This window comes from Pseudomonas sp. TE6288, from assembly GCF_054062095.1.
On sequence record NZ_JBSSEW010000004.1, the window covers coordinates 223,452 to 279,814 of the forward strand.

Consider the following 56,363-nt stretch of genomic DNA (forward strand, 5'->3'; position numbering starts at 1 on the left):
ACGACGCACGCCCGTCCCCCCGCAGAGATGCTGCCTGTTCGCTGCCCTTGTAGGTCTCAACCACCGAAGTGTGAGCGATCAGCTTCTTCCAGAACGTCTTGCCGCAGAAGGCACGTGCACCAGTGGTGGTGACGTTGCCGAGCGCGTCTTCCTGCATGTCCAGCGCATCGACGCACTGGGCCTGGACGTTGGCATTCTGATCGTTGAGGCCCATCGACATCGTCTGCCGGGAAACACCGAAGGTTTTGTAGATGTCCAGCAGCACCGTGGTACCGTCGGCGTCCAGCACCTGGCCATTCACAGCACCCATGCGGTGATACTCATGGGTGGCGTCCAGTTGGCTGCGCACCTTGCTCAGGCGTTTGTTCACCACGGCCTGGACGGCCTGGAGCTCGGTGGTGGTACCAAACGCACGAATGCCCTGAATCTCGTCGGCCTTGATCGAGAAACGCTGCGGCAGGTGAATGGTGTTGAAGGGAATCAGCTTGCGCTTGCTACCGCCAACCACCAGGCCAGAGGTGCCACGCTCACCCGCAGGCACAAGGGCGAGCGTATCGCCGTCCTTTTCGAGCTGGACTGTCAGGGTAGGGACACCCTCTTCGCGGAACAGACCGAGGGCGGCCAGGCGGCCCGGCACGTACTCCTGCTCATTGATGGCGGCGGTCAGGGCTGCAACGCTGAAGGCATCGTCTTGAAAAATGGCAATCTCAGCCATGGGGTACTCCAGAAAGTAAAAACCCCGCACAAGGCAGGGTTGGGAGAAAGAGAGGGTTGGATCAGCGCAGGATGATGAACTGCTTCGCCAGGGACTTTTCGGCATCAGCATCGACGCCCGTCAGCAACGCCTCGGTGACCTCGGCCAGCCGCACGACAGCACGCCCCCGGCGCGAGATGTCCGACTCACCGAGCGGGGCGAAAAGGATGCAAACGGCGTTTTCAGTACCGTCTTCAGCCGCAGGAGCGTAGGGCGCGAACTCGCCGGTTGCCGTGACCAGGCCGAGCAACTGCCCAGCGACCAGGGCCGGGCCGGCTGCGATGTTGATGGCTTCGCGGGAGATCTTCCCCGCGCCCTCAGAAAGCAGGAACTCACCGGCGTGGACCGGTTCCTGTTGGATGTTGCTCATGGTCGTGCTCCTTTGTTGGCGGCCTGCCGGCGGGCAGCCCAGATGCTGGATGGGTTGGGGAGTTGCGCCTTGACCTTCTCCGGCTCGTCGTCGGCCGGTGGCAGGCTGTTGTCGATCTCAAAGCCTTTGCCGGAGCTGACCAGCTTTTCGAACAGGCGCGCTCGCACCGCGTCAGGCTCCAGGCCGGCGTTGACGTACTCCGCTGTAAGCTCGGGCAAACGCGCCGCGACGCAGAGGTCGTGAACACCCTTCGCCCGTGTCAGCGCGGCCTGCACCGTGGCCTGGTCGGTCAGTTTGGTGGAGGCGATCAGGGTCTCGGCCAGGTTGCTGATACCGGCCTTGGCGCAGCCCTGGGTGATCATCAGCGCCAGCGCCGTGGAGGCTGCTGGATCTGGCGGGGTTACTTCAGGTGGAGTTGCTGGGTCATCGTCCGGAGTCTGATCAGCCAGCTGATCCAGCAGCGCCTGCGGAGTCTGGCGGTACCGCTTCATCGCTGCGCCTTGCGCGAGGCAGGCTTTGACCTCGACCCCGTTGCCCACCTCATCAGCCAGGCCCAGCGCCAGGGCTTCCTGAGCCGTCAGCCAGGTCTCATCGTTGACCATGCGGCGCAGCTCGACGTCGTCGATGTCCGGGGCCTTGGCCCGGTATGCCGCGATGATAGCTTCGAATGTCTGGTCGAGGACGTCAGCGACGCGGCGCAGGTCCTCGGCATCGCCGCTGGTCCAGGTCCAGGGGTTGTGCACCATCAGCATGGCGTTGGAAGCCATGACCAGGCGGTGGGCGCCACAGGCCGCGACACTTCCGGCACTGGCGGCCAGCGCATCGATACGCGCGGTGCAGCGCTCGCCAAGGCGATTCAGCGCGTTGTGAATGGCCAGGCCGTCGAACAGGTCACCACCAATGGTGTTGAACGCCACTACAACCGGCGAGACGCCGTCGTCGATCGCCTTCAAATCCTTGATGAACTCGTTCGCAGTGATGCCCCAGCCACCGATCTCTCCGTAGATGTAGATCTCGATGGGGACAGGCTCGGCGTTGGCTGCGCCCTCGCCTTCGGCCGCTGCGCTGATCTTGTACCAGTGCTGATCTTCGACCTTCGGCGCCGAGGGCACCTTGTTGAAGATGCGGAATGGCATCAACGGCTTCAACGGTTTCATGGTTTCTCCTTCTCGTCGGGATCGTCATCGATCGCCGACAACGTGCTGTAGGTGAGGCCCAAGGTCTTCGCCCGGGCGAGATCGGCGGCGTTCTCTTCATCCACCACCTCGGCATCGGTACCGCCTCGCAGGCAAACCTCGCTACGTGACGCGAAGCCCGCGGCGATTTCCATGGTGCGCGACTGGACGTCCTGGACCGGATGGATGTAGGCCCAGCCTTGGGGCACCCACCGGGTGCGCTGGTAATCGCGGCGGCGCTGCGAGTAGTCCGGCAGGTCGAGCGCACCGGCGAGTACCGCCATGTCCATCCAGGCTTTACGCACTGGCCGACACAGCTGGTGGACGTAAACCTGGAACTGCAGTTGCTCCAGCCTGCGACGGAACTCGGTCAGCACCACGCGGATCGCACGGTCGTTCACGCCCTGCATGTCACCGGTCATCAGCTCGTAGGGCAGCCCCGAGCCAGCGGCAGCGGCCATCAGCTGCTGCCGCATGAAGTCGGGATAGTTGTTTCCGGCGTCGGGTGGGTCCGAGAACTCGACCTGCTCGCCGGGCAACAGCTCCTGCATCGTGCCGGGCTCCAGCCCCACCATCGGTGTGAAGCCGTCACGGTCGTACTTAACCGGTGCGCCAGTGAGCGGATCAAGCTGCGGTGCCCCCTCCGGGGCGGGCTTGCGAACGAAGCCTGCGAAGAGGTTGGCCACCTCTTGGCGGAACAGCACCGCATCGTCGAAGTTGTCCAGGCTGCGCAGGCGCTTCAGCACCGGCGCCAAGCGCGGTACGCCACGCAGTTGCCCCGGTTCCAGCGGCTCGAAGACATGCAGCATCTGCTCGGCCGGTATGCGCACCAGCTGGTTGTAGCCGACGTTCAGCGCCGACTTGTCGCTGGGATGGTTGCGGTAGCACCAGTACGCCACCCGCCGACCCATGCCGTTGAACTCGATCCCGGCGCGGATAACGTTGCCGAAGCGGGTCAACTCGAACTTGTCGTGGGGGACGAATTCAGGCGCCAGGCACTGCAGCTGGAGCGGCACCGCGTAGCCATCCTCCAGCCGGCGTGGGCGCAGGCGGATGAAGCATTCGCCCGACTGCTCGACCGTCCGCGCCACTAGAGCCTGCAGGCCGTAGAAGTCGGTGAGCTGATCGGCGTCAGCTTCGTCCACCCAATCCTCCCACAGCACCTGCATCGCCTTGCGCACCGCCTTGTCGAGCAGCTGCGGATGCGGCGTGATGCCGGTGCCGATCAAGTTGCTTACGCGCTTGTCGATGACGTTGGCGGCGTAGGGGTCGTTGCGGACCGCGCTGCGGGAGCGAGAACGCAGGTTGCGCAAGGCCGGCATGATCAAGCTGTTCACGCCGGTGTCCGGCGCATCCCAGTTCGATGAGCGCCGTCCCTCGGCGCCGCCTTCATAGCTGGCCTTGATCCGCTCGGGCACAAGAATGCCGGAGCGGCCAAGGGTCAGATAACGTCCGCTCACAGGCCTTTGCCCCCGTGGTAGACGCGCACGACGCGCGAGCGCGGCCCGGAGGCCTTCACCAGTTCAGACTGGATCAGGTCGCGGGCCTTGATCAACTCGTCGACGGTTCGATACTCCACGGTGCGGTCCGAGTAACGAACGATCTTTTCGCCGCGCGCGATCGCCCGCTCGACAGTCGCGAGGTCTGCTTTTGTATAGGCCATGTCAGCGTCTCTTCAGGTAACCGCTGCTGGAGCTGCGGCGTTGCATAGGTTGAGGCGCGGCTCGCGGAGCCGGCGGTGTTGGCGGATCGGGCCGCCTGATCGGTGTCGATGCCGGCTGCTCGACTTCTTCGTCTGGGTCGTCGCCATCTGGCTCGCTGGCCTGGGGCCGGGCTGGCTGCTGCTCGCTCTGGTCGAACAAGCTGGCCTGCGCAAGCGCCTGCCGCAGCTTGTCCCAGTCCTGTTCGCCATAACGGTGCAGGCCGAGGAAGTTGGCCATAGCCAGGTTGTACACCATGAGGTCCAGAGCCTCGTTGCGCTCGGCCTTGCTCTTGACCCACTCGATCCGCTTGTAGCCCTTCACGTAGCGGGCGATCTTGCGTTCGGCCACGCACTGCTGGAAGAACTCGTCCGGCAGGTCCTTGGCGAAGTGCAGCGCGCCCGGTCCCGTCTCGAAGCTGTAGCGGTTGTAGATCCAGTCCTTGGCCGTGTCGGTACCAACGATCCACAGCTCGGCGCCGTTGCGCTCGGTCTGGCCCTTCCAAGTGACGTCCACCTGCGACGGACGCTGGGCGATCACTGGCCGGCCCGGCTTGCTTGCGCCCTTGAGCGCAAACACGTTGCGCCAGCGGCGCACGCGGGTGAACTGGTAGACCTCATGCGTGTGGTGGCCGCCGGAGTCGATGCCGGTAGCCAGGATCCCCAGGCTGACGCCGCAGGGGTGCCGGTACCGGATCTTGAGGCGGTCATCCAGTAGTGCCCAGGTACGCTCGTCGGCCGGATCACCAGGGATCACCTGGTGATCGACCACCCAGCGCTCCATGCCGGTGCCCCAGGCCATGACCATCAGTTCCAGGCGGTTGGCCTGGACATCGACGGATGCCGTCAGCGCAAGCGCCCCCACGGGTAGGGTGCCCAGCACGTAGTCTTCCTGAAGCGCACGGGCCTGCAGCACCTCGGCCTTGGTCTGCTCGATCGCGCTATCCCAGACCTCGGCCAGACGGGTGTTGTAGAACACCTGCATGGGTTCAAGGTCGCCGCGGTCCTGGGCGCGCTTGGCCTCCTCGAACTCGCGGGCCAGCATGGCCCAAGAGTGCCAGCCGAGCGGGGCGTACAGTGCATTGAGGTGGAACCCCACCGTTTCGCCGTCGCCTTCGGAATGGGAGCGCCACTCTCCTTTGGCCAGCATCTCACCCTTGTGATGTTCCTCTATCACTACGTCGCACTCAGGCCCGGCGCACTGGTAATGCACGTTGGCGAAATCAGCCGAGTACATCAGGCGATCCCACTTCAACGTCTGCATGTGCCCGCAGGTCGGACAGGGCACGTAGTAGAAACGCTGGTCGCTCATCTCGAAGAGATCTGCAATCCGCGAGGCGCCCTTGATCGTTGGCGAGCTGGAGAAATAGAACTTGGCGTTGCGGCCGAAGGTACTGCCGCGCGCCTCGGCCAATTTGATGGGATCACCTTCCTGGTCAACATCCACATCCCAGCGGTCTATCTCGTCGCCGTAGACATACCTTGCAGACAGTTCAGCAAGGTTGGCGGCCGAGCCGGCTGTGGTCGCGTAAAGCGTGCCGCCCTCGAACTCCTTGGTGTCCATCGTGTTGCGAGCATCTCTGGAGCGGGATGCAGCCACACGTGATTTCAACTCCGGGATAACCGCTAAGGTTTTGCCGATCCGCGACGACACCCGTTTCGCCAGCCCCAGGCTAGGTAGCAGGGTCAGGATGTTAGATGGCGCCATATGGATCAGAGCGCCGATCCAGTTCAGGGCGATCTGCGTTTTCATCAATTGCGACGCGACCATCGTGACAACCCGCTTGGACGGATGGGCTGGAGACAGGCATCGCATAGGTTCGCGCGCATACGGCGTGCGCGCCGTTCGGTACTTACCAGGTTCGGCGGCACCGGTGTCACGCGGGATACGCATGTAGCCATCGGCCCATTCATCGACCCAAAGTTCAGGGTCAGGTTTCAGGCCTCGCGTATACGCAGCATGGTGGACCGCCGCCCCATCTGCGTATGGAAACTGCATAGGTTCAGCTCTGTGAGTGAATGGCTTGCTCAAACTCGGCAGCGGTCATGGAGGCGGCGTCGTCCAGAACTCGCCGCAAGGCGCTCGCGATGATCCGTTCGATTTGCCACGGATCGGAGATTGCCGAGATTTCGGGAGCCAACTGCGCGGGAAGAGCTAGCACCTGGTCGCGAATCATCCGGCCAGCAGAAAACGCCGCTTGATCCACGACCTCCACTTCAACCAGTGCGCCGTTTGTTTTACGCAAGTTGGTTTCTGTCAGTTCGGCCTGCGCCAGCGCCAGCCGAGCTTTGGATTGCTGATAACCCGGATGAACGACCTGATGTTGGACTTCAGCCGTTCGTGGCGGCACCGCCGCTGGAGGAACGGGGGCCGGCTCCACGTTCGAATTACGCCTGCCCGGCTCGCTGGTCATTGCCAGGTATTGCTCGCTGGCGTCGACATCTACCAACCCATCGGCTGTGAGAATCAAGCGCCCCTGCTGAACGAGCTTTCCCACGTACTGCCGCGACCAGCTTTTGCTTTTCGCGTATTCGGTTCGGGTGAGATATGTCATGTAAACCTCTGTCAACTTGGACTGTAAACCTGTCAACCAATGTCAACCAACGTGGGAAAACCAGCCGCTAGCAAAGAATCGCGGGTTCCCGGTCCCGTACCCCGTCCATATCGCCAGGGTCCCTGGCCCCACCCAGGATTCCGGGCGGGTCACTGGCCAGCCTCGGGGCCAGCTGACGGCACCTGCGCCAGACCCAGCCGCTTGGCGGCCCAGCGCTCGTAGAGGTTGATCGCCACATCGGCGCCGGCCATCGCGGTCAAGCAACCAACCGCCGCCGCCATCCACACCGATGCGCCAAGGGCATACAACAGCATGTTGGCCGACAGCCCGCAGGTAACGCAGGCACCCGAACGTAAGGCCAACCGGCGCACCAGCCCCCAACCTCGAGCCCCCGCCTTGTCGGCCCGCCACATTTCACCTGACACCCCGCCGACCAGGGACAGTACGATCACCATCCAGATCGGCATCTCGACTAACGCTTGTTGCTCGCTGTTCATGCAGGCCTCAATTGGCAAAGCACGGCGCCGGAAAAAGAAAACCCCACCAGGTGGCAGGGTTCTCAATGCGCCGACAGGTCGGAGCGGGTTGCACAGCACAGTGCTTGTTGGGGAAGCGCCTAAGCGCACTTTTGATATCGTGGCGCCTTTTTACATGCCACCGGAAAAACCGAAAAGGGGTGATTTTCGGTACGTCACAATGTGGTCGCTATGTAGCATCCATGTTGCAGGCAAGTTGCATATTGACCCGACGAACGGTAGGCAAGCGTACCCGCCCTGCCCTTGCTCCAAGGATGGCTAACACCTGCAAGTGCAGCGCTTTCACCCAGTTGCGATAAGTGCGATCCGCGTCCTCGGTCAGCCCGACTTCGCGCATTTGTTCACGCACCGTCGCGCCGTGCAGGTAGCGCAGCTCGGCCAGCTTGGCCAACGTGGCGCCCCGAGCATCACGCCGCGCAAGTTCCGCCACAGCCGCATCGACCTCGGCAGCGGCATGGTCGAGACCCGCACCCGACACCAAAATGCGCGCCCCCGACGATCCTGTGCGCGGTGCCGCTCCCTTCCATTCCATGATCGTGCCCATCTGGCTGCCCAAGCTCGCTTCCAACCCTAGCTTCCCGCGCTGCTCTCCCCAGTGCCGCATCAGTTCCCCCACCAGGCGCAGGCGTTCGGCCTGGTCGATCAGCTGAGCCATATCGACCTGATGCTGTGCAAGTCTCACCAAGATTTGAAGGCGTAATCCGTGGTCCACCATCATTGCCCGCCCTCCAGAATCGAAACCCAACACAAAAAATGCCAACCCAACACAAACCCAACACAGTTAAAACCCAATAAATTCAATAGATTATTAATAGGTGTGTTGAGTGTGTTGGGTTTGTTGGGTTTTTTAGTCCTCGCATAGGGTTTTTTACGGCACCGTATTAGCTTGAGAAATATTCCGTATGCACGCGCGCGCGCGCGCAAACCCAACACACCCAACACAGGGGTACTCGGGCCCTTGAAATACGGGGGTTCTATGTGTGTTGGGTTGCAGAAGTGAACCCAACACAAACCCAACACACCCAACACAGGGGCTCTTGGTTTCATGCTGCCAGCCCCTTCACGTGGTCCCAACCATCCACGTTCCACCCTGCAAGTTTCGCCTTGCTGCGCCAGGTGATAACTGCTTGCCCAAGCTCGGCCGCATTGAATGATGGGGGCAGGGAAGCATCGCCATCGCTCGGGAAGAAAAACGCGGCAAACCGCCGGGTATTGCGCTCCGTCCAAGGGATTGAGCGCGTCTTCTCGACTGTGGCGCTGAGCATGAGCGAGAATTTCGTCTGGCTCATGGCGTGCTCTTTGTTCCGAGAGCACCATTCAATGAACAACGCATATAGGTCTGTTGCTAAGCAGCATGCCCACAGACCACGACCGAGCTCCTCGGTTCGCCACAAATGCAAGAAAGTTTGCCATGCCGTGCGACTGAGCGCGACTAGACGTTGCCGTGCCTCTGTCTCGGGAGGACGAGTACGCTGGTCGAAATCTCCCAACTCGACAGCAAGCAGCCAGCCGTACAAGGCTGCAACACCACCGCTGGCCAACTCATGACTGATCGCCTTTTGCCGCGCAACAGGCAACGTCTCCATGGGCCACATCACCAGCATTCGTCGGTCGGCGTCACTGATCGGCCAGGGCATGATCTCGTTGCTCAGGAAGACCGCGTTCATGTGGTTAGCTTCTTCCCAACCGTTGATGAATTTTGACTCCATGCGCACCGTCTTGCCGGTGATCATGTGCTTGATCTTGCCGACTTGGTTGTACCGCTGGTCCCTGCTGACAACTTCCTCGAAAACCGCCCAAAGCTTACGACTCTGCCAGGCGTTGAAGCTGCCTTCCAACTGTGTCTGCCCTACCGTCGCGGCGTATTGACCGTAGAGCTGACCAAAGACGTCGGCAAACAGCAAACTTTTGCCCGAGCCTTCCATGATCGAGTGCATCAAGACAGCGGTGTCCATCTTGGCGCCCATGTGTTGGAGCGGGTAAGCGAGCCATTTCACCAGCCACTCAAGCGCCTGCTCATCGTGGTTGCAAAGGAAAGAGATCAGCCACCGGAGGTTCTCGCATGCTGCATCATCCCGCACCGGCTCAAGTGGCAGCCCCTCAAAGGTATTGATGTAGATATTCGGGTCCTTGGTCATCGTCGGGTCGAACACGATGTGATCGACGTCTACCACCCTCCGCTCCCCGCAGTTCAGCCACCACTTGTACTCATCCCCCAAGGCCATCTTCACAGCACCCTCTGGGATTCGGCGCTTCTTTTCCCGGTCCCAGACATCCTTAGTCCCGTCGATGTAGACGTAGCGCTCAATGGGATCTAGCTTCAGCGCCCCGCCCTTCTTGCTTGCCAGGCGCCGTGCCTCATCGAGTTCCTGCGCCTGCTCAGGGGCAATCAACTTTCTGTCGGGCCGCTCCAGCCATGCTTTGGCCAACGGCTTGCCCACCAGCGCCTCGAAAGCTGACTTCTTCATCGGCTTCGCCTTGTCCATGTCCCAGACATGCGTGGTGCCTTCAATCAGCGCGAAGCGGCGCATTGCGCATTCAATGTCCAGCGCGCCACCCCCCTCCCCCCCGGAGGCCGAGGAGGCGGCCGGGCTGGGCTCGATTGGATTTGGCTCAGCGGCCGCAGGTTCGTCAGGGTTAGCGTCCACTTCGCTTTGGTCGGCCTGCTTGACGACAGATGGGGCACGGGGAAGCTCACCCAGCGGCGGCGGTGTCGGTGGACGTGACTTGGCGTCGATACCGAGGATCTGCGCTGCCGCTCTGGTAGCCGCCCTTTGATCGCCGCCGTGCATCAGAATGCAGAACACGTCGAAGGCATCATTCTTGTGTCCGTTCGCCAGCGGGTCCGACGTGTGATGGGAAAAGAGCTTGCCGTCGGTGATCGTCACCCCAGGCATGCCGGAGCTGCTGTGCGGGCTCAGCCACTTTCCGTCGATGCGCTTGTAGCCATGCGCCTCGATCATCGTGGCGATGTCGTGGATGCGGTTGAATTCCGGGATGACCTCCGGAAGCTTGTCACCAGATCGAGCAGGAGCTGGTGATGGCCTTGGCGTCGGGCGAGCTGCGGGCATAGCCGGCTTCGGCCTCCACGGGCAAACGGCCTCCCCTCTGGGCTTGAACTCGTCCCAACCCTGCCAGATCGCCAGCAGTACGGGCGGAAGCTCCGGCAAGCCGCCGGCTACTGGCTCAGTACGCCATGTGTAGGGCTTACCCGTGCCAGGATGGATGGAGGGCGGCAGCACGTCTTGTACCAGGCCGCCCCGCAACTCGAAAACGGTCACTTTCTTGAAGGGCTCAGCCGCCAATCGGAAAGCCGCTTCGCGGTCGGCATCTTCCGCTTCTACCGCTGCTTGGACCTGCGCCATTAGCCCTTTGTAGATGGTGCCATCGGGGTCGTTCTTGTTGGGCCAAACCAGGGCGTGGCGACTCAGTTCCACACCCTCGGGGACGCGGAACATCACACGGAAACGCTCAGGGTTACCCACGGAGGTCGGGTATGCGTCTGCAAGGGCGTCAACGTCGAGCCCCAGCGTCTGCTGCATGACCTGCCGCGTCAGTTCGACGTCATCAACGTCCAACGAGCAGACGCGACTAGGCCCGAGCACCACCCCAAGATTGTGACTCGGGCGCTTCGTCCAGAACGCCTCGGCATCATCGGCGACAGTGAAATAGCGACCGGGCTGATTCCAACCCTTACCCTTCGGCCCCTTCTCACCTGGCTCGATCGGGACCAGAGCCAGGTTGAAGGTTTCAATGTAACGCCGCGCCCAATCAGCTGTGGTAGGAGTTGGGCGCCCGCTCATCTCCGGCGCTCCCGCAACCCCTGGCAGTCGACGCAGGTTTCGCAACCCGCGACCGACTGCTGACGGGCCAACGGAATCGGCTCGTCGCAATCCTCACAGAACTGCGCGCTCGGTTTTACAGGAAGTCGTGCAAGGCGCTGCAGTGAAAGTTGGAGGAAGTACTCGGCATGGTCATTGGCGAAATCGACGGCGTCAGCCATGAGCTTCGTCCTCCATGGCCTCGCGCGCACCCGCCATGATGGCTAGCACCTGCCGGATAACCTCCATGCCGCGCTGCTCCAGATCCAACACCTCGGGCAAAGTCCAGACATTGTCCGAGGCGCCATCATGCAGGCTACCTACAAACTGCCCCGATTCGTCGAGCAGCTTCGCAACTGCCTGCAGCGCATCGTTGGTGGCAGGCACCGGCTCGGGGCGATACCAGACCGCGCCTGCAGGTCGAACCAACGCGTCGAGCAGGCGCGGATCAGCAGTCCACTGCACGATCTCTTCAAGCTCATCAGGTGTTGGCCAGCGGCGGTCGTCGGTGTGGTGCAGTTTCTTCTGGAGGGCATCGACCTCAAGCCCCATGTCGAAGGCCAAACGGGTAATACCGCCGTGATAGTCACGACCTGAGCGGTAGAGCGCCTGCCGCAAATTAAGGACCGGGCCAGCGCCCGGCAAAAGATCAATCCTGCTCATAACCGTAAATCCTCGGTTTACGGTGTAGCCTTCGGATCAGGTAAGACCTATCCTACGACCACGACCGTCGTGCTGTGCGTAAATCCGCGCTGTGCTGTGCGTGTACTGCATTCGGTAATAGTCATCCGGCTGAACTTGTGAGAGAGGGCACCGGGTGACGGGAGTGATGGTGTTACACCTTCATAGCTGGGCCGGGAGGTGAGAGTCCTGGCTCAGCGTTCTTACTTTTGATCTGTTTCCTCCTGTTGGACCTGCTCGCCGTAAAAAACCTCGATAGCCTTGCCTACCTCATAGCGGACTGCCGCCCCCTTCGTCGCGCGATAGATCGTCGGCTGTGTCACCCCGACCCGATCAGCAATCGCACGCTGTGAAAAACCCTGTGCGATTAGGGCTCGAAGCATCTCTTGAATGGACATGATGCAACCTATTCGTTAGCGAATAACCTGATGTTACCCAAACGAATAGGCGAGAGCAATACACTAGCGATACGCAAACTAATCAGAGTCGTTAGCAGTGATAGGAAACCGCATAGCAAAGCGTATGCACGAGCTTGGTCTGTCAGGAGGAGAGCTCGCCCGGCGATCCGGCGTCCCACAGCCAACAATTCATAGAATCCTCTCAGGGACGTCAGTAAGTCCCCGGCAGGAAAACGTCGAGCGCATTGCCAAAGTGCTGGGTGTCACCACTGAGTGGCTCTGGAAGGGTGAATCTGGCAACCCCGTTCCCGTCGCGCCGCATACGAACGTCGAACCGGGCCCACATGTTCGCGGCTTTGTACCGCTGATCTCCTGGGTACAGGCTGGAGCCTGGTGCGAAATGCAAGAACCGCTGGAGATGCATGAAGCGGAGGCTTGGTTACCATGCGCGGTATCGCATAGCAGTTCGACCTTCGCACTTAGGGTTCGAGGCTTGTCGATGTTCAATCCGCATGAACGAAGGTCTTTCAGGGAAGGAGACATTATTTTTGTCGACCCTGCAAAAGAGTATGAGAATGGCTCCCTTGTGATCGCCAAGCTTGCCGATAGCAGAGAAGCCACGTTCAAGCAGCTCGTTATCGAAGGAGACCGCCAATTCCTGAAGCCGCTGAACCCCTCATGGCCGGATCCGATCATTGAGCTTCCACCAGACGCCGCGATTTGTGGAGTTGTAGTATCGAAGGTGGAAATATTCTAATCGTTTTCGAATAGATTCGTCTCGAAAATGTATTGACCCTAAAAATTCGTTTGAGTATTGTCTGGACCGCACCCTCTCTCTCACTGAGGTTCAGACATGCCAAACGCACAGCGCACACCTCCGTGCAAGGTCTACTTGCACCCAATGACCTGCAACCGCCCCGCCCAACTGGTGGCATTCCAGCTCCGAACAGGTCTCCATATCGTGGCCACCCCACGTGGCAACGCTCAGGCCATTCCCGTTCTAGGGGGTGTTGAATGAGCGAGTTCACTATCCCTTTGAGTCGGATCATGGTGCTGGAGCGCACGCTGGAGCACGGCGGCACCGCGACGTGCAAACTCCAGCGCCCCGAGACATCGCTGGACGCGCAGGTCTACGTCGAAAATGACAGCACCACTCACCACATCAAGGTGACGATGGGGCCGCTCACCAGCTCCCTATCCCTTCCCCGCAGGCTGGCCACCAAGTGCCAGTCCTTACGCGACTTCCTGCAGGATCTGGCTAATGGCCGAGCTGACTCCGGCGCAATGTCGGAAGAGGCTCTCGCCCTGCTGGAGGCGCAAGACAGCGTGGATGAGGTCCTACTCGTCGGCCAGATCGCGTATGTGATCAACACCGTCAACCATGCGCTGCCCTTCGGCGCAGTTGTAACCAATGACCAGGGCGAGGTCTGCGCAGCGGTTACCGCCTCGAGCAAAAAGCAACTCGCTGATGCCCTGCGCGCAAAGCTCAAGCCCGGCCATGAGGGGCTTGGGGAGCGCACATGAGCACCCTGGAACAACTGCGCAGTGAATGGGCGACGCCCTGCCCTACGTTGTCCGCCGTGCGGGAGCGCTACTTCCCGCACATAGGCTCGGACAGACGACTCAGAGAGCTGATCAACAAAGGGGCGATCCCGCTGACGTTGAAAAAGCTGCACAACTCAGCGAAGGCGCCCCACGTGATCTACCTGCACGACCTCGCTCAATACCTCGACCGTCAGGCGCAACAAGACTCGCAAATCGCGTGAACCAGGCGGCCCCGGCCATCAGGGGCAACAGCCCGCCACCGGCTCTCAAATCCACGGTGGCGGGTCAATTTGGAGCACACCATATGCAACCACATCAGCAAGTCCTCGCTGTGGGGATTCTTTGGCTTGTCACCTTGATTGTCGCGCCGTACTTGTTCACGAAGGCTCGCAGCCGCGCCTTCAGTCGTGGCGTGGAAATCGGCAAGGAACATCATAGAGCCGATCTGAAGCTGCAGCTCAAGACCCTCCGAGAGGAGCTGGACGAAGCCCGCGTCCAGACCGAGGCAGACCAGCGTAAGCACCATCTGGCTGTGGCGTCCCTCAAGCGAACCATCACGGAGCTTGAAGAACTGATCATGTCCTACACAGGCATGCCGGTGACCAGAGCAGACTACGACAAGCTACTCGGCACGGCTGAGATGCTACGCCTGGCCCAACGCACGATGAGCGCCCTGATGGCGGCCCCACAAGCCGCCCGCGCCGCCGAACAAGCCACCGCCATAGACAACCTCGCCAAGCGAGTTCATTCCCACCTGCGTGCAACACCGGCAGCCACCACGGAGGCCGCAGCATGAGCACCAAGAGCGTACTCGTGATTGGCCCCCAAGGGTGCGGTAAGACCACTCAAGCCCCCGCGATCGCCAAGGCCCTGGGCCTCAGCAACATCCACGACAACTGGGAGCCCGGAGCAGCAGTAGCACTTCTGGACACCCTAGTACTGACCAACGCATGCGTGACTAACTGGCATTTCAAAGGGCGGAGGATGACTTTCGACCAGGCCATGCAGATCGTCCAACACGGAGGTGACGCAGCATGAAGACGCTCTGCATCTATCACGGCAACTGCGCCGATGGCTTTGGCGCCGCTTGGACTGTACGCCGCGGCTTGGGCGCAGAGAATGTCGAGTTTCTTGCCGGACACTACGGCATGACTGCCCCGGATGTGACCGGTCGCATCGTGATCATCGTCGACTTTTCCTTCCCCATGGAAGTGCTCCAGGCGATGGCCCAGCAAGCCTCCGCTTTACTGGTGCTCGACCACCACAAAACCGCAGCCGAGGCCCTGTCCGAACTGGCGCGCGCCCCGCTCCACTTCCATGCCTGGGCGTATGACTCGCCCAAGCTGAGCGCCGTGTTCGACATGAACCGCAGCGGCGCTAGCATCGCCTGGGACTTCTTCTTCCCCGAGCTCCAGCGCCCGCCGTTGATCAACCACATTGAGGATCGCGACCTCTGGCGCTTCAAGCTGGACGGCACCCGCGAGATCCTTGCCAACCTGTTCAGCTACCCACAGGACTTCGAGACCTGGGATGAGCTGATGCAGCAGCCTATGAGTGCCGCCATCGCGGCCGGAACGGCCATCAACCGGAAGCATCACAAGGACGTAACCGACCTGGTAGCCAGCAGTAAGCGCCGGATGATCATTGCCGGTCATGATGTGCCAGTGGCGAACCTGCCCCATATCCACGCCAGTGATGCCGGTCACCTGATGGCTCAAGGCGAGAAGTTTGCTGCCTGCTACCAGGACGCCACCGACCACCGTTACTTCTCCCTGCGCAGCACCACCGAGAGCATGGACGTAAGCGAGATCGCCAAACAGTACGGCGGCGGCGGGCACCGCAACGCGGCGGGCTTCAAGCTGCCGTTCAATCACGAACTGGTAAGCGGAGCCAAAGCCAATCAAGCCCCAACGTCGGACGCAGAGGACGGCGCCGTTGCTTGGCTCGGCCAGGCAGGGCTGTACCGCACCCGCCGGGAGGCCGTACAGAATGGCGAGCAGCACCTCGAACCAGTATCCGACGACGAGCTTTTCGAACTTGCTCGCAGCCATGTTCGTGAGGGCCGCATCGATGTCTAATCCAACACGCACTTGGCAACTGATCAGCTTGATCCTGGCGTGCGCACTCATCGCAGCGCTGATCCAGCTGCATCAGCCTGCGCCTGTAAACAAGCAGAAAGGCACGTTACCGACTGTTAACAAAATGACCGGCTACGAGCACCTAGCCCTGAGCCCGAGCGCCCGCCGCGCCCATGAGAGGTATTCGCTGTGACTACCACACAGAGTTACCGCGAGGTAAGGGCCGAGGCTTATAAGCCCGAGAGCAGCATCCTGCTCGCAGGCCTCCCCCGCGCAGGCGCAGCGCCTCGCCGCAGCCTCGACGAAGCGGAGGGCTGCAAGCCCGACTACAAAACTCATCCGACTAGCAGCATAAATACCAAGACTGTAGATCGCCCGACTCAAGCCTGTCAGGAGAACCAAGCATGAACACCGCCTTCGTGCTAATGGCGCAATACAACGCCATGGCGATCATTTCGCTTGAGCAAGTCTGCGCTGACTACTTCACGCACCTCACTCCGCTCGTATTCCAACGCAAGGTTTTGGCAGGTGAAATCAAGCTGCCCATCACCCGACTTGAACCGAGCCAAAAGAGCGCCCGAGGCATCCACATTGCCGATCTGGCTCTCTACCTAGATCAGCGGCGGGATGCTGCGCGCAAAGAGTGTGCACAATTGAACAAGACACTAAGGGCAACCTAAATAGCGGCTCTTTGATCTATGATGTCGTCCGCACTGGACATCGAATCCTTTTAGCCGCGTCCGCCCTGAGCCCCTGAATCGATAGCCGTCAAAGAACGACGGCTATCGACCACTTCCAGACACTTACAACTACAAAGCAGCAAGCAAAAGCCGAAAACACCTCGCTCCAACTCACCAATTTAACTATCACATACAGCTTCCATCTTTGACTTTTTCAAATATGCCAAAAAACTTAACCCTAAGGGGGTTACATAGGCGCGACGATACTGCACACCCGAAACCTTTTCATTATCTACTAAGCCGTGAATCTGCAGCTTTGGGCTTATATTGAAAAAAATAAACTGTTGGTAGTCACTCATCCCCATCGAATTAGTGACCCCGACTACAAGATCTTCTTGAGCTACATCAAAGGCTTTCAACAACGTTATTTCAACATCTTTATCCTGCCCAGCAAGTGCTTTGGGGAGGGTGACCAATGTTTTCTCAAGGATACTCTCAAGCTCGACAAATTTTTCAGAGTCAGCTTTTGAAGGTGCAGGTGCAGCCGCCAAACGGTGCTCAAGCTGATTAATCTTTGCTTTTAGCTCAGTATTCTCACCAGACAGCTTGTTTATTTCCTCAATCAGAGGTTTAGAGTCTACAATCTCATTTCCAGAAACCCAGCCAGAAAGCTCCCTGTTAGCTGAATAACCTGCCAGACTTTCATGCACGCAAAGTTTAATATCCTTCACATCCTCGAAGAATGACGAAATTCGAGTAAGAACCTTCTCGCGAAACAGCTTAAGCTCTTTGGGGTTCTCTTTCTCTGAATGGCTCGTACCATGGGCTCTAATTTTTTTCTCTAGTGCATCTTCCTTAATTACAACTGCAAACATAGGCTTGTTCTGAGATGCCGCATAATCAAACTCGAGCTCTGTATAACTGATATTAGACAATGGCTCTACAGCACCATAGCGCCCTCCAAGAATCAGCATATACACATCAGACTCATCTATCCACGAGTTGATTGTATCAAGCTGAGAGCGATCGCCTGCAGTGAAAAGCTCCATACCCGCAGGGATATGCCCAGCTTTTAATATTGCACTAACTGCCGCCTGGCGCTCTTCCATCAAATCAAGATAAGTACTGGAAATAAAAACCTGTAGCTTGCGCTTCATTTGACCACCAAAATCATATCCATTGATGGACGCAAGCTATCTAAAAAACACTGGCATGTCTAACGAATTCGTTTTCTGCTTTCAAGAGCAGGTAGGAGCAGGCAAGTATTGGCTGCGTTTGTACTTCACACGACGCCTGCCGCTGCCCGCTAACTGACGGCTATGAGCACCGCTACCGGTCGAAGGCCGCAGACGTAGCCACCCGCTACCGACCTAAAGAGGCGTACCGCAGGAAGGTAGATCGAGGTAAATCTCTGCCGCTCTATCCCATGCAGTGCGACGATCATGACCGATGCCCCGTCAGCTGAACATTCGGTAGAGGGAGACGCAGTGTATTGCCCGGCCTCCTAGCCAACCCGGGCCCCAAGGATAACCGGCGCCCGGATTATCCGTTCTAACCAATTCCAGTCTTTATATAGATCGCCCCGCCCGCGCAGATGGGTGTAACGCCGCAGCGAATTCCAGTCACGATGACCGGAAACACTCGACACTCTGGGGATATCCCAGTCCATCTCAAACAACCGGCTTACACCCTCGTGACGCAAGTCATGGAAGTGCAGGCCCTCAATACCCGTCATCTTGCACGCCTTGGACCAAGCTGTACCAATCGAATCTGTGTTATACGGAAAAATCTCAGCGCACTCTCGCGGCATACTCTGCACAATGCTCCATGCCTCATCCGGCAAGTAACACCAGACATCATTACCAATCTTCTGGCCAGGGTTCTTCATGTCCCGCACCTTCACGGCCTGCCGGTGCTCATCCAGATCCTCCCAAAGAATGCGGGTGATCTCATCCATACGCCGCGTTGAATAAATCGCGAATGCCACCACCTTCGGCATGTGGATCACGCTGGGCCGCCGATCCAGCATCTTGAAGAAGTGCTCCAGCACTTTATCGAGCTCATCCAACGTCGGCCGCCGATCCCGTTCACGGCTCCTCATGTTGTAACCGAACTTCTTCAGTACAAGACGCGCATCAGGCATTGCTTGTGGATCGATCTCGTAGCCCCAGGCGGCCCTGGCCAGCGACAACACCGATCCCAGATGTGCCAGGTCATTGCCAACCGTCTGCGGCTTGACTCCTCCCCCTTCTAGACCCATGCGCCACAGCGCATAGTCCACCAGTACCTGCTGGGTGATATCGGAGTCCGCGATCTCACCCAGGTAACTGTTCTTGATGGCATTCAACGAGCGCCGCTTCGTCTCGCCCAGCGGCCGGGCTTTCTCGGCTTCCACTAGGTAGCGCTCGATCATTTGCTTGACCGTGTGCCCTACCCGGGTCGCGCGCTCGATCGCTCCCGGCTCTGCCAGCTCCGTCTCCCGTCGCTTCGCCCAGGCCACCGCCGCCTGTTTGCGGGCGAACGTCTGGCTCTCTTGGTAGACTGTCACCTTGTCACGGTTGATGCGGATCTGAGCTGTGTAGCTGATGGTGCCGTCGGCCTTCTTGCGGGGTCTGATCGTTGCCATGAGAATTGGTACACGTCCTGATTCGATTGGTACATTGTACCAAGCGCTTGGTAGAAACGCCCCAAAACCCCGAAAATCGGTACAAAACACGTTGAACGAATACACCGCAAAATCAGACTCCAAGCCAGAAACCACGCGCCACGAGCCATCCCGCCGTTTCTCCGTGGCGCCGATGATGGACTGGACAGACCGCCACTGCCGCTTCTTCCTGCGCCTGCTCTCCCAGCACGCCCTGCTCTACACCGAAATGGTCACCACCGGCGCCCTGCTGCACAACGACGCCCAGCGTTTCCTGCGCCATGACGACTCCGAGCACCCGCTGGCCTTGCAACTGGGCGGCAGCGTGCCGGCGGACCTGGCCGCCTGCGCTCGTCTGGCCGAGGACGCCGGCTACGACGAGGTCAACCTCAACGTCGGCTGCCCCAGCGACCGGGTGCAGAACAACATGATCGGCGCCTGCCTGATGGGCCACCCGGCGCTGGTGGCCGATTGCGTCAAGGCCATGCAGGACGCGGTCAGCATTCCGGTAACGGTCAAGCACCGCATCGGCATCAACGGCCGCGACAGCTATGCCGAGTTGTGCGACTTCGTCGGCCAGGTACGCGACGCCGGGTGCCGCAGCTTCACCGTGCATGCGCGCATCGCCATCCTCGAAGGGCTGTCGCCCAAGGAAAACCGCGAGATCCCACCGCTGCGCTACGACGTGGCGGCGCAGTTGAAGGCCGACTTCGCGGACCTGGAACTGGTGCTCAATGGCGGCATCAAGACCCTCGACGAGTGCCGCACCCACCTGCAGACCTTCGATGGCGTGATGCTGGGGCGCGAGGCGTACCACAACCCGTACCTGCTGGCCGAGGTCGACCAGCAGCTGTTCGGCAGCGCGGCGCCGGTGGTCAGCCGGGCCGAAGCTATTGAAAAGCTGCGCCCGTACATCGTCGCGCATATGCAAAGCGGCGGCGCGATGCACCACATCACCCGGCATATCCTCGGGCTGGGCCAGGGCTTCCCGGGGGCGCGGCGCTTCCGCCAGTTGCTGTCGGCGGACATTCACAAGGCCAGCGAGCCGCTGAAGGTGCTGGACCAGGCCGCCGAGCTGCTGCAGGGGCGCTGAGGGAACCTGGGGCGGGGTTGGCACTCGAAGGCAATGCCTTTTGCTGCAGGCCCGGCGTGAGCCGGGGCTGCTTTGCAGCCTAATGCGGGCAAGCGCGCGCCTACAGAAGGATCGTGTTGCCTGCGAGGGCTTTCCCGATACGCCTGCGACGGGCCTTGAGTGGCTGTCGGGGCTCGGGTAATGTCGAGTCATTGCACAGGACAGAGCACGCCCATGACCTCCAAGCTGGAACAACTCAAGCAGTTCACCACCGTGGTCGCCGACACCGGCGACCTGGACGCCATCACCCGACTCAAGCCGGTCGACGCCACCACCAACCCGTCGCTGCTGCTCAAGGCCGCGGCCATCCCGGGCTACGCCGACCTGCTCAAGCAGGTCAAGGCCGACGCCAAGGGCAATGTCGACCTGGCCTGCGACAAGTTCGCCGTGTCGGTGGGCTCGGGCATTCTCAAAGTCATTCCAGGGCGCATCTCCACCGAGGTAGACGCGCGGCTGTCGTTCGACGAGCCGGCGCTGCTGAAAAAGGCCCGTCAGCTGATCGAGCTGTATGAAGCCGCCGGTGTGCCGAAAGACCGCGTGCTGATCAAGCTGGCCTCCACCTGGGAAGGCATCCGCGCCGCCGAGAAGCTGGAGAAGGAAGGCATCCAGACCAACCTCACCCTGCTGTTCTCCTTCGCCCAGGCCCAGGCCTGCGCCGACGCCGGGGTGTTCCTGATCTCGCCGTTCGTGGGGCGCATCTACGACTGGTACAAGAAGAGCACCGGCAAGGAATACGTCGGCGCCGAGGACCCGGGCGTGGTATCGGTCACGCGCATCTACGACTACTACAAGACCAACGGCTACAACACCGTGGTCATGGGCGCGAGCTTCCGCAATATTGGCCAGATCGAACAGCTGGCCGGCTGCGATCGCCTGACCATCAGCCCCGAGCTGCTGCAGCAGCTGTCGGACGATCAAGGCGCGCTGCCGCGCATCCTCAAGCCGGGCAATGCTGGCGAGGCGAAGCTGCAGTTGAACGAGAGCCAGTTCCGCTGGGCGATGAACGAAGACGCCATGGCCACCGAGAAGCTGGCTGAAGGCATCCGCCAGTTCGCCCGCGACCAGGAGAAGCTGGAAGCGCTGATGGCTGGCTGACAAAGCCTGATACATCTTCGGCTTGATCGACGGGCGGTTAATGCAGAGCATTTCCCGCCCGTTTTTCGTTGGGGTGGCCGATGACGCCATCGCGGGGCAAGCCCGCTCCCCCGATGAAAATAACGCATTCCCTGTGGGAGCGGGCTTGCCCCGCGATAGGGCCATCAGCATCACACGAACCTGAGCCATCCATGCCCGCCACCGCTTCACTCCCTCTTGTCCTCGCCGGCCCCATCCTCCGTCGCCTGGAACCCCAACGCCTGGCCATCTGGCTGGTCGGCTCGCAACCGCTGCAAGCCGAATTTCTCCTGGATCAGGCCGGCATCGGCGCCACTGTGCACTGCGAGATGATCCCGGTCGGTACCCACGCCTTCATCCACCTGCTGGATATCCACTTCGAGCAGCCGCTACCCAGCGACGTGGCGCTCGAATACGACCTGCGCCTGGCCAACGGCCAGGGCATCGCCGACTGGGCCCCGCACCTGCTCTACCCCGGCGCCAGCCGCCCCAGCTTCGTGCTACGCCAGCGCCTCGACCAAGTGCTCCACGGCTCCTGCCGCAAGCCTCATCACCCGGCCGCCGACGGCCTGCTGTGCGCCGACCGCCTGCTGGCCACCGGCCCGCGCCCCGAGGAGCGCCCCGCCGTACTGTTGATGAGCGGCGACCAGGTCTATACCGACGATGTCGCTGGCCCCATGCTGCGTGCCATCCACGGGTTGATCGAGCGCCTGGGGCTGTTCGACGAGGCACTGGACGGCGCCCTGGTCGACAGCGGCGCCGCGCTCTACCAGCACCCAGCCTGCTATTACCACCGCGCCGACCTGCTGCCGGCCCAGGAAGGCAACGAGACCCTGCGTGAGCGCTTCTTCGGCGGCAAGCGCAAGCCGATCTTCTCCTCCAGCAACGCCGACAACCACCTGGTGACCTTCGCCGAAGTCATGGCCATGTACCTGCTGGTCTGGTCGCCGCTGCCCTGGTCGCTGGTGGGCATGCAGATGCCACCCGGCCTCACCGACAAGCGCCAGGCCCGCTACCGCCACGAGCTGCCGCTGATCGAGGCCTTTCGCGACGGCCTAGGCCAGGTGGCGCGGGTCATGGCCCACCTGCCCTGCCTGATGATCTTCGACGACCACGACATCACCGATGACTGGAACCTGTCGGCGCAGTGGGAACAGACCGCCTACGGCCATCCGTTCTCGCGGCGGATCATCGGCAACGCCCTGCTCGGCTACCTGCTGTGCCAGGGCTGGGGCAACGACCCGGACGGCTGCGCGGCGCTGGCCCGACAGTGCCGGCAGGTGGGTGAGGCGCGAGATGAACTGATTGGCGAACTGCTGCGCTTCCAGGGCTGGCAATACGCGCTGCCGAGCAACCCGCCGCTGCTGGTGCTGGACACCCGCACCCGGCGCTGGCGCAGCGAGCGCAATCTGGCCAAACCTTCGGGCTTGCTCGATTGGGAGGCACTGAGCGAGCTGCAGCAGGCGCTGCTCGATCACCCCTCGGCGATCATCGTGTCGCCGGCACCGATCTTCGGGGTCAAGCTGATCGAGACCGTGCAACGGGTGTTCAGCGCCCTGGGCTACCCGTTACTGGTCGATGCCGAGAACTGGATGGCGCACCGGGGCGCGGCGCAGGTGGTGCTCAATATCTTCCGCCACTCGCGCACGCCGGGGCATTACGTGGTGCTGTCGGGCGATGTGCACTACTCATTCGTCTACGAAGTGCTGATCCGCCATCGCCAGCGCAGCCCGCACTTGTGGCAGGTGACCAGCAGCGGGATCAAGAACGAGTTCCCCCGGCGCCTGCTGGATGTGCTCGACCGGCTCAACCGCTGGCTGTATTCGCCGCGCTCGCCACTCAACTGGTTTACCAAGCGTCGGCAGATGGAAGTGGTGCCGCGTACGCCCAGCCGCAGCAAGGCCGGGGAACGGCTGTGGAACAGCGCGGGGCTGGGGCAGGTGTTCTTCGATGACCAGGGGCGGCCGGCGCGGGTGTATCAATTGAATGCCGACGGTTCGCCGGCTACGGCGTTCATCAAGGACTGAAGCCATCGCGGGGCAAGCCCGCGATGGGGTCAGGATCTTTCCAGCGCGCTCACCAGGTCATGGAACGCCTCGCGGTTGGAGTCGTTCAAGCCCATGAGAATCTTGTGCGCCTCCAGCACCTTGGAGCGCACCACGCTCTCGTCCTGGTCCTGGGAAGGCAGGTCGGTCAGGCACTCCGGGCACGGCACCGGGCGGTCGACGATGTTGAACACCTGATCGAAGCCCATGGACTGCAGCAACCGGGAAATGTCCGGATTGGTGGTAACCACGGTCGGCAACAGGCCGACCTTTTGCCGGGACAGGATCGACAGCTTGGCCAGCAGGCCCAGGGTAGTGCTGTCGATGCTTTCGGTTTCGGTCAGGTCGATGACGATGGCCGAGAAGTTCAGCGCGGTGAAGATCTTCTCGATCGTCGCATCCAGTGCCGAACACAGGGTCAGGCGCACTTCACCGACAAATTTCAGAACGAAGGTCCCGCTTTGCTCGGCGAACTGGATTCTACCAGTACTCATTCAAGGTTCCTGCTCAACACCAATAGGGCGATATCATCCGGCATCTCCCCAAGCGTAGCCAATTCGAATCGTTGGCGCAGCCCCTCCAGGCTGCCCCCCGCCGCCTTGACGATTTCCGGCAAGGCAGCTTCCTTATCTTTGAGTGTGTCCCCGGGCAAAAGGTCCAGAATGCCATCGGACATCAGGGTGAGGCTGAACTGCGCTGGCAGTTCCAGCACCAGGTCCTGGTAGCTGGCCTCGTCGAACAACCCCACCGGCAGGCCACGGCCTTCAAGGTAGCGGGCCTGGCCCGGGGTATACAGCACCGGCAGCGGCAAGTGGCCGCCGACGCTGTAGGTGAGCAGGCCGGTGTCCTCGTCGATGACCCCACCGACCATGGTCACATGCTTGCCCAGCTTGCAGTTGATCAGACCACGGTTGATGTGGCTGAGCACCTGCGAAGGCTTGAACTCACGCATCTTGCCGCCACGCTTGAATTCGAACAGCAAGCGCGTGGTCATGAACTTGAGCAGCACCGTGACGAACGCCGACGAGGCACCATGGCCAGACACGTCCGCCAGGTAGAAGGCAATGCGCCGGTCGTCCACGCGGAAGTAGTCGGCGAAATCCCCCGACAGGTACAGCGACGGGATGATCTGGTGCTCGAAAGCGAAATCGCCGGCCACCCAGGGGTTTTCCGGCAGCATGTTCATCTGCACCTGGCGCCCGGCGGTCTGGTCCTCCTGCAGCAGGTGCAGGCTGGCCTCCAGTTCGCGGTTGGCGGCTTCGAGCTTCTCGCGGTAGCGCTGGTTCTCCAGCACCAGGCGCGATCGGTCGAGCGCGCGGCGCACCGAGTGCTCGAGCACGGCCAAGTCTTCCAGGGGCTTGATCAGGTAGTCCGCCGCGCCCAGGCGCAAGGCTTCGACCGCGTCGCTCATCACGCCGGCACCGGACACCACGATCACCGGCAACTGCGGCGCGAGCTCGCTGATCCGGCGGATCAGTTCGAGGCCGCCCATCTGCGGCATGCGCAGATCGCAGATCACGAGGTCGGGCTGGTGTGCTTCGAAGACCTGGAGGCCCTGCTGACCGTTGCCGGCCTGGAGGACGCTGAAGCCGCTGTCTTCCAGATAAGCGGCGAGGCTGGCACGGACCACCTCGTCGTCATCGATGATCAGCAGCGTTGCACTGGGTTTCTGCATGTGGGCGAACGGCGCCAGATTTGGGTTGGCGTAGCGGCTGTGGAGAAACGACAGACGGCTACTGGAATGCTCTCTAGCCACTCTCTACTTGAGTTGTAGGACAAGAAGACTGGTCCGGCAAATAGCGAGGTGCCCTGTAAGGCGCTGACGGTACTCCCATCCGCCTGGCGTTTCAAGCATGGGCAGGTAGACTTCCCTGCACTTTACAGGGCAAATCACCCGGCGTTATAAGAATGTGGAGCAGCGCAACCTGACGAAAGGATGCAAGCATGTCCCAGCACCCCGTGGATTACAGCGAAAAACGAGATTTCATTCGCATGCGTATCGATGCCGAGGTCCAGCTGCTGCAGGCCGACCAGGTGATCAGCGCTGTGTGCATCGACCTCTCCAGCACCGGCATGCAGGTGCAGGCGCCGCAGCGTTTCCAGGTAGGCGACCGCCTTGAGGTACGCATCGACTCCGACCACACGGCCCTCGCCGGGCTGCATGCCAGCACCGAAGTGGTATGGATCGCCGACCAGCCAGGCGGTGCGCAGCGCTTCGGCTTGCGCATCCTGGCCATGCATTGAACTGTTACGAAAAAGGCGACCCGAGGGTCGCCTTTTGCGTAAGCAGTGTCAGAAGTCGTCTTCGACCTCGCCGTCCTTGACCTTGAACTCGCGGTTCTGCAGGTAGGCGTTGCGCAGGAAGATGTATTTGTCGCCCTGCATCAGCTTCTCTGCCGACAGCAGGCTGGCGCGGGTATCGATCACGTCCAGGGCGAGGATCGAGTTGCGCGTCGGCACATGGTCGATGTAGCGGTAGGGCTCGGTGTAGGAGTCCGGGTACTTGGCCAGGCCGTCACGCACGGTGCTTGGGCCAAGGAACGGGATGACCACGTACGGTCCGCTGGGCACGCCCCAGTAGCCGAGGGTCTGGCCGAAGTCTTCATCGTTGCGCTGCAGGCCCATCTTGGTGCCGACGTCGAAGAAGCCACCCAGGCCGAAGGTGGTGTTGACGATCAGCCGCGCCGTGTCGACGCCCGCCGCACGGGGCTTGAGCTGCAACACGTTGTTGGCCAGGTTGGTGACGTCACCCAGGTTGCGGAAGACGTTGTGGATACCATCTTCGAGGAACTGCGGGGTGACGTATTGATAACCCTGCGCCAACGGCTTGAGGGCATAGGTGTCGAGGACGTCATTGAACCTGAAGATCGGCCGGTTCACAGCCTCCCAGGGATCCTCCTCCGTGGCCGCCTGAGTAGCCGCCACGGGCGCCAGCAGCAAGCTGGCGCAGACACAGGCCTGGGTGACTCGCTCGATCACTCCGGCACCGATCCTACGCATAGATGTTTCTCCATCGGATTTCACGGCGGCAACGGCCTTTGGCACGCTGCTCGATAGGGCGCAAGTATACTGGCTTGCTGGCCGAACGATAGTTTTACATATCAGCGTCAAGAATTTGTGAACAACTGTAGCCGTCATCCGTCGGTAACAATCGCTGGATAGCCTGCGGGTTATTTAGGGACGCTGCCATGCAAGACGCACCCGCCTTCACCGCTGTGCTGTTCGGCCTGCGCGGCTGCCTGGTACAGGCGACCGACAGCGGCCCCCTGCCCGCCCCCGGCGCCCTGGATTCCCTGCTTCGCCTGCGCTCGCAGCAGGTGCCGTGCATCTGGCTTGACGAACTCAGCGCCACCCTGGGCAAACGCCTGAGCAGCGTGCTGCCCGACTGGCTGCCGGGCCACTGCGCCAATGGCAGCAAATGGCCCACCCCCAATGCCTGCTGGCAGGCGCTGATGAACTTGCAAAGCCAGCGCCTGGACGGCTGCGTGCTGGTCAGTGGCGAGCCGCTGCTGTTGCAGTCGGGGCTCAACGCCGGCCTGTGGACGGTGGGGCTGGCAGCCTGCGCTCAGGGCTCGGCGCAATGGCAGGCGCTGAGCAGGCAGGAACAGGAGTTGGCCCGCGGCAAGGCCACCCTGGCGCTGTTCGGCCTGGGCGTGCACTCGGTGATCGACCACCTCGAATCCCTCGACACCTGCCTCGCGGATATCGCCCAGCGCCGGCAAAAAGGCGAGAAACCCTGATACATCCCCGTTGATACGGGTCATGCAAAGCGTCGGCAGGTGGATTACGCTAGAGGACAGGCCCGAACCTTTGCCGCTTCGCTGAGGTCCATGCCTTGCCAAGTCATTGATGGAGTAAGAACAATGCCTGCCCGCGAACTGCAAGAGCGCCTGAATAGCCTGCGCGAGCAACTGGATCGCAATGTGCCGCTTTCGGAAGAGGAGCTGGCCAGCCTGCATGAAGAAGCCAGGCAGATCGAGGCCCAGCTGAAGCTTGAGGAAGCCACCCCGGACAACAACCTCGTCGACGGCGTGAACCTCGCCATCGAACGCTTCGAGGCCGAACATCCCGACCTTACCGCCACTCTGCGCAGCATTGCCAACTCGCTGCACAGCATGGGGATCTGAACCCAACGGGGCCGCGAAGCGGCCCCGTTACATTACTGCCGCACCAACCGCAGGTTCTGCGGGTTGATCGCCCCGGTGCTGCGGTACGGGTTGATATCCAGCCCACCCCGGCGCACATACCGTGCATACACCGTCAGGTGCTCAGGCTTGAGCAGGTTCTTCAGGTCCAGGTAGATCCGCTCCACGCACTGCTCGTGGAAGTCAGCATGCTGGCGGAAGCTGATCAGGTAGGTCAGCAGGCTGGCATGGTCCAGCGCCCGCCCCTTGTATTCCACCACCACGCTGCCCCAGTCCGGCTGGCCGGTAACCGGGCAGTTGGATTTGAGCAGGTGGCTGTGCACGGTCTCTTCCACCACGCGATCCGCCGCGCAGCGCAGCAGTTCAGGCTGCGGCTGCTCGTAGTTGCTGATGCTCACATCCAGCGCATCGATGCACTGCCCCGGCAAGGCAGTCACGCCTTGGCCTTCGACTTCGGCGAGGGTGCTGACCTTGACCGCGACCGGCTTGCCCGCGGCGGCGGACAGGTCTTTTACCAGACAGGCCTGCAACTCGGCCACCGAAGCGAACACGGTCTGGTTCAACGAGTTGAGGTAAAGCTTGAAGGACTTGGACTCGATGATGTTCGGCGAGTCGCAAGGGATGGCGAACTCGCCGATGGCCACCACCGGCTTGCCTGAAGGCAGCAGCCAGGACAGCTCGAAGCAGTTCCAGAAATCCACGCCCTGCCACGGCAGCGCGTCGCCACTGACACCCAGTTCGGCCCACTTGGCCAGGCGCGGGATGGGGAACAGCAGCGAGGGGGTGTAGGTGGCGACGTATTCGCTGGACTTGCCCAGCGGGGAGTGTTCGGCGGCGGGATGCATGGAAACTGACCTGAAGGTTCGAAATTGCCCCTAGTCTACCGGTTTTGCACCCCGCCTTGGAGCCGATGTCACTCGATGGTCAACGGCCCGACCATGCCGGCCTGGTAATGGCCCGGCACGTTGCAGGCGAACTCGATGGGTGCCGATTTGCGGAAGGTCCAGGTCAGCTCCGCGCGCTGGCCAGGCTGCACCAGCACGGTGTTGCCGGTGTCGTGGCCATGGCCGCCGCCCATCATCTGGCTGTGGTCCATCTGGCCATGGTCCATGCCTTCGTGATTCATGCTGGCGGTAAAGATCTTGCCCTGCATGGCGACCATTTCCTTTTGATGTGCGGCATGCATGGCCTTGTCGCCGAGATTGAACTCGTGGGGCAGCTTGCCTTCATTGACCAGCACGAAACGTACGGTTTCGCCGGCCTTGACCTTGATGCTCTTGGGTTCGAAGGCGATGTCCTTGAGCACCACCTCGACAGTGCGGGTGGCCTTGGCTGCCGGCGCCGGCTCGCCGAAAGCGAAGGGTTTGGCTTCGCCAGCGAAGGTGGGCAGGCTGGTCAGGGCAAGCGCGGCGGTGAGGAACAGGTGTTTCATGGGTGACTCCAGATCAATGCAGCGAAGATGGCGCCATTGTCTAAAAGGCTGGCTGGCAGCTGGCTGACGGGAAGATTACAACTTTGTCAGCTTGGGCAGGCCGCCAGATCGTCACGTATCATTTCGGCATCACGTTGGCCCGAACCGTTGGTAAACACATGAAACTGCTGATCGTCGAAGACCAGGCCAAGACCGGCCAGTACCTGAGCCAGGGCCTGAGCGAGGCCGGCTTCGCCACCGAACTGGCCAGCGATGGCGACACCGGCCAGCACCTGGCCCTGAGCGGCGACCACGACCTGCTGATCCTCGACGTGATGCTGCCGGGGCGCAACGGCTGGCAGATCCTCCAGGCGGTGCGCCAGGCCGGGCTGGACACCCCGGTGCTGTTCCTCACCGCCCGCGATGCCGTCGAGGACCGCGTGCACGGCCTGGAGCTGGGCGCCGACGACTACCTGGTCAAACCCTTCGCCTTCTCCGAACTGCTGGCCCGTGTACGCAGCCTGCTGCGCCGTGGCGCCAGTGCCAGCCAGGATACCTGCCTGGCCCTGGCCGACCTGCGCCTGGACCTGATTCGCCGCCGCGCCGAGCGCGCCGGTCAGCGCATCGATCTGACCGCCAAGGAGTTCGCCCTGCTCGAACTGCTGCTGCGCCGCCAGGGCGAGGTGCTGCCCAAGTCGCTGATCGCCTCGCAGGTGTGGGACATGAATTTCGACAGCGACACCAACGTCATCGAGGTGGCCATCCGCCGCTTGCGCCTGAAGATCGACGACAGCCATGCCGCCAAGCTGATCCATACTGTGCGCGGCATGGGCTACGTGCTCGAAGAGCGCCACGACTGATGCGCCGCCTGTCCCTGGGCAGCCGCCTGGCGCTACTGTTCGCCGCCTGCACCGCGGCCGTGTCGCTGGGCGCCGGCCTGCTGTTCAACCGCGCCAGCGAGCAGCATTTCGTCGAACTCGACCAGCAACTGCTCAGTGGCCGGCTTTCGCTGATGAGCAGCCTGCTTGCCGGTGTCACCACCCAGCAGCAACTGGCCACGCGTCTGCCGGCGCTGCTCAACGAGCTGAGTCACCAGTCCGACCTGGCCTTGCGTGTGAGCGGCGCCGACGGCGAGCCGTGGTTCGCCAGCCGGGGCGAGCTGCCGCAGGCCCCCACCCCTACCGGCCTGGCCACGCTGCACAGCCACGGGGTGGATTACCGCAGCCTCAGCGCGCCACTGGTCGACGGCCAGCCCGCTTCGCCACAACTGACCCTGTTCCTCGACATCACCCACCACCAGCACTTCCTGCAAGGCATGCAGCGGTTGATCTGGCTCACCGTCGGCCTGTCAGCGCTGGCCACCGCGCTGCTCGGCGCCTGGGCCGTACGCCGTGGCCTGAAACCGCTGCGGCAGATGGGCAAGGTGGCCGCCAGCGTCACCGCCGGCTCGCTGACCACGCGCTTGCCGGCCGCCGAGATGCCCGAGGAACTGGCCGAGCTGGCCGGCACCGTCAACGCCATGCTGCAGCGCCTGGACGACGCGTTTCAGCGCCTGTCGGCATTCTCCGCCGACATCGCCCACGAGCTGCGCACGCCGCTGTCCAACCTGCTGACCCACACCCAGGTCACCCTCACCCGCCCGCGCAGCCTCGAGGAGTACCGCGAGGCCCTGCACGGCAACCTCGAGGAGCTGCAATGGATGGCCCAGTTGGTCAACGACATGCTCTACCTGGCCAAGGCCGACCACGGCCTGCTGATACCCAGCCGCCAGGCGCTGGACCTGGCAACGGAGGCCGATGCGTTGCTGGAGTACTACGCGCCGCTGGCCGAGGACGCCGAGGTGCGTTTGTTGCGTGAGGGCCAGGCCCATGCCAAGGGCGACCGGCACATGCTGCGCCGGGCGCTATCGAACTTGCTGGACAACGCCCTGCGCTTCACCCCCGCCGGGGGTGAGATTAGGGTAAGCCTGGAGCCTGGGCTGCGCATCGTGGTGGCCAACACCGGGCCGGCGATTGCGCCGCAACTGCTTGAGCGATTGTTCGACCGCTTCTACCGGGCGGATCCGGCGCGCCAGGAAGGCAGCAGCGAGCATGCGGGGTTAGGACTGGCGATCACCCGTTCGATCGTGCAGGCACATGGGGGACGCATCAGGGCAGAGTGCGCGGATGGCTGGACGCGGTTTGTGATCGAGTTGTCCGAATAGGGGCTGCTACACAGCCCATCGCTGGCAAGCCAGCTCCCACAGGGCTCTTGCAAGCCTGTACTTTGTGGGAGCCGGCTTGCCGGCGAAAGGGGCGCCATGCCTTACTCGTAACGCAACGCCATGGCCGGCTCGATCTGCGAGGCGCGGTAGGCCGGGTAGATCGTCGCCAGGAAGCTCATCACCAGCCCCGCCACGCAGATGATCGCCACATCGCCCCATTGCAACTCCGACGGCAGGCTGCTGATGAAATAGATGTCGGAGGTGAAGATATGCTGGCCGCTGACTCGCTCGAGCCAACCGACCACCGCGCTGACGTTCAGCGCCAGGATCACCCCCAGCACTCCGCCAAGCAAGGTGCCGACGATACCGATCAAGCTGCCCTGGACCATGAAGGTGCCCATGATCTGCGCCGGCGTGGCGCCGATGGTGCGCAGGATGGCGATGTCCGCGCCCTTGTCGTTCACCACCATCACCAGGGTGGCGATGATGTTGAACGCGGCCACGGCGATGATCATCATCAGCAGCAGGCCGATCATGGTCTTTTCCATCTTCATCGCGCTGAACAGGCTGCCCTGGGTGTGCGACCAGTCATCGGCGCGGTAGCCTTCGCCCAGGCCCGCGGCGATGGCCTTGGACACCTGTGGCGCGGCATACAGGTCATGCAGCTTCAAGCGCACGCCCTGCACCTGGCCCGGCGCCCAGCGCTGCATTTCGCCGGCATCGGCTACGTGAATGTAGGCCTGCGAGCCATCCAGTTCGGCACCCACCTTGAAGATGCCGACCACGGTGAGGCGCTGCATGCGCGGAGTGATGCCGCCCGGTTCCTTGCTGATCTCCGGGACGATCAGGGTCAGCTTGTCACCGGTGTTCAGGCGAAAACGCCGCGCCGTCAATTCACCGATGACCACGCCATACTCGCCCGGCACCAATGCCTGCAAGCTGCCCTGGACGATGTGCTGGGTGACGATGGAGACTTTGCCTTCCTCGGTCGGATCGATGCCGGCGACCTGGATCGGCTGCATCGCCCCCTTGTACGAGAGCATACCTTCCATCTCGGTGATCGGCGCGGCAGCCATCACCGCCGGATTGCCTTCGGCGGCGGCGGCGACCGTACGCCAGTCGTCCAACGGCTGCGCGCCGAGGATCGCAGCGTGTGGCACCAGGCCAAGCACCCGCGAACTCATCTCGCGCTGGAAGCCGTTCATCACCGACAACACCGTGATCATGGCCAGCACGCCGAGCGACAGGCCGATCATCGAGGTCATGGAGATGAACGAGATGAAGTGGTTGCGGCGCTTGGCACGGGTGTAGCGGGCACCGATGAACAAGGACAAGGGTCTGAACATGAACGGGAACACCCAAGTAGAAAAAGAACCGGGGCCGCCTCACGGGGCCCCGCGCAAGCGACTCAGATCGCCACCAGGTGCCCGTCTTCCAGGCTCAGCACACGGTCCATCTGGCGCGCCAGGTTGAGGTCGTGGGTCACTACCAGGAAGGCGGTCTGCGAGTGGGTCGACAACTCGCGCATCAGCTCCTGGATACCCTGGGCGGTGTGGTGGTCGAGGTTGCCGGTGGGCTCGTCGAGCATCACCAGGCCGGGGCGGTTGACCAGGGCGCGGGCAATCGCCACGCGCTGGCGCTCACCACCGGACAGCTCGGCCGGCTTGTGATTGAGGCGGTGGCCCAGGCCGACGCGCTTGAGCAGCGCCTCGGCGCGCTCGCGGGCCTCGCTGATCGGGGTCTTGCCGATCAGCAGCGGCATGCAGGCGTTCTCCAGGGCGGTGAACTCTGCCAGCAGGTGGTGGAACTGGTAGACGAAGCCCAGCGCGCGATTGCGCAGCAGGCCGCGGGCCCGCTCGCCCAGTGCCGACAGCTCTTCGCCGGCCAGCCAGACACTGCCCTGCGTCGGCGTGTCGAGACCGCCCAGCAGGTTGAGCAGCGTACTCTTGCCCGAACCCGAGCTGCCGACGATGGCCACCCGCTCGCCCGGGTGCAGTTCGAGGTTCAACCCAGACAACACCTGCACCGACTCCGGGCCTTCCTCGTAGCTCTTGCCCAGGTTGCGGCAGCTCAACACGGCTTTATCACTCATGCGCGACTCACTCATAACGTAGCGCCTCTGCAGGCTGGGTGCGCGAGGCGCGCCAGGCCGGGTACAGGGTGGCGAAGAAACTCAGGACCAGCGCCGCACCGCAGACCATGTACACGTCCTGGGCCTGGATCTGCGACGGCAGGTAATCGATGAAGTACACGTCGGCATTGAGGAACTTGTGCCCGATCAGGGCTTCGATGCCGGCGATGGCCGCGCTTACGTTGAGCGCGCCGAGGATGCCCAGCACCGCGCCGATCAGCGTGCCGACCACGCCGATCACCGTGCCCTGGACCATGAAGATGGCCATGATCTGCCCGGGCGTGGCACCCAGGGTGCGCAGGATGGCGATGTCGCCGCGCTTGTCGTTGACCACCATCACCAGGGTGGAAATGATGTTGAACGCCGCCACCGCGACGATCAGCAGCAGCAGCAGGCCAATCATGGATTTCTCCATGCGGATTGCCTGGTACAGGTTGCCGTGGGTGCGGGTCCAGTCCCGCGGGTAGTACTCCTGCTCGCCCAGCTGCTGGGCGATGGCCCAGGTGGCGCGGGGGGCCTGGAACAGGTCGTCGAACTTCAGGCGCACGCCCTGGACCTGGTCGGCCTTCCAGCGATGCAGGCGCGACAGGTCGGCAATGTTGGTCAGGCCCAGGTAGCCGTCGATCTCGCCGGCACCGACATGGAAGGTGCCGACCACGGTGAATCGCTTCATGCGTGGGAACATCCCCGCCGGGGTCACGCTGACCTCGGGGGCGACGAAGGTCAGCTTGTCGCCGATGGCCACGCCCAGCTTCTGCGCCGCCTTGTCGCCGATCATGATCCCCCACTCGCCCGGCGCCAGCTTGTCGAGGCTGCCGTCGAGGACGAACTTGTCGATGATCGACACCTCGCGCTCGCGGGCCGGGTCGATGCCGTTGAGCAGCACCTTCTGCACCTTGCCCTCATGGGTCAGCAGGCCCTGCATCTGGGTGAAGGGCGCGACCGCCAGCACCTGCGGATTCTGCTTTACTTTAGAGGCGAGGGCCTGCCAGTCGTCGATCGGCTGACCGGTCTCCAACGTGGCGTGGGGGATCATACCCAGCACGCGGGTACGCATCTCGTGGTCGAACCCGTTCATCACCGACAGCACCACGATCATCACCACCACGCCCAGGGCGAGGCCGATCATCGAGGTGAGCGAAATGAACGAGACGAAGTGATTGCGGCGCTTGGCACGGGTGTAGCGCGTACCAATGAATACGAATAGAGGTCTGAACATGTCGGGGCTTGTTCGGATGAAAGGGAACGTCCTTGTGGCGAGGCGCCTACGGCGGCTTTACACTCGGACCACCGCCGTAACCTTGGGTTCGCCATGACGACATTAGACGAAGAAGATCGCCGCGAATACTACCGCATCGAAGATCGGATCGCACTTCAAATCAGCCCCCTCAGCGCGGCCGAAGCCCTTGAGACAGAACTGTTGCAGGATGATTCGGAGCTGTTCAACCTGCTCAGCGAACTGCACCTGTCCGACTTCGAGTCGCAACACCTGCTGCGCCAGTTGAGCGAGAAGGACCGCACCCTGGCCGCCTTCCTGCGCGCCCAGAACAAACGCCTCGATCTGCTGAGCGCCGTAGTCGCGCAAACCTTGATCGGCGAAATCGGCCAGCCGATGCCGGTGATCATCTCCGAAGGCGGCATCGAGTTCGCCCAGGCGCAGAAGATCGCGCCCGGCACCCGGGTCAAGGTGAAGATGGTGCTGATGCCCCGTGCCCATGGCCTGCTGCTGCGCGGCCGGGTCACCCATTGCGACCCGCGCCCGGACGGCGACTTCGAGGTCGGCACCGAATTCATCGACATGACCGACGCCCAGCGCCAGCTCCTGGCCCGCTACATCCTGCAGCGCCAGCAACAGCAACGGCGCCAGGCGCTGGAGCAGAACGAGCCGGACGCATAAGCCCTTTTTCCCTGATTTGAAGGAACGAACGTGACCCTGATCTATGGCCACCGCGGCGCCAAGGGCGAAGCACCCGAGAACACCCTGCAGAGTTTCCGCCAGTGCCTGTCCCATGGCGTGGACCGCTGCGAACTCGACCTGCACCTGTCGGCCGACAACGAGCTGATGGTGATCCACGACCCGAGCCTCAAGCGCACTACCGGCAGGCGCGGCAAGGTGGTCGAGCACACCGCCGCCGAGCTGGTGACCTACGACGCCCGCAAGGGAGGCCCGGGCCATGTACAGCCCTGCCACATCCCACGGCTCGAGGAACTGTTCGAGAAGTGCCCGTTCGAGCATTGGCAACTGGAGGTCAAGAGCGCCTCGCGCACCCGCGCCGCCAGCACGGTGCTGGCGATCCGCGAACTGGCCCTGCAGCACGGCCTGCTGGACAAGGTGACCATCACCTCGAGCTCACGGGAAGTGCTCGGCGCCGCCCAGGAGCTGGTGCCCGACGTGAAACGCGGGCTGGTCGCCGAGTACGCCTGGCTCGACCCGTTGAAGGTCGCGCAGAACTACGGCTGCGAGATGCTGGCGTTGAACTGGACGCTGTGCACCCCCGAGCGCCTGATCAAGGCGCAGCGCCAGGGTTTGCACGTGTCGGTGTGGACGGTCAACGAACCGGCACTGATGCGCCGGCTCGCTGACTTTGGCGTGGACAGCCTGATTACAGACTTTCCCGGTTTGGCCAGGACCACCCTCGGGTAGGGCTGAAATCGGTCTCCCCGACCGGCTCAGGCCACCGGTCGGAGCCGCTCAAAAAAGCCGGTTCAGACCATCATAGGCGGCTACCCGATAGGCCTCGGCCATGGTTGGGTAGTTGAAGGTGGTGTTGACGAAGTATTTCAGGTTGTTTTGCTCGCCCGGCTGGTTCATCACCGCCTGGCCGATGTGGACGATCTCCGAGGCCTGGTAGCCGAAGCAGTGCACGCCAAGGACTTCCAGGGTCTCGCGGTGGAACAGGATCTTCAGCATGCCTTGCGGCTCGCCGGCGATCTGTGCGCGGGCCATGCTCTTGAAGAAGGCCTTGCCCACTTCGTAGGGCACCTTGGCCTGGGTCAGTTCCTGCTCGTTCTTGCCGATCGAGCTGATCTCCGGAATGGTGTAGATGCCGGTCGGCACATCGTTGACGAAGCGCCAGCTGCCGTTGTCGACGATGCTGCCGGCCGCCGAACGGCCCTGGTCATGGGCGGCGCTGGCCAGGCTCGGCCAGCCGATCACGTCACCGGCACCGTAGATGTTCGGCACGCTGGTGCGGTAGGTCTCGTCGACCTCGATCTGGCCGCGGCTGTTGACCTTGATACCGATGTTCTCCAGGCCCAGCTTGTCGGTGTTGCCGGTACGCCCGTTGCACCACAGCAAGGCGTCGGCCTTGATTTTCTTGCCCGACTTCAGGTGCAGGATCACCCCGTTGTCCAGGCCTTCGACACGGTCGTACTCCTCGTTGTGGCGCACGGTGATGTTGTTGTTGCTGAAGTGGTAGCTCAGCGCCTGGGAAATCTCCGAATCCAGGAAGCTCAGCAGCTGGCCGCGGTTGTCGACCAGTTCCACCAGCACACCCAGGCCGCTGAAGATCGAGGCGTATTCGCAACCGATCACCCCGGCGCCGTAGACGATCAGCTTGCGCGGGGTATGGCTGAGGCTGAGGATGGTGTCGCTGTCATAGACGCGTGGGTGGTGGAAGTCGATGTCAGCCGGGCGGTATGGGCGCGAGCCGGTGGCGATGATGATGTGCTTGGCGTTGAGCTTCTCGACCACGCCGTTGGGGCAGACCACTTCGACGGTCTGCTCATCGGCGAAGCTGCCGGTGCCGACGAACACATCGACGCGGTTGCGCGCGTAGTAGCCGGTGCGCGAGGCGACCTGCTTGCTGATGACCTTCTCGGCGCTCTTGAGTACATCGGGGAAGGAGAACCAGCGAGGTTCGCCGATGGCGCGGAACATCGGGTTGGTGTTGAACTGCATGATCTGCCGCACGGAGTGACGCAGCGCCTTGGACGGGATGGTGCCCAGGTGGGTGCAGTTGCCACCGACCTGGCGACGGCTGTCGACCATGGCCACCTTGCGCCCTGCTTTGGCGGCGTTCATTGCCGCGCCCTCTCCGGCCGGGCCGGAACCCAGCACCACTACGTCGTAGTTGTAGACAGCCATGCGTACTCCTTCAGAACTGGCCCGCCGGCCGGATGGCCGCGGGGCGCGATCATGTCGCCGGGGCGCCATGAGAAAATTCGGGTGCAGTCTAATCAAGCGTGAACGCCGCGCACATTAACCCTTGGTCGCGTCGTAGGCCATTATTGCCTGCATTACATGTCGTTTCACCGTTTCCCTGGCTTCGATCATCCGTGGCTTGCCTTTCACTTGCCTTTCACCCGCCGCTCGAAGGCCGGCGTGGAACGAGAGACGAAACCACCCTCGACCCGGGTCACCAGCACTGCGGCGATACCGTGCGCGATGGCGAAATCCCAGCCCTGCTGCGGCCCGAGGATCAACAACAGGGTCGAGTAGCCGTCGGCCAGCAGCGCCGAAGCGTCGAGCACCGTCACCGCCGCCAGGTCGTGCGCGACCGGGCGCCCGAGGCGGGCGTCGAAGGTGTGTGAATAGCGCCGGCCATTGTCCTCGAAATAATGCCGGTAGTCACCCGAGGTCGACACGGCCAGGTCCTGCACGTCGATGACCTGGCGGGCGATCTGGCGATCCTCGCGCGGCAGTTCCAGGGCCACCCGCCAGGCGCTGCCATCGGGCTTGCGGCCCACGGCCTTCAACTCACCGGTGGCCTCGGCAAGAAAGTTGTCGATGCCCATGGCGCGCAGCCGCTGGGCGATCAGGTCGACGGCGTGGCCGGCGGCGATGCTGTTGAAATCCAGCTCGACGGCGGCGTCCTTGCACAGGGCCTCGCCCTCAAGGCGCAAGTGGCGGTAACCCACGCGCAGGCGCTCCCTGGCCAGCGCCTGCGGCTCCGGCACCTGCATTTCGCGGGCCTGCGGGCCGAAGCCCCAGAGGTCGAGCAGCGGCTCGACGGTAAGGTCGAAGGCGCCCTGGCTCTGTTCGGCCAGGTGCTGGCCGAAAGTAACCAGTTCCAGCATGTCGGCATCGATGGGCAGGCACTGATTGGCCGGCAACTGGTTGAAACGGCTGACGATGGAGTCGCCGCGGTAGGTGGAGTAATGCGCGTCGACGGCCTGCAGGATGCTTTCGACCGCCGCCTGCACCTGCTCCGGCGCCGGGCCGCCGGGCTGGCGCACGTACTGGATGCTGTAGCTGCTGCCCATGGTCGGGCCGCCGAAGCGCTCGAGGGTCGGGGTTGGCTTGCAGGCTGAAAGCAGCGTAAGGATGGACAACAGTAGTATCGCGCGCAAACGAGAGCTCTCAGGAGACAGCACTGGCCTCATCGCCGGCAACGGCTCCCACAAAAGGCTCGGCGCCAGCGCCTCTGTGGGAGCCGGCTTGCCGGCGATGAGGCCGGTACAGGCACAGCAGTTATCAGGCAAAAAAAACGGGAACCCGAAGGTTCCCGTTTTCTCAACGCATTACAAGCGGATCAGCGTGGAAACGCTGGCGGGTTCACACCGGCCATGTCTTCCATCACGCGCACCACCTGGCAGCTGTAACCGAATTCGTTGTCGTACCAGACGTACAGGACAACACGGTTGTCGTTGCAGATGGTCGCCTCGGCGTCGACCACACCGGCGTGGCGCGAACCGACGAAGTCGGTCGATACCACTTCCTGGGAGCTGACGTAGTCGATCTGCTTGTGCAGCTCGGAGTGCATGGCGGTCTGGCGCAGGTACTCGTTCAGCTCTTCGCGGTTGGTGGCCTTCTCGAGGTTCAGGTTGAGAATGGCCATCGACACGTTCGGCGTCGGCACACGGATCGCGTTGCCGGTCAGCTTGCCCTTGAGCACTGGCAGCGCCTTGGCGGCGGCAGTGGCGGCACCGGTCTCGGTGATGACCATGTTCAGCGGCGCGGCGCGGCCACGGCGGCTGCCCTTGTGGAAGTTGTCGATCAGGTTCTGGTCGTTGGTGAACGAGTGAACGGTTTCGACGTGGCCGTTGACGATGCCGTACTGGTCGTTGATGGCCTTGAGCACCGGCACGATGGCGTTGGTGGTGCAGGACGCCGCCGAGATGATCTTGTCGTCGGCGCTGATGTCGCCGTGGTTGATGCCGTGCACGATGTTCTTCAGCGCGCCCTTGCCAGGTGCGGTGAGGATCACGCGGGCGGCGCCCGGGCAGGCCAGGTGCTGGCCGAGGCCGTCGGCGTCACGCCAGACACCGGTGTTGTCGACGATCAGCGCATCGTTGATGCCGTACTGGGTGTAGTCGACTTCGCTCGGGCTCTTGGCGTAGATCACCTGGATCAGGTTGCCGTTGGCAGTGATGGTGTTGTTGGCTTCATCGATGACGATGGTGCCGTCGAACGGACCGTGCACCGAGTCGCGGCGCAGCAGGCTGGCGCGCTTGACCAGGTCGTTCTCGGCGCCCTTGCGCACAACGATGGCGCGCAGGCGCAGGCCGTCGCCGCCACCGGTCTTCTCGATCAGGATACGCGCCAGCAGGCGGCCGATGCGGCCGAAGCCGTACAGCACGACGTCGGTGCCCTTGCGTGCGGAAGCGTTCTGCTGACCCACGACGTCGGCCAGTTCGTCACGGACGAACTGTTCGGCGCTGCGGCCATTGCCTTCGACCTTGAACTTGTTGGCCAGCTTGCCCAGGTCCACCGAGGCGGCGCCCAGCTTCAGCTCGCTCATGGCCTTGAGCAGGGGGAATGTCTCGTGGACGGACAGCTCGGTCTCGTCGGTCTGACGGTGACGGGCAAAGCGGTGTGCTTTGAGGATCGAGATAACCGAACGGTTGATCAGGCTGCGGCCATAGATCGAGCTCACCACGTTGTTGTTGCGGTAGAGCTGACCGATAAGCGGGATCATCGCTTCAGCCAGGGCTTCACGATCGATCCACTCACCAAGACACTGGTCGGGCTTCTGAGTCACGGTAACCTTCCACATGTAGGGGAACAAAAAAGGGGCTACATTATGACGCCCCGCGGCGTATCGGGCAATGAGCGCCTGTCGCCGGCGCCAGCCCCCGTCGCCAAGCCCTTTCGAACCTGACAGCGCGCCTCGTCACCGGTACAATCGACCTCTTTGCCGCAACGCTTGGAGTCCGATCTCCCGTGTCAGTTCTGCGCCTACCGCAAATGTCGGCCACGGCCGGCAAACAAACCTGGGGCAACCTGCCCGGCGCGGCCTTGAGCCTGGCCGTCGCCGAGGCTGCCAGTACCGCCGGTCGCTTCACCTTGCTGCTCACCGCCGACAGCCAGGCGGCCGACCGCCTGGAGCAGGAGCTGCGCTTCTTCGCGCCAGAACTGCCGGTGCTGCCTTTCCCCGACTGGGAAACCCTGCCCTACGACCTGTTCTCGCCGCACCAGGACATCATCTCCCAGCGTATCGCCAGCCTCTACCGGCTGCCGGAGCTGGACCACGGCATTCTCGTCGTGCCGATCACCACCGCCCTGCACCGCCTGGCCCCCACGCGCTTCCTGCTGGGCAGCAGCCTGGTGCTGGACGTCGGCCAGAAGATCGACGTCGAGCAGATGCGCGCGCGCCTGGAAGCCAGCGGCTACCGCTGCGTCGACACGGTCTACGAGCATGGCGAGTTCGCCGTGCGCGGCGCGCTGATCGACCTGTTCCCCATGGGCAGCAAGCAGCCGTACCGCATCGACCTGTTCGACGACGAGATCGAGACCCTGCGTACCTTCGACCCGGAGAGCCAGCGCTCGATCGACAAGGTCGACTCGATCCGCCTGCTGCCGGCGCGCGAGTTCCCCATGCAGAAGGACGAGGTGACGCGCTTCAAGGCGCGTTTCCGCGAACGCTTCGACGTCGATTTCCGCCGCAGCGCGATCTTCCAGGACCTCACCAGCGGCATCATCCCCGCTGGCATCGAGTACTACCTGCCGTTGTTCTTCGAAGAAACCGCCACCCTGTTCGACTACCTGCCGGCCGACACCCAGGTGTTCTCGCTGCCGGGCGTGGAGCAGGCCGCCGAACACTTCTGGAACGATGTGCGCGGGCGCTATGAAGAGCGCCGCGGCGATATGAGCCGGCCGCTGCTGCCACCGGCGGAGCTGTTCCTGCCGGTGGAGGATTGCTTCGCCCGCCTCAAGCAGTGGCCACGAGTGGTGATCAGCGGCGAAGATGTCGAGGCCGGCGCTGGCCGTGAGCGCTTCGCCGCCCGCGCCCTGCCCAACCTGGCCATCGAGGCCAAGGCCCACCAGCCGCTGGCGGAGCTGGCCAACTTCCTCGACCAGTTCAGCGGCCGCGTGCTGTTCACCGCCGAGTCCGCGGGCCGCCGCGAAGTGCTGCTCGAGTTGCTCGAACGCCTCAAGCTGCGCCCGCAGACCGTTGACGGCTGGGCCGACTTCGTCACCGGCGGCGAACGCCTGGCGATCACCATCGCCCCCTTGGACGACGGCCTGTTGCTGGACGACCCGGCCATTGCCCTGGTAGCGGAAAGCCCGCTGTTCGGCCAGCGCGTGATGCAGCGCAGGCGCCGCGAGAAACGCGGCGAGGCGGCCAACGACGCGGTGATCAAGAACCTCACCGAGCTGCGCGAAGGCGCGCCGGTGGTGCACATCGACCATGGCGTGGGCCGCTACCTGGGCCTGGCCACCCTGGAAATCGACGGCCAGGCCGCCGAGTTCCTCACCCTCGAATACGCCGAGGGCGCCAAGCTCTACGTGCCGGTGGCCAACCTGCACCTGATCGCGCGCTACACCGGCAGCGACGACGCCCTGGCCCCGCTGCACCGGCTGGGCTCCGAAGCCTGGCAGAAAGCCAAGCGCAAGGCCGCCGAGCAGGTGCGCGACGTCGCCGCCGAGCTGCTCGACATCTACGCCCGCCGCGCCGCGCGCAAAGGCTACGCCTTCGCCGACCCGGCCGCCGACTACGCCACCTTCAGCGCCGGCTTCCCGTTCGAGGAAACCCCCGACCAGCAGACCGCCATCGAGGCGGTGCGGGCCGACATGCTTGCCGGCCAGCCCATGGACCGCCTGGTGTGCGGCGACGTCGGCTTCGGCAAGACCGAGGTGGCCATGCGCGCCGCCTTCATCGCCGTGCACAGCGGCCGCCAGGTGGCGGTGCTGGTACCCACCACGCTGCTGGCCCAGCAGCACTACAACAGTTTCCGCGACCGCTTCGCCGACTGGCCGGTGAAGGTCGAGGTGATGAGCCGCTTCAAGTCGGCCAAGGAAGTCGCCAGCGCCGCGGCGGAACTGGCCGAAGGCAAGATCGACATCCTCATCGGCACCCACAAGCTGCTGCAGGACGATGTGCGCTTCAAGGACCTGGGCCTGGCCATCATCGACGAGGAACACCGCTTTGGCGTGCGCCAGAAGGAACAGCTCAAGGCGCTGCGCAGCGAGGTGGATATCCTCACACTGACCGCAACGCCGATCCCGCGCACGCTGAACATGGCAGTTTCGGGCATGCGCGACCTGTCGATCATCGCCACCCCGCCAGCGCGGCGCCTGTCGGTGCGCACCTTCGTCATGGAGCAGAACAAGAGCACGGTGAAGGAGGCGCTGCTGCGCGAACTGCTGCGCGGTGGCCAGGTGTACTACCTGCACAACGATGTGAAGAGCATCGAGAAGTGCGCCGCCGAGCTGGCCGAGCTGGTGCCCGAGGCACGTATCGGCATCGGTCACGGTCAGATGCGCGAACGCGAGCTCGAGCAGGTGATGAGTGACTTCTATCACAAGCGTTTCAACGTGCTGATCGCCTCGACCATCATCGAGACCGGCATCGACGTGCCGAGCGCCAACACCATCGTCATCGAGCGCGCCGACAAGTTCGGCCTGGCGCAATTGCACCAGTTGCGTGGTCGGGTCGGGCGCAGCCACCACCAGGCCTATGCCTACCTGCTGACGCCACCGCGCCAGCAAATCAGCGCCGACGCCGAGAAACGCCTGGAGGCCATCGCCAACACCCAGGACCTGGGCGCGGGCTTCGTCCTGGCCACTAACGACCTGGAGATCCGCGGCGCCGGCGAACTGCTCGGCGAAGGCCAGAGCGGGCAGATCCAGGCGGTCGGCTTCACCCTGTACATGGAGATGCTCGAGCGCGCGGTCAAGGCCATCCGCAAGGGCACCCAGCCGAACCTCGAACAGCCGCTCGGTGGCGGCCCGGAGATCAACCTGCGCCTGCCGGCGCTGATCCCCGAGGACTACCTGCCCGATGTGCATGCGCGCCTGATCCTGTACAAGCGCATCGCCTCGGCGGCCGACGAAGAGGGCCTCAAGGACCTGCAGGTGGAGATGATCGACCGCTTCGGCCTGCTGCCGGAGCCGACCAAGAACCTGATGCGCCTGACCCTGCTCAAGCTGCAGGCGGAAAAGCTCGGCATCAAGAAAGTCGATGCCGGCCCCAACGGCGGCAAGCTCGAGTTCGAGGCCGAAACCCCGGTCGACCCGCTGACCCTGATCAAGCTGATCCAGGGCCAGCCCAAACGCTACAAGTTCGAAGGCGCGACCCAGTTCCGCTTCCTGGTGCCGATGGAACGCCCCGAAGAACGTTTCAACACCCTGGAAGCGCTGTTCGAGCGCCTTACCCCACAAACACACTAAGGAAGCTTCATGCGTGCCATCCGTTGCCTGACCTTGCTGCTGACGCTGATCGCGCCGGCCGCCTTCGCCGCAGGCCCGTATCAGGTGGAAATGGTCCTGGTGCGGCAGAACGCCGTAGCGGCCATTACCAGCCCGTTTGCCCCGGAAGACTGGAGCGCCGGCGCGCCACGCCTGGACAAGGGCGCTGAACGCCCGACCGGCCTGGGTGACGAGGTCACCCGCCTGCAGGCCACCGCCGACTACACCGTGCTGCTGCACAAGGCCTGGCAACAGGATGGCGAAACCATTGCCCTGAGTGCCGGTGACGAACAGTTCGGCCACTTCCCGATCGAGGGCAACCTGCGCATCAAGGAAAGCCGCTTCATCGCCGTTGACGCCAACCTCTGGGTCAACCAGCTCGACAGCAATGGCAGCGTGCTGCGCAGCGAGCAGTTCAAGCAGAGCAACAGCAACATGAAGGCCGGGCAGCTGACCTTCCTCGATGGCGGGCACCTGGCCGTGCTGCTCAAGGTCTCACCGGCCGGCATGCGCAAGATGCCGCTGCCCGACCCGGAAATGATGGAGCAGTGAAACCGTGAACGCCGATGTGCAGAAGCTGGCAGCCGAGAATCCGAGCTGGAAGCGCGACTTTTCCGCGGCCACCCTGCAACGTGGCGAGCGCTACGCCGAACAGGGCCTGGTGCAGATCCAGTCCCACGGCGATTCACGCATCGAGTCCACCTGCCGCGGCAGCGGCGGCAATGTCTACCGCCAGCGGATCATCATCACCGCGGGGCCATCCGGGCAATGCCATGTGCGCGGCAACTGCTCCTGCCCGGTCGGCGAGAACTGCAAGCACTGCGCCGCCGCGCTCTACACCCTGGCCAGCAGCTACGGGCGCGGCGCGGCCAGCGGCGAGCAATTGCCCCATCACCTGCAGCATTGGTTGCAAGGCCTGGAGCAACCCACCCCCAGGCAAGACGGCGCTGAAGACCGGCGCGGGCGCATGGTCTGCTACCAACTCATGCTCAAGGACGACAAAAGCTGCGCCTTGCGCGTGCGCAAAGGCACCCGCGAAGAGCATGGCATTCGCTACAGCCGCATCCATTCGCTGTACGAACTGCTCTACGAGCCGCCAAAATACGTCAAGGAAGAAGACCTGCGCATCCTGCGTCAGCTGTCGGCGCAGAACGCGCCTTTCGGCCAGGAGCGCGGTTTCGCGCTGAAAGGGCACGAGGGCGGCGAACTGCTGCAGCGGGCACTGGATACCGGGCGCCTGATGTTCATCGAAGACTTTCCCTTGATGGTTCAGGGCGCCCCGCGCCAAGGGCAATTCCGCTGGGTACGCCTGAACAGTGGCGACTATCGGGGCATGTGGTACAACGGCGAGGAACCGCTCAATTGCGTGCTGCCGCTGGTGCCGCTGTTCTACTTCGATGTCGACAGCCAAGAAGTCGGCACCGTCACCCACACCCTCGACCCGCACACCGCCCTGCAGCTGTCCCTTGCCCCCGATGTACCGGAACACCTTATCGTGCCCCTCAGCCACAAGCTCAACGCGCTCAACCATCGCCTGCCGACCCCCACCGCCGTGCAGGAGGAACAGCTCGACGGCATCGAGCCGACCCCACACTTGACCCTCGGCAGTCTCGAATTCAGCGCCTACACGCCCAAGACCGGGCGCATGCAACGCCAGATGCAGCACCGCGCCGCGCTGGCGTTCGACTACGACGGCCTGCGTGCCAGCGGCAGCGACGACAAGTCACTCAGCCGCCTGGTGGGCACCACCAGCCAACGCATCCAGCGCCAGCCACAGGCCGAGCAGGCCCTGCGCATGGCCCTGCGCGACCACGGCTTCAAGGTGGCGACCCGCCAGAGCAAGGCCCTCCCCGACAGTGCCGGCGAAATGTACCAGTTGCCCGACGACGAAGCCTGGCTGCGCTTCGCCCGCGAGGGCCTGCCGCGCCTGCGCGAAGCGGGCTGGGCGATCGACGTGCACCGCGACTTCGCGTTCAACCTGCACGAGGTCGACGACTGGTATGCCACCATCGAGGAAGCGCCAGGCCACGAATGGTTCGACCTCGAGCTGGGTATCGTGGTCGACGGCCAGCGCCACAGCCTGCTGCCCATTGTCCTGCAACTGCTGCGCACCAGCCCGGAACTGCTGCGACCCAGCGAACTGGCGCGGCGCAATGACGACGAGCACCTGCTGATTGACCTCAACCGCGCCCGCCATGACGGCCCGGCACTGCGGGTCGCCCTGCCCTACGGGCGCATCAAGGCGGTGATGGGCACCCTGGGCGAACTGTACCTGCACGAGGACGCCGTGGGCCCGAGCCTGCGCCTGGACCGCACCGATGCCGCGCGCCTCAACGAAATCGACCACCTGCCGCTGCAATGGGAAGGCGGCAGCCATGTGCGCGACCTGGGCCGACGCCTGCGTGACGCTCGCGACCTGCAGGTGATGCCGCCCAAAGGCCTGAACGCCACATTGCGCCCCTACCAGCAGCAAGGCCTGAACTGGCTGCAGGCCCTGCGCGAGATGGGCACCGGCGGCATCCTCGGCGACGACATGGGCTTGGGCAAGACCCTGCAGACTCTGGCCCACCTGCTGCTGGAGAAAGAAAGCGGGCGCCTGGCACATCCGGCACTGGCGGTGATGCCCACCAGCCTGGTGCCCAACTGGCTCGACGAAGCCCGGCGCTTCGCCCCCGACCTGCGCGTGCTGGCCTTGCACGGCCCAGGCCGCAACAAGCACTTCGCCAATCTGGCCGACTATGACCTGGTGCTGACCACCTACGCCCTCGCCCCTCGCGACCTCGAACCACTCAAGGCCCAGCCCTGGCACCTGCTGGTGCTGGACGAGGCGCAGAACATCAAGAGCAGCACCAGCAAGGCGGCCCAGGCCGTTCGCGAGCTGCAGGCCAGCCAGCGGCTGTGCCTGACCGGCACGCCGATGGAGAACAACCTCGGCGAGCTGTGGTCGATCTTCCACTTCCTGATGCCCGGCTGGCTGGGCGACAGCAAGCGCTTCACCCAGGACTACCGTACCCCGATCGAGCGTCACGGCGACGCTGAGCGCATGGCCCATCTGGCCAGCCGCATCCGCCCGTTCCTGCTGCGCCGTACCAAGGAACAGGTGGCCACCGAACTGCCGGCCAAGACCGAAATGATCCACTGGGTCGAGCTCAGCGACGCCCAACGCGACACCTACGAGGCGCTGCGGGTGGCAATGGACAAGAAGGTCCGCGACGAGATCGCCCGCAACGGCGCCGCGCGCAGCCAGATCGTCATCCTCGACGCGCTGCTCAAGCTGCGCCAGGTGTGTTGCGACCTGCGCCTGGTCAAGGGTACCGAGGCCAAGGGCACATTCGCCGACAAGGGCAAGCTGGGCAGCCTGCTGGAGATGCTTGAGGAGCTGCTCAGCGAGGGGCGCAAGGTGCTGCTGTTCTCGCAGTTCACCTCGATGCTCGCGCTGATCGAGTTCGAGTTGGAGAAGCGCGGCATTCGCTACAGCCTGCTGACCGGCGATACCCGTGACCGTCGCGCCCCCGTGCAGCAGTTCCAGAATGGCGACAGCGAGGTATTCCTGATCAGCCTCAAGGCCGGCGGCACGGGGCTTAACCTGACCGCCGCCGACACCGTGATCCACTACGACCCGTGGTGGAACCCGGCCAGCGAGAACCAGGCCACCGACCGCGCCTATCGCATCGGCCAGGACAAGCCGGTGTTCGTGTTCAAGCTGATCACCCGTGGAACGGTGGAAGAGAAGATCCAGCAATTGCAGCAAGAGAAGGCGGCACTGGCAGCCGGGCTGCTCGATGGCGGGCAGGCCGGGCAATGGCGGTTGGGGGATGAAGAGATCGAGGCGCTGTTCGCGCCGCTGCCGGGCAAGCGAAGTAAGTAAAAGCCCGCTCCCACGAACCCTCAGGGGGGGCGTGGCAGCGGGCTTGCCCGGGACGAGGCCAGCGAGGTCAATCGACCAGCTGGGCTTCCTTCAACGCCCCCAACGCCTCCAGCCAGCGCGGCTGCTGGCGGTAATCGGTACGTGCGAAGCCCTGCCCGCGCATCCGCGCAATTCGCGGCGACGGCTTGACCTTCATGCGCTGCGCCGCGCTTAGCGCCAGCTCGGCCGAAGCCCGGTCATTGCACACCAGGCCCATGTCGCACCCAGCACTGAGCGCCGCCTCGATGCGGCTGGCGGCATCGCCCACCACGTGGGCGCCGGCCATGGACAGGTCGTCGCTGAAGATCACCCCGTCGAAGTCCAGCTCGCCGCGCAGGATGTCCTGCAGCCAGCGCCGGGAGAAGCCGGCCGGCTGGTTGTCGACCTGCGGGTAGATCACGTGGGCCGGCATCACCGCCGCCAACTGCCCGCTCAGGCGGGTGAACGGCACCAGGTCGGCCGCGCGCAGCTGTTCCAGGCTGCGCTCATCGACCGGGATCGCCACATGGGAATCGGCCTCGGCCCAGCCGTGACCGGGGAAATGCTTGCCACAGGCGGCCATGCCCGCGGCATTCATGCCACGGATGAAGGCGCCGGCCAGTTCGGTAGCCCGCTGCGGATTGCCTTCGAAGGCGCGGCTGCCGACCACGGCACTGCGCTGATGGTCGAGGTCCAGCACCGGGGCAAAGCTCAGGTCCAGGCCTACCGCCAGCACCTCGGTGGCCATCAGCCAGCCGCACTGCTCGGCCAGGTATTCGGCATTGGCGTTGTCGGCGATGGCGCGCATGGCCGGCAGGCGCACGAAGCCCTGGCGCAGGCGCTGGACCCGCCCGCCTTCCTGGTCCACGGCGAGGATCAGCTCGGGGCGGATGGCGCGGATCGAGGCGCACAGCTCGCGCACCTGGCGCGGGCTGTCGATGTTGCGGGCAAAGATGATCAGGCCGGCCACTTCGGGCTGGCGCAGCAGATGGCGGTCTTCGGCGGTCAGCCATTTACCGGCGATATCCACCATCAGGGAGCCTTGCAGGCTGGCAGTCATTGGGAATCCTTCATTGGAGATCCGGAGGTCGCGCAGACGCACGCACACATCGGACAACGCGGTGTCCGATGGTTCAGTGGCGAAGCTGCCGTGCTGACGGGAATTGCGGCGGGGGCGAGTTCAGGCATGGGCGCTAGCTTAGCGCAAGCGCCCTGCCCCGCCCAGTGCTCAGGCCTTGGCGGGCGCGCCGGACTTGCTGCGTGGGCGCAATTGCGCCGCGGCCATGGCCTGGTCGGTGACACCGCTGTCGGCACGCATGCCGGCGGCCAGGAACGGCACCATCAGGCGCATCACCTGCTCGATCGAGGTGTTGATGCCGAAGTCGGTTTCGGCGATGGCGCGCAGGGCCTTGATACCCGACATGCTGAACGCCGCGGCGCCGAGCATGAAGTGCACGCGCCAGAACAGCTCCAGTGGCGGAATGCGCGGCGCGGCCTCGTTGACCAGCAGCATGTAGCGGCGGAACACCTTGCCGTACATGTCTTCCAGGTAACGGCGCAGGTGCCCCTGGCTCTGGCTGAAGGCCAGGCCCAGCAGGCGCATGAAGATCGACAGGTCGTTGTTGCTGCGCGGTTGCACGACCAAGGCCTGCTCCACCAGCATTTCCAGCAGCTCCTCGAGCGAAGCCTTCTGCTCGGGACGCGCCTGGTGGCGGTCGAGCTCACGCTCCAGGCTGGCGCAGAACGGGCCCAGGAAGCGGGAAAAGACCGCCTGGATCAGGGCTTTCTTCGAACCGAAATGGTAGTTCACCGCCGCCAGGTTGACTCCGGCCTTGCTGGTGATCAGCCGCAATGAGGTTTCCGCGAACCCGCGCTCCGCGAACAGCTGCTCCGCCGCATCGAGGATGCGCTCAACGGTTTCCGATTGGGCCATGACTACTCCGCCTGACAAACAGTTGTTTGAAACATACGTTTCAAGCCTGATTATGTCAAGGCTCAGTGACTGGGTGGTCGCTCATTTAAACACAGCCACAAGGCATTGAATGCGCACGCTTTGCAGCGGTTGTTCGGCAAGGGTGCTTGCAGCTTGCCAGCTACTGTATATAATTCCAGTCACTGTATATAAAGACAGAGCCCTCGCCCATGCTGAAACTGACGCCACGCCAAGCCGAGATTCTGGCTTTCATCAAACGCTGCCTCGAAGACAACGGCTTCCCGCCGACCCGTGCCGAGATCGCCCAGGAGTTGGGCTTCAAGTCGCCCAACGCCGCCGAGGAGCACCTGAAAGCCCTGGCCCGCAAGGGCGCCATCGAGATGACCCCTGGCGCTTCCCGCGGTATCCGCATCCCCGGCCTCGAGCCCAAGCAAGAGGACAGCGGCCTGCCCATCATCGGTCGCGTCGCTGCCGGTGCACCGATCCTCGCCGAGCAGCACATCGAGGATTCCTGCAGCATCAACCCGGCCTTCTTCCATCCGCGCGCCGATTACCTGCTGCGGGTACACGGCATGAGCATGAAGGACATCGGCATCTTCGACGGCGACCTGCTCGCCGTGCACACCACCCGCGAAGCCCGCAACGGCCAGGTGGTGGTAGCCCGCATTGGCGACGAAGTGACCGTCAAGCGCTTCAAGCGCGAAGGCAGCAAGGTCTGGCTGATCGCCGAGAACCCCGAATTCGCCCCCATCGAAGTCGACCTGAAAGACCAGGAACTGGTGATCGAGGGCTTGAGCGTCGGCGTCCTGCGCCGCTGAACCAGGAGGCGTCATGCAGCCGTTCACCCATGCACCCCAGCAAGCCCAGCTGCCGCTGTTCGAGGCCTTCCTTGCCCAGCCGGTGCTACCAGGCCTCAAGCCCAGCGCGCCACCGCGCAAGAGCAGCCAGCCAGAGCTGTTCAGCGAGCTGGCCCTGCGCGGCGCGCCAGGGCACTGCCAGAGCCTGCTGGCGCCGATCCTGCGCGAACTCAGCGAAGAAGACGACAGCCGCTGGCTGACGCTCATCGCCCCACCCGGCAGCCTCACCCAGGCCTGGCTGCGCGACGCCGGCCTAAACCGCGAACGCATCCTGCTGCTGCAACCCGGCGGCAGGCAGACAGCCCTGCAACTGGCCTGCGAGGCACTGCGCCTCGGGCACAGCCATACCGTGGTCAGCTGGCTGGGCACCATCAACAGCAACGCCCGCCAACAGCTGCAGCGCGCAGCGGCCAGCGGAAACGCACAAAGCCTGAACATCCGCCTCGGCTGATGTTCAGGCTTTGCCTGTCAATCGCTTGAAACCCTGGGCCGCTACCGTGGCTCAGTGAAGGACGCGTGGCCCCTCTTCACGCTCGAAGTCACCTTCAACCAAGCGACCGGCCATTTGCACGCCAACGCTGAGCATGGCCTTGGCCACCTCCACATGCTGTCCTTGCAGGAATGCCTTGGCATCCTCGGAGAAATCCAGGGTTACCAGGGAGCCTTCATCCTCGGCGCGGCGCAGCTCGATCCGGCCATCAGGCAACTCGACAATTTCTAGAAAGGACGTTGACATAAAGGGCCTGCTTTTCACGAAAGGCCATTAGTGTACCAGCCATGGAAGCGCTCAGCACTCACTCAGCGCATCGCGGAATCGTCTCACCAGGCTTTTCAGGTTCTGCCGCCAGGCCTCCAGTTCCTCCCGGGAAAGCTCGACCGGCTCAGGCTCGTCCAGATTGACGGCCTGGATCAGCGGCTGGGTAACGTCACCCTTCAGGGTTTTCTTCGCGACCGGTGGTCGGAACAAATCGGCATAAGCCGCCAACAGACGCGCCAGCCAGGTTTCCGGCTGGCGGGCCAACTCCAGCAGCTCGGCCATTTCCGGGATCGCCACGCTCTGCAGCACCTCGTCGCTGAACAGCAACTCCGCCCGTGCCGCCGAGGCCTGGGGCAGGCGGTAGAAGCCGGCGATCTCGTGGCACAGCCCAAGCAGCGCGCCATACAGGTGGAACAGCGCCGACTCGCGCTCGGCCTGGAGCAGCCCCTGGGCATTCAGCGCCTGGCTGTCCGCGGCCTTGGCCATGGACTCCAGCGCGAGGCCGGCGAAGAACAGTTTCTGGTTGGTGCGAGTGTAGAGTTCCTGGGCCATTTCGACTGACTCCTGAAGGCTGCAAGGCGATTGCTTGCAGTTTCAGGGATTGCGCTTTGCTTGTCATCAAATGACTGGGGCCGCTCCGCGCCCCAGTCACGCCTTCAGATCAGCGCTTGTCTTCGACCTTCCACGCCTTGCCGTCGTAGAACGCCTTCCAGCCGGTAGGCTTGCCGTCAACCTCGGACTGCACGTACTGCTCCTTGGTCTTGCGGCTATAGCGGATCACCGTCGGGCGCCCTTCCGGGTCCTTCTGTGGCGCCTCGCAGAGGAAGTGATACTTCGGATCGATCTCATGCTTGTGCGGGACGATCTCCAGCACCAGCGGCGCACGGGTTTCGCGGTTTTTCGGGAACTGGCTGGCGGCCAGGAACAGACCTGAGGCACCGTCACGCAGCACGTAGGTATCGTCGACCTTCTCGCACTTGAGCTCCGGCATGTCCACCTTGTCCATCTTCGGTGGCGCCGCCTCGCCGCTCTTGAGCAGCTTGCGGGTGTTCTTGCAGCTTGGGTTGGTACAGCCGAAGAACTTGCCGAAACGGCCGGTTTTGAGCTGCATCTCGCTGCCGCACTTGTCGCATTCCAGGCTCGGGCCTTCGTAGCCCTTGATGCGGTAGTTGCCTTCTTCGATCTCGTAGCCGACGCAGTCCGGGTTGTTACCGCAGATGTGAAGCTTGCGCTTCTCGTCGAGCAGGTAGGCATCCATCGCCGTCGCGCAGATCGGGCAGCGGTGCTTGCCGCGCAGCACCAGGGACTCGGACTCGCCCTCGTCGTCAGCGGCGATTTCGTCGCCCGGCACCAGGTTGACCGTTGCCTTGCAACGCTCCTTTGGCGGCAGGCTATAGCCCGAGCAGCCGAGGAACACGCCGGTGGACGCGGTACGGATCATCATTGGCCGGCCACATTCCTTGCACGGAATGTTGGTCAGGGTCGGCTGGTTGGCGCGCATGCCGTGCTCGCTGGACTCGGCGGTCTGCAACTTCTTGCTGAAATCGCCATAGAACTCGTCGAGGACGTTCTTCCAGTCACGCTCGCCCTGGGCCACATCGTCGAGGTTCTCTTCCATGCCGGCGGTAAAGCCGTAGTCCATCAGGTTGGCGAAGCTCTCGGACAGGCGCTCGGTGACGATGTCGCCCATCTTCTCGGAGTAGAAACGACGGTTGTGCAGCGTCACATAACCGCGATCCTGGATGGTGGAAATGATCGCCGCGTAGGTGGATGGGCGGCCGATGCCGCGCTTCTCCATTTCCTTGACCAGGCTGGCTTCGGTGAAGCGCGCCGGCGGCTTGGTGAAGTGCTGGCTGGGATCGAGCTGGATCAGCTTGAGCGCTTCACCCTGGGCCATTTCCGGCAGCACGTCGTCTTCGCCCGGTTTGCTCTGCTGCGGCAGGACACGGGTGTAACCATCAAACTTGAGGATACGGCCCTTGGCGCGCAGCTCGAACTCGCCCGCTACCACGGTGACACTGGTGGACAGGTACTGCGCCGGCGGCATCTGGCAAGCCAGGAACTGGCGCCAGATCAGCTCGTACAGGCGCTCGGCGTCACGCTCCATGCCACTGAGCTTGGTCGGGTGGGTACTGACGTCGGACGGACGGATCGCTTCGTGCGCCTCCTGGGCCCCTTCCTTGCTGCCATAGACGATGGGCGCGGCAGGCAGGTACTGCTTGCCGAACTCCTTCTCGATGTAGCTGCGGGCCATCTCGACAGCGTCGGTCGACAGGTTGGTCGAGTCGGTACGCATGTAGGTGATGTAGCCGGCTTCGTACAGACGCTGGGCCATCATCATGGTCTTCTTCACCCCGAAGCCCAGGCGATTGCTTGCGGCCTGCTGCAGGGTGGAGGTAATGAACGGTGCCGAAGGCTTGCTGCTCGTCGGCCGGTCCTCGCGCTTGCTCACGCTGTAGCTCGAGGCCTTGAGCTTCTCCAGCGCGGCCATGGCCTGGGCTTCGTTAAGCGGTTTGAAGGCCTCGCCCTTCTCACGGGCTACCTCGAAACGCACCTTGGCGTTCTTGGCAGTACCCAGGTCGGCGTGGACTTCCCAGTACTCTTCGGGGTTGAACGCCCGGATCTCGCGCTCGCGCTCGACCACCAGCTTCACCGCCACCGACTGTACGCGGCCGGCGGAAAGGCCACGGGCGATTTTCGCCCACAGCAGCGGCGAGACCATGTAGCCAACCACGCGATCAAGGAAACGCCGCGCCTGCTGGGCGTTGACCCGGTCAATATCGAGCTCGCCCGGCTGGGAGAAGGCTTCCTGGATGGCTTTCTTGGTGATCTCGTTGAACACCACGCGCTTGTAACGACTGTCGTCTCCGCCGATGGCCTCGCGCAGGTGCCAGGCGATGGCTTCCCCCTCGCGATCCAAGTCGGTTGCGAGATAGATGGTGTCGGCATCCTTGGCCAGGCGGCGCAGCTCCTCGATGACCTTCTCCTTGCCGGGAAGGATCTCGTACTTGGCCTTCCAGCCCGCCTCGGGGTCGACGCCCATGCGTGCAACCAGGGTACGGCGCGCCTTTTCCTTCGGCGACAAGGCCGGAGCCTCGGCCGCGGCCTTGCCACGCTTGGCCGCCGGTTCCTTGCTCGCACTGGCGGAACCGCTGGTGGGAAGGTCACGGATGTGGCCGATACTCGACTTCACCACGTACTGGCTGCCCAGGTACTTGTTGATGGTCTTGGCCTTGGCCGGGGATTCCACAATGACCAGCGATTTGCCCATGGATCGGAGTATTCCTGAATCTGAAGATGAAAAACGCGTCAGGTGCCGGACGCGGCACCGCTATATATAGTGGCAAAAGAGTGAGGTCAAGCGCGGTCTATCACTCGTGCACCTTGCCCAGCCGCTCGCCAAGGCCCTCTTCGGCCTTGACCAAAGCAAAGCGTGGCACCTGCTCGCCGTCAACCTCGACGGACTCCTGGAACATCGAAAGTGGCCTGACCCAGAAGCTGTATTCACCATACAGACACTGGTAGAACACCATCCACTCCTCGCTCTCGGAGTGTCGCGCAGCGCTGAAAACACGGTACTCAGGGCCTTTGTAATGCCGGTACACACCAGGTTGTATCTGCATGTCGCTCGCCCTCTTGAACAAATCCTGTAAAAAACAAAAGCCGGGGCACATGGCCCCGGCTGCTGTCCTGCGACGCGATCAGACGCGTTCGAAGACAGTGGTGATGCCTTGGCCCAGGCCGACACACATGGTGGCGACGCCCAGGGTACCGCCATTTTGCTTCATGACGTTGAGCAGGGTGCCGGAAATCCGCGCCCCCGAGCAACCGAACGGGTGACCCAGGGCGATAGCGCCGCCGTGCAGGTTAACCTTCTCATTCATCTTGTCGAGCACTTTCAGATCTTTCAGCACCGGCAGGGCCTGTGCGGCGAAAGCTTCGTTGAGCTCGAAGAAGTCGATGTCGGCGATGGTCAGACCAGCGCGCTTGAGGGCTTTCTGCGTCGACGGGACCGGGCCGTAGCCCATGATCGCCGGGTCCACGCCGGCGACCGCCATCGAACGGATGACCGCCAGTGGCTGGATCCCCAGGTCCATGGCGCGCTGGCCGGACATGACGATCATGCACGAGGCGCCGTCGGTGATCTGCGACGAGGTGCCCGCGGTGACGGTGCCGCCTTTCGGGTTGAACGCCGGCTTGAGCGACGCCAGGCCTTCGAGGGTGGTTTCCGGGCGAATGGTCTCGTCGTAGTCGAAGACCTTCAGGAAGCCGTTCTCGTCGTAGCCCTGCATCGGGATGATCTCGTCCTTGAACTTGCCTTCGACCGTCGCCTTGTGGGCGAGTTGGTGCGAACGCACACCGAACAGATCCTGTTGCTCACGGGTGATGCCGTGCATCTTGCCCAGCATCTCGGCAGTCAGGCCCATCATCCCGGAAGCCTTGGCAGCGTGCAAGGACAGGTGCGGGTTGGGGTCGACGCCATGCATCATGCTGACGTGGCCCATGTGCTCGACACCACCGATGACGAACACGTCGCCGTTGCCGGTCATGATCGCCTGGGCGGCGGTGTGCAGCGCGCTCATCGACGAGCCGCACAGGCGGCTGACGGTTTGCGCGGCGGAGGTGTGCGGGATCTGGGTCATCAGCGAGGCCATGCGGGCGATGTTCCAGCCCTGCTCCAGGGTCTGGTTGACGCAGCCCCAGATCACGTCTTCGACTTCTTTCGGGTCGACCTTGTCGTTGCGCTCCAGCAGCTTGCTGATCAGGTGCGCGGACATGTCTTCGGCACGGGTGTTGCGGTGCATGCCACCCTTGGAGCGGCCCATCGGCGTGCGACCGAAGTCGACAATCACCACGTCTCTTGGATTCAGGCTCATATCAATATTCTCGCTCTAGCTCGTGGGCGCTCAGTTGAAGAAGCGCTGGCCGTTCTTGGCCATTTCGCGCAGCTTCGCAGTGGGGTGGTACAGCGGCCCCAGGTCGGCGTACTTGTCGGCCAGTGCGACGAACTCGGCGACCCCGATCGAATCGATGTAGCGCAGCGCGCCACCGCGGAAGGGAGGGAAACCGATGCCGTAGACCAGGCCCATGTCGGCTTCGGCGGCGGTGGCGACGATGCCGTCCTCCAGGCAGCGCACGGTTTCCAGGCACAGCGGTACCATCATCCAGTTGATGATGTCTTCGTCGGTGACTTCACGCTGCTCGAAGATGACCGGTTTGAGCACGTCGAGCACGCTGGCG

General features: G+C 63.1%; 56 protein-coding genes (2 of these 56 cut by a window edge). 22 read left to right on the forward strand and 34 right to left on the reverse strand.

The window, feature by feature from the left end; translation table 11 throughout:
* The 13 genes from ACVWY1_RS05880 to ACVWY1_RS05940 all read right to left on the reverse strand — a co-directional run.
* On the reverse strand, positions 1–715 hold the 5' portion of the coding sequence (locus tag ACVWY1_RS05880; RefSeq protein WP_457377946.1) for a major capsid protein. 281 nt of this gene lie to the left of the window's left edge; 715 of the gene's 996 nt are visible here — the first part of the coding sequence; its start codon is at positions 713–715; the stop codon falls past the left edge of the window.
* Positions 716–776: 61 nt separating this feature from the next.
* Positions 777–1,124 (reverse strand): head decoration protein, encoded by a 348-nt coding sequence (locus tag ACVWY1_RS05885; RefSeq protein ID WP_258599027.1) that lies wholly within the window; start codon positions 1,122–1,124, stop codon positions 777–779.
* Positions 1,121–2,272 carry a head maturation protease, ClpP-related gene (locus ACVWY1_RS05890; protein ID WP_457377972.1) on the reverse strand — a complete coding sequence of 384 codons (1,152 nt, stop codon included), beginning with the start codon at positions 2,270–2,272 and terminating at the stop codon, positions 1,121–1,123. Before ACVWY1_RS05890 ends, ACVWY1_RS05885 begins: the two co-directional genes overlap by 4 nt.
* Before the next feature lie 5 nt (positions 2,273–2,277).
* The gene (locus tag ACVWY1_RS05895; protein ID WP_457377947.1) at positions 2,278–3,759 is read right to left on the reverse strand and encodes a phage portal protein; all 1,482 of its coding nucleotides are present in this window, start codon (positions 3,757–3,759) and stop codon (positions 2,278–2,280) included.
* A complete protein-coding gene (locus ACVWY1_RS05900) occupies positions 3,756–3,962 on the reverse strand; it encodes a phage head-tail joining protein (RefSeq protein ID WP_457377948.1) in 207 nt (68 codons plus the stop codon). The genes ACVWY1_RS05895 and ACVWY1_RS05900 overlap by 4 nt, the downstream gene beginning before the upstream one ends.
* Position 3,963: 1 nt before the next feature.
* The gene (locus tag ACVWY1_RS05905) at positions 3,964–5,997 is read right to left on the reverse strand and encodes a phage terminase large subunit family protein (RefSeq protein ID WP_457377949.1); all 2,034 of its coding nucleotides are present in this window, start codon (positions 5,995–5,997) and stop codon (positions 3,964–3,966) included.
* 4 nt (positions 5,998–6,001) lie between these two features.
* Positions 6,002–6,553: a hypothetical protein gene (locus tag ACVWY1_RS05910; RefSeq protein WP_457377950.1), complete on the reverse strand. Its 552-nt coding sequence runs from the start codon at positions 6,551–6,553 to the stop codon at positions 6,002–6,004.
* Between the two features lie 149 nt (positions 6,554–6,702).
* Complete coding sequence (locus ACVWY1_RS05915) at positions 6,703–7,050, reverse strand: phage holin family protein (RefSeq protein WP_457377951.1); 348 nt, start codon at positions 7,048–7,050, stop codon at positions 6,703–6,705.
* 208 nt (positions 7,051–7,258) lie between these two features.
* Entirely contained in the window at positions 7,259–7,807 is a 549-nt protein-coding gene (locus tag ACVWY1_RS05920; RefSeq protein ID WP_457377952.1) for a hypothetical protein, read from the reverse strand.
* A 325-nt stretch (positions 7,808–8,132) separates the two neighbouring features.
* Positions 8,133–10,892 carry a bifunctional DNA primase/polymerase gene (locus tag ACVWY1_RS05925; protein WP_457377953.1) on the reverse strand — a complete coding sequence of 920 codons (2,760 nt, stop codon included), beginning with the start codon at positions 10,890–10,892 and terminating at the stop codon, positions 8,133–8,135.
* A complete protein-coding gene (locus tag ACVWY1_RS05930) occupies positions 10,889–11,092 on the reverse strand; it encodes a TraR/DksA C4-type zinc finger protein (RefSeq protein ID WP_110604254.1) in 204 nt (67 codons plus the stop codon). The genes ACVWY1_RS05925 and ACVWY1_RS05930 overlap by 4 nt, the downstream gene beginning before the upstream one ends.
* A complete protein-coding gene (locus ACVWY1_RS05935; RefSeq protein WP_110604253.1) occupies positions 11,085–11,573 on the reverse strand; it encodes a phage regulatory CII family protein in 489 nt (162 codons plus the stop codon). The genes ACVWY1_RS05930 and ACVWY1_RS05935 overlap by 8 nt, the downstream gene beginning before the upstream one ends.
* Before the next feature lie 221 nt (positions 11,574–11,794).
* Positions 11,795–11,989, reverse strand: coding sequence for a helix-turn-helix domain-containing protein (locus ACVWY1_RS05940; RefSeq protein WP_263155202.1), 195 nt, complete (start codon positions 11,987–11,989; stop codon positions 11,795–11,797).
* Positions 11,990–12,086: 97 nt separating this feature from the next.
* Between ACVWY1_RS05940 and ACVWY1_RS05945 the strand changes: the two genes are divergently transcribed.
* From ACVWY1_RS05945 to ACVWY1_RS05975, 7 genes are all read left to right on the forward strand, one after another.
* The gene (locus tag ACVWY1_RS05945; protein WP_110604251.1) at positions 12,087–12,746 is read left to right on the forward strand and encodes a LexA family protein; all 660 of its coding nucleotides are present in this window, start codon (positions 12,087–12,089) and stop codon (positions 12,744–12,746) included.
* 257 nt (positions 12,747–13,003) lie between these two features.
* Positions 13,004–13,513 (forward strand): hypothetical protein, encoded by a 510-nt coding sequence (locus tag ACVWY1_RS05950; protein WP_457377954.1) that lies wholly within the window; start codon positions 13,004–13,006, stop codon positions 13,511–13,513.
* The gene (locus tag ACVWY1_RS05955; protein ID WP_457377955.1) at positions 13,510–13,755 is read left to right on the forward strand and encodes a pyocin activator PrtN family protein; all 246 of its coding nucleotides are present in this window, start codon (positions 13,510–13,512) and stop codon (positions 13,753–13,755) included. Before ACVWY1_RS05950 ends, ACVWY1_RS05955 begins: the two co-directional genes overlap by 4 nt.
* An 83-nt stretch (positions 13,756–13,838) precedes the next feature.
* Positions 13,839–14,330 carry a hypothetical protein gene (locus ACVWY1_RS05960; RefSeq protein WP_457377956.1) on the forward strand — a complete coding sequence of 164 codons (492 nt, stop codon included), beginning with the start codon at positions 13,839–13,841 and terminating at the stop codon, positions 14,328–14,330.
* Positions 14,327–14,572, forward strand: a complete 246-nt coding sequence (locus ACVWY1_RS05965; protein ID WP_457377957.1) for an AAA family ATPase — start codon at positions 14,327–14,329, stop codon at positions 14,570–14,572. Before ACVWY1_RS05960 ends, ACVWY1_RS05965 begins: the two co-directional genes overlap by 4 nt.
* Positions 14,569–15,612 (forward strand): phosphohydrolase, encoded by a 1,044-nt coding sequence (locus ACVWY1_RS05970; RefSeq protein ID WP_457377958.1) that lies wholly within the window; start codon positions 14,569–14,571, stop codon positions 15,610–15,612. Before ACVWY1_RS05965 ends, ACVWY1_RS05970 begins: the two co-directional genes overlap by 4 nt.
* Before the next feature lie 404 nt (positions 15,613–16,016).
* Positions 16,017–16,292, forward strand: coding sequence for a pyocin activator PrtN family protein (locus ACVWY1_RS05975; RefSeq protein WP_457377959.1), 276 nt, complete (start codon positions 16,017–16,019; stop codon positions 16,290–16,292).
* 179 nt (positions 16,293–16,471) lie between these two features.
* On the opposite strand, the gene ACVWY1_RS05980 is transcribed toward ACVWY1_RS05975, so the two are convergent.
* Together ACVWY1_RS05980 and ACVWY1_RS05985 are read right to left on the reverse strand one after the other, a co-directional pair.
* Positions 16,472–17,449: a DUF4062 domain-containing protein gene (locus tag ACVWY1_RS05980; RefSeq protein WP_457377960.1), complete on the reverse strand. Its 978-nt coding sequence runs from the start codon at positions 17,447–17,449 to the stop codon at positions 16,472–16,474.
* A 347-nt stretch (positions 17,450–17,796) separates the two neighbouring features.
* The gene (locus ACVWY1_RS05985; protein ID WP_457377961.1) at positions 17,797–18,918 is read right to left on the reverse strand and encodes a tyrosine-type recombinase/integrase; all 1,122 of its coding nucleotides are present in this window, start codon (positions 18,916–18,918) and stop codon (positions 17,797–17,799) included.
* A 91-nt stretch (positions 18,919–19,009) separates the two neighbouring features.
* Between ACVWY1_RS05985 and dusA the strand changes: the two genes are divergently transcribed.
* From dusA to ACVWY1_RS06000, 3 genes are all read left to right on the forward strand, one after another.
* On the forward strand, positions 19,010–20,029 hold the full coding sequence (gene dusA, locus ACVWY1_RS05990) for a tRNA dihydrouridine(20/20a) synthase DusA (RefSeq protein WP_457377962.1): 1,020 nt from the start codon (positions 19,010–19,012) through the stop codon (positions 20,027–20,029).
* A 213-nt stretch (positions 20,030–20,242) separates the two neighbouring features.
* Positions 20,243–21,163, forward strand: coding sequence for a transaldolase (tal, locus tag ACVWY1_RS05995; protein ID WP_277503335.1), 921 nt, complete (start codon positions 20,243–20,245; stop codon positions 21,161–21,163).
* 191 nt (positions 21,164–21,354) lie between these two features.
* Positions 21,355–23,208 carry an alkaline phosphatase D family protein gene (locus tag ACVWY1_RS06000; protein ID WP_277503334.1) on the forward strand — a complete coding sequence of 618 codons (1,854 nt, stop codon included), beginning with the start codon at positions 21,355–21,357 and terminating at the stop codon, positions 23,206–23,208.
* Positions 23,209–23,237: 29 nt separating this feature from the next.
* On the opposite strand, the gene rssC is transcribed toward ACVWY1_RS06000, so the two are convergent.
* Both rssC and rssB read right to left on the reverse strand, forming a co-directional pair.
* Entirely contained in the window at positions 23,238–23,720 is a 483-nt protein-coding gene (gene rssC / locus ACVWY1_RS06005) for an anti-sigma factor antagonist RssC (protein ID WP_023631332.1), read from the reverse strand.
* The gene (gene rssB / locus ACVWY1_RS06010) at positions 23,717–24,901 is read right to left on the reverse strand and encodes a two-component system response regulator RssB (protein WP_102684499.1); all 1,185 of its coding nucleotides are present in this window, start codon (positions 24,899–24,901) and stop codon (positions 23,717–23,719) included. Before rssB ends, rssC begins: the two co-directional genes overlap by 4 nt.
* A 269-nt stretch (positions 24,902–25,170) precedes the next feature.
* Here rssB and ACVWY1_RS06015 point away from each other — a divergent pair, with 269 nt between their 5' ends.
* Complete coding sequence (locus ACVWY1_RS06015) at positions 25,171–25,470, forward strand: PilZ domain-containing protein (protein WP_102684498.1); 300 nt, start codon at positions 25,171–25,173, stop codon at positions 25,468–25,470.
* A 48-nt stretch (positions 25,471–25,518) separates the two neighbouring features.
* Here the strand turns inward: ACVWY1_RS06015 and ACVWY1_RS06020 are convergent, their stop codons facing one another.
* Positions 25,519–26,226, reverse strand: coding sequence for an MlaA family lipoprotein (locus ACVWY1_RS06020; protein ID WP_139672352.1), 708 nt, complete (start codon positions 26,224–26,226; stop codon positions 25,519–25,521).
* A gap of 188 nt (positions 26,227–26,414) precedes the next feature.
* Here ACVWY1_RS06020 and ACVWY1_RS06025 point away from each other — a divergent pair, with 188 nt between their 5' ends.
* Complete coding sequence (locus ACVWY1_RS06025; RefSeq protein WP_457377963.1) at positions 26,415–26,966, forward strand: phosphonoacetaldehyde phosphonohydrolase-related protein; 552 nt, start codon at positions 26,415–26,417, stop codon at positions 26,964–26,966.
* Positions 26,967–27,089: 123 nt separating this feature from the next.
* Positions 27,090–27,353, forward strand: a complete 264-nt coding sequence (locus ACVWY1_RS06030; RefSeq protein WP_031315272.1) for a DUF4404 family protein — start codon at positions 27,090–27,092, stop codon at positions 27,351–27,353.
* Between the two features lie 32 nt (positions 27,354–27,385).
* Here ACVWY1_RS06030 and queF read toward each other — a convergent pair whose 3' ends face one another.
* Positions 27,386–28,216, reverse strand: a complete 831-nt coding sequence (gene queF / locus ACVWY1_RS06035; RefSeq protein ID WP_110698724.1) for an NADPH-dependent 7-cyano-7-deazaguanine reductase QueF — start codon at positions 28,214–28,216, stop codon at positions 27,386–27,388.
* Positions 28,217–28,284: 68 nt separating this feature from the next.
* The gene (locus ACVWY1_RS06040) at positions 28,285–28,803 is read right to left on the reverse strand and encodes a cupredoxin domain-containing protein (RefSeq protein WP_277503330.1); all 519 of its coding nucleotides are present in this window, start codon (positions 28,801–28,803) and stop codon (positions 28,285–28,287) included.
* A gap of 158 nt (positions 28,804–28,961) precedes the next feature.
* On the opposite strand from ACVWY1_RS06040, the gene ACVWY1_RS06045 reads away from it, so the two are divergent.
* Together ACVWY1_RS06045 and ACVWY1_RS06050 are read left to right on the forward strand one after the other, a co-directional pair.
* On the forward strand, positions 28,962–29,642 hold the full coding sequence (locus ACVWY1_RS06045; protein WP_102683161.1) for a heavy metal response regulator transcription factor: 681 nt from the start codon (positions 28,962–28,964) through the stop codon (positions 29,640–29,642).
* A complete protein-coding gene (locus ACVWY1_RS06050) occupies positions 29,639–30,985 on the forward strand; it encodes a heavy metal sensor histidine kinase (protein WP_277505578.1) in 1,347 nt (448 codons plus the stop codon). The genes ACVWY1_RS06045 and ACVWY1_RS06050 overlap by 4 nt, the downstream gene beginning before the upstream one ends.
* Before the next feature lie 101 nt (positions 30,986–31,086).
* Here ACVWY1_RS06050 and ACVWY1_RS06055 read toward each other — a convergent pair whose 3' ends face one another.
* The 3 genes from ACVWY1_RS06055 to ACVWY1_RS06065 form a co-directional block, all read right to left on the reverse strand.
* Positions 31,087–32,331, reverse strand: coding sequence for a lipoprotein-releasing ABC transporter permease subunit (locus ACVWY1_RS06055; protein ID WP_102683170.1), 1,245 nt, complete (start codon positions 32,329–32,331; stop codon positions 31,087–31,089).
* A 62-nt stretch (positions 32,332–32,393) separates the two neighbouring features.
* Complete coding sequence (gene lolD, locus ACVWY1_RS06060; RefSeq protein WP_172670900.1) at positions 32,394–33,077, reverse strand: lipoprotein-releasing ABC transporter ATP-binding protein LolD; 684 nt, start codon at positions 33,075–33,077, stop codon at positions 32,394–32,396.
* Positions 33,078–33,084: 7 nt separating this feature from the next.
* Positions 33,085–34,335 carry a lipoprotein-releasing ABC transporter permease subunit gene (locus ACVWY1_RS06065; protein WP_046856390.1) on the reverse strand — a complete coding sequence of 417 codons (1,251 nt, stop codon included), beginning with the start codon at positions 34,333–34,335 and terminating at the stop codon, positions 33,085–33,087.
* Positions 34,336–34,428: 93 nt separating this feature from the next.
* Between ACVWY1_RS06065 and ACVWY1_RS06070 the strand changes: the two genes are divergently transcribed.
* Positions 34,429–35,013, forward strand: coding sequence for a PilZ domain-containing protein (locus ACVWY1_RS06070; RefSeq protein WP_102683159.1), 585 nt, complete (start codon positions 34,429–34,431; stop codon positions 35,011–35,013).
* A gap of 30 nt (positions 35,014–35,043) precedes the next feature.
* On the forward strand, positions 35,044–35,760 hold the full coding sequence (locus ACVWY1_RS06075) for a glycerophosphodiester phosphodiesterase (protein WP_102683158.1): 717 nt from the start codon (positions 35,044–35,046) through the stop codon (positions 35,758–35,760).
* Between the two features lie 48 nt (positions 35,761–35,808).
* Here the strand turns inward: ACVWY1_RS06075 and sthA are convergent, their stop codons facing one another.
* The 3 genes from sthA to ACVWY1_RS06090 all read right to left on the reverse strand — a co-directional run bounded on the left by sthA (position 35,809) and on the right by ACVWY1_RS06090 (position 40,054).
* Entirely contained in the window at positions 35,809–37,203 is a 1,395-nt protein-coding gene (gene sthA, locus ACVWY1_RS06080) for a Si-specific NAD(P)(+) transhydrogenase (protein ID WP_023631920.1), read from the reverse strand.
* Positions 37,204–37,406: 203 nt separating this feature from the next.
* Complete coding sequence (locus ACVWY1_RS06085) at positions 37,407–38,441, reverse strand: FAD:protein FMN transferase (RefSeq protein ID WP_457377964.1); 1,035 nt, start codon at positions 38,439–38,441, stop codon at positions 37,407–37,409.
* A gap of 149 nt (positions 38,442–38,590) precedes the next feature.
* Positions 38,591–40,054, reverse strand: coding sequence for a glyceraldehyde-3-phosphate dehydrogenase (locus ACVWY1_RS06090; RefSeq protein WP_046856393.1), 1,464 nt, complete (start codon positions 40,052–40,054; stop codon positions 38,591–38,593).
* Positions 40,055–40,221: 167 nt separating this feature from the next.
* On the opposite strand from ACVWY1_RS06090, the gene mfd reads away from it, so the two are divergent.
* From mfd to ACVWY1_RS06105, 3 genes are all read left to right on the forward strand, one after another.
* Positions 40,222–43,671: a transcription-repair coupling factor gene (gene mfd / locus ACVWY1_RS06095; protein ID WP_102683156.1), complete on the forward strand. Its 3,450-nt coding sequence runs from the start codon at positions 40,222–40,224 to the stop codon at positions 43,669–43,671.
* 9 nt (positions 43,672–43,680) lie between these two features.
* Complete coding sequence (locus tag ACVWY1_RS06100; protein WP_258598611.1) at positions 43,681–44,241, forward strand: peptidoglycan binding protein CsiV; 561 nt, start codon at positions 43,681–43,683, stop codon at positions 44,239–44,241.
* 415 nt (positions 44,242–44,656) lie between these two features.
* Positions 44,657–47,557, forward strand: a complete 2,901-nt coding sequence (locus ACVWY1_RS06105) for a DEAD/DEAH box helicase (protein WP_431197022.1) — start codon at positions 44,657–44,659, stop codon at positions 47,555–47,557.
* Between the two features lie 67 nt (positions 47,558–47,624).
* Here the strand turns inward: ACVWY1_RS06105 and nagZ are convergent, their stop codons facing one another.
* A complete protein-coding gene (gene nagZ / locus ACVWY1_RS06110) occupies positions 47,625–48,623 on the reverse strand; it encodes a beta-N-acetylhexosaminidase (RefSeq protein WP_457377973.1) in 999 nt (332 codons plus the stop codon).
* 180 nt (positions 48,624–48,803) lie between these two features.
* The gene (locus tag ACVWY1_RS06115) at positions 48,804–49,508 is read right to left on the reverse strand and encodes a TetR/AcrR family transcriptional regulator (RefSeq protein ID WP_046856397.1); all 705 of its coding nucleotides are present in this window, start codon (positions 49,506–49,508) and stop codon (positions 48,804–48,806) included.
* A gap of 209 nt (positions 49,509–49,717) precedes the next feature.
* Here ACVWY1_RS06115 and lexA point away from each other — a divergent pair, with 209 nt between their 5' ends.
* Positions 49,718–50,326 carry a transcriptional repressor LexA gene (lexA, locus tag ACVWY1_RS06120; RefSeq protein WP_110698740.1) on the forward strand — a complete coding sequence of 203 codons (609 nt, stop codon included), beginning with the start codon at positions 49,718–49,720 and terminating at the stop codon, positions 50,324–50,326.
* A 13-nt stretch (positions 50,327–50,339) separates the two neighbouring features.
* The gene (gene sulA / locus ACVWY1_RS06125) at positions 50,340–50,816 is read left to right on the forward strand and encodes an SOS-induced cell division inhibitor SulA (protein WP_277503327.1); all 477 of its coding nucleotides are present in this window, start codon (positions 50,340–50,342) and stop codon (positions 50,814–50,816) included.
* A gap of 51 nt (positions 50,817–50,867) precedes the next feature.
* Here sulA and ACVWY1_RS06130 read toward each other — a convergent pair whose 3' ends face one another.
* From ACVWY1_RS06130 to fadB, 6 genes are all read right to left on the reverse strand, one after another.
* On the reverse strand, positions 50,868–51,101 hold the full coding sequence (locus tag ACVWY1_RS06130) for a hypothetical protein (RefSeq protein ID WP_023630868.1): 234 nt from the start codon (positions 51,099–51,101) through the stop codon (positions 50,868–50,870).
* Between the two features lie 51 nt (positions 51,102–51,152).
* A complete protein-coding gene (locus ACVWY1_RS06135) occupies positions 51,153–51,674 on the reverse strand; it encodes a DUF6586 family protein (RefSeq protein WP_198753863.1) in 522 nt (173 codons plus the stop codon).
* Between the two features lie 109 nt (positions 51,675–51,783).
* On the reverse strand, positions 51,784–54,393 hold the full coding sequence (gene topA, locus ACVWY1_RS06140) for a type I DNA topoisomerase (protein ID WP_457377965.1): 2,610 nt from the start codon (positions 54,391–54,393) through the stop codon (positions 51,784–51,786).
* 100 nt (positions 54,394–54,493) lie between these two features.
* Positions 54,494–54,745: a DUF1653 domain-containing protein gene (locus ACVWY1_RS06145; RefSeq protein ID WP_277503325.1), complete on the reverse strand. Its 252-nt coding sequence runs from the start codon at positions 54,743–54,745 to the stop codon at positions 54,494–54,496.
* Between the two features lie 78 nt (positions 54,746–54,823).
* On the reverse strand, positions 54,824–55,999 hold the full coding sequence (gene fadA / locus ACVWY1_RS06150; RefSeq protein WP_023629457.1) for an acetyl-CoA C-acyltransferase FadA: 1,176 nt from the start codon (positions 55,997–55,999) through the stop codon (positions 54,824–54,826).
* 30 nt (positions 56,000–56,029) lie between these two features.
* Positions 56,030–56,363, reverse strand: the 3' portion of a protein-coding gene (gene fadB / locus ACVWY1_RS06155; protein WP_277503324.1) for a fatty acid oxidation complex subunit alpha FadB. 1,814 nt of this gene lie beyond the right edge of the window; the window shows 334 of its 2,148 coding nt (coding positions 1,815–2,148); the start codon falls outside the window, past its right edge — the gene reads right to left on this strand; it ends in the stop codon at positions 56,030–56,032.

Coding starts and splice junctions, on each gene's coding strand:
- ACVWY1_RS05885 (WP_258599027.1), bottom strand. CDS start 1,124: ATGAGCAACATCCAACAGGAACCGGTCCACGCCGGTGAGTTCCTGCTT.
- ACVWY1_RS05900 (WP_457377948.1), bottom strand. CDS start 3,962: ATGGCCTATACAAAAGCAGACCTCGCGACTGTCGAGCGGGCGATCGCG.
- ACVWY1_RS05905 (WP_457377949.1), bottom strand. CDS start 5,997: ATGCAGTTTCCATACGCAGATGGGGCGGCGGTCCACCATGCTGCGTAT.
- ACVWY1_RS05910 (WP_457377950.1), bottom strand. CDS start 6,553: ATGACATATCTCACCCGAACCGAATACGCGAAAAGCAAAAGCTGGTCG.
- ACVWY1_RS05915 (WP_457377951.1), bottom strand. CDS start 7,050: ATGAACAGCGAGCAACAAGCGTTAGTCGAGATGCCGATCTGGATGGTG.
- ACVWY1_RS05920 (WP_457377952.1), bottom strand. CDS start 7,807: ATGATGGTGGACCACGGATTACGCCTTCAAATCTTGGTGAGACTTGCA.
- ACVWY1_RS05925 (WP_457377953.1), bottom strand. CDS start 10,892: ATGAGCGGGCGCCCAACTCCTACCACAGCTGATTGGGCGCGGCGTTAC.
- ACVWY1_RS05930 (WP_110604254.1), bottom strand. CDS start 11,092: ATGGCTGACGCCGTCGATTTCGCCAATGACCATGCCGAGTACTTCCTC.
- ACVWY1_RS05935 (WP_110604253.1), bottom strand. CDS start 11,573: ATGAGCAGGATTGATCTTTTGCCGGGCGCTGGCCCGGTCCTTAATTTG.
- ACVWY1_RS05940 (WP_263155202.1), bottom strand. CDS start 11,989: ATGTCCATTCAAGAGATGCTTCGAGCCCTAATCGCACAGGGTTTTTCA.
- ACVWY1_RS05950 (WP_457377954.1), top strand. CDS start 13,004: ATGAGCGAGTTCACTATCCCTTTGAGTCGGATCATGGTGCTGGAGCGC.
- ACVWY1_RS05955 (WP_457377955.1), top strand. CDS start 13,510: ATGAGCACCCTGGAACAACTGCGCAGTGAATGGGCGACGCCCTGCCCT.
- ACVWY1_RS05960 (WP_457377956.1), top strand. CDS start 13,839: ATGCAACCACATCAGCAAGTCCTCGCTGTGGGGATTCTTTGGCTTGTC.
- ACVWY1_RS05965 (WP_457377957.1), top strand. CDS start 14,327: ATGAGCACCAAGAGCGTACTCGTGATTGGCCCCCAAGGGTGCGGTAAG.
- ACVWY1_RS05970 (WP_457377958.1), top strand. CDS start 14,569: ATGAAGACGCTCTGCATCTATCACGGCAACTGCGCCGATGGCTTTGGC.
- ACVWY1_RS05975 (WP_457377959.1), top strand. CDS start 16,017: ATGAACACCGCCTTCGTGCTAATGGCGCAATACAACGCCATGGCGATC.
- ACVWY1_RS05980 (WP_457377960.1), bottom strand. CDS start 17,449: ATGAAGCGCAAGCTACAGGTTTTTATTTCCAGTACTTATCTTGATTTG.
- ACVWY1_RS05985 (WP_457377961.1), bottom strand. CDS start 18,918: ATGGCAACGATCAGACCCCGCAAGAAGGCCGACGGCACCATCAGCTAC.
- tal (WP_277503335.1), top strand. CDS start 20,243: ATGACCTCCAAGCTGGAACAACTCAAGCAGTTCACCACCGTGGTCGCC.
- ACVWY1_RS06000 (WP_277503334.1), top strand. CDS start 21,355: ATGCCCGCCACCGCTTCACTCCCTCTTGTCCTCGCCGGCCCCATCCTC.
- rssC (WP_023631332.1), bottom strand. CDS start 23,720: ATGAGTACTGGTAGAATCCAGTTCGCCGAGCAAAGCGGGACCTTCGTT.
- rssB (WP_102684499.1), bottom strand. CDS start 24,901: ATGCAGAAACCCAGTGCAACGCTGCTGATCATCGATGACGACGAGGTG.
- ACVWY1_RS06015 (WP_102684498.1), top strand. CDS start 25,171: ATGTCCCAGCACCCCGTGGATTACAGCGAAAAACGAGATTTCATTCGC.
- ACVWY1_RS06020 (WP_139672352.1), bottom strand. CDS start 26,226: ATGCGTAGGATCGGTGCCGGAGTGATCGAGCGAGTCACCCAGGCCTGT.
- ACVWY1_RS06025 (WP_457377963.1), top strand. CDS start 26,415: ATGCAAGACGCACCCGCCTTCACCGCTGTGCTGTTCGGCCTGCGCGGC.
- ACVWY1_RS06030 (WP_031315272.1), top strand. CDS start 27,090: ATGCCTGCCCGCGAACTGCAAGAGCGCCTGAATAGCCTGCGCGAGCAA.
- queF (WP_110698724.1), bottom strand. CDS start 28,216: ATGCATCCCGCCGCCGAACACTCCCCGCTGGGCAAGTCCAGCGAATAC.
- ACVWY1_RS06040 (WP_277503330.1), bottom strand. CDS start 28,803: ATGAAACACCTGTTCCTCACCGCCGCGCTTGCCCTGACCAGCCTGCCC.
- ACVWY1_RS06045 (WP_102683161.1), top strand. CDS start 28,962: ATGAAACTGCTGATCGTCGAAGACCAGGCCAAGACCGGCCAGTACCTG.
- ACVWY1_RS06055 (WP_102683170.1), bottom strand. CDS start 32,331: ATGTTCAGACCCTTGTCCTTGTTCATCGGTGCCCGCTACACCCGTGCC.
- lolD (WP_172670900.1), bottom strand. CDS start 33,077: ATGAGTGATAAAGCCGTGTTGAGCTGCCGCAACCTGGGCAAGAGCTAC.
- ACVWY1_RS06065 (WP_046856390.1), bottom strand. CDS start 34,335: ATGTTCAGACCTCTATTCGTATTCATTGGTACGCGCTACACCCGTGCC.
- ACVWY1_RS06070 (WP_102683159.1), top strand. CDS start 34,429: ATGACGACATTAGACGAAGAAGATCGCCGCGAATACTACCGCATCGAA.
- sthA (WP_023631920.1), bottom strand. CDS start 37,203: ATGGCTGTCTACAACTACGACGTAGTGGTGCTGGGTTCCGGCCCGGCC.
- ACVWY1_RS06085 (WP_457377964.1), bottom strand. CDS start 38,441: ATGAGGCCAGTGCTGTCTCCTGAGAGCTCTCGTTTGCGCGCGATACTA.
- ACVWY1_RS06090 (WP_046856393.1), bottom strand. CDS start 40,054: ATGTGGAAGGTTACCGTGACTCAGAAGCCCGACCAGTGTCTTGGTGAG.
- ACVWY1_RS06100 (WP_258598611.1), top strand. CDS start 43,681: ATGCGTGCCATCCGTTGCCTGACCTTGCTGCTGACGCTGATCGCGCCG.
- ACVWY1_RS06105 (WP_431197022.1), top strand. CDS start 44,657: ATGGTCTGCTACCAACTCATGCTCAAGGACGACAAAAGCTGCGCCTTG.
- ACVWY1_RS06115 (WP_046856397.1), bottom strand. CDS start 49,508: ATGGCCCAATCGGAAACCGTTGAGCGCATCCTCGATGCGGCGGAGCAG.
- lexA (WP_110698740.1), top strand. CDS start 49,718: ATGCTGAAACTGACGCCACGCCAAGCCGAGATTCTGGCTTTCATCAAA.
- sulA (WP_277503327.1), top strand. CDS start 50,340: ATGCAGCCGTTCACCCATGCACCCCAGCAAGCCCAGCTGCCGCTGTTC.
- ACVWY1_RS06130 (WP_023630868.1), bottom strand. CDS start 51,101: ATGTCAACGTCCTTTCTAGAAATTGTCGAGTTGCCTGATGGCCGGATC.
- ACVWY1_RS06135 (WP_198753863.1), bottom strand. CDS start 51,674: ATGGCCCAGGAACTCTACACTCGCACCAACCAGAAACTGTTCTTCGCC.
- topA (WP_457377965.1), bottom strand. CDS start 54,393: ATGGGCAAATCGCTGGTCATTGTGGAATCCCCGGCCAAGGCCAAGACC.
- ACVWY1_RS06145 (WP_277503325.1), bottom strand. CDS start 54,745: ATGCAGATACAACCTGGTGTGTACCGGCATTACAAAGGCCCTGAGTAC.
- fadA (WP_023629457.1), bottom strand. CDS start 55,999: ATGAGCCTGAATCCAAGAGACGTGGTGATTGTCGACTTCGGTCGCACG.